Source organism: Pseudomonas sp. BN505, assembly GCF_029873175.1.
In the GTDB taxonomy this organism is placed as follows: Bacteria; Pseudomonadota; Gammaproteobacteria; order Pseudomonadales; family Pseudomonadaceae; genus Aquipseudomonas; species Aquipseudomonas putida.
The window spans coordinates 1-54403 of record NZ_SSOI01000071.1 but is presented as its reverse complement, the minus strand read 5'-3'; the positions used below and the strand labels follow the sequence as shown (position 1 = coordinate 54403).

The following is a 54403-nucleotide window of genomic DNA, read 5'->3' as shown; positions in this document are numbered from 1 at the left end:
CATTCTGTTGTTTGTGGCCACCAACCTTGCGGTGGTGCTGGTTGCAAGCATTACCTTGAGCCTGTTCGGTTTCAACGGGTTCATGGCCGCCAACGGGGTCGACCTGAACCTCAGCAGCCTGCTGGTGTTCTGCGCCGTGTTCGGCTTTGCCGGCTCCCTCGTCTCGCTGTTCATCTCCAAGTGGATGGCGAAGATGACCACCGGCACCCAGATCATCAGCCAGCCGCGCACCCGCCACGAGCAGTGGCTGCTGCAAACGGTCGAAGAGCTGTCCCGTGAAGCGGGCATCAAAATGCCCGAGGTGGGTATCTTCCCGGCGTACGAGGCCAACGCCTTCGCCACCGGCTGGAACCGCAACGACGCGCTGGTAGCCGTGTCCCAGGGCCTGCTGGAGCGTTTCTCGCCCGATGAAGTGCGGGCAGTGCTGGCCCACGAGATCGGCCACGTAGCCAACGGCGACATGGTCACCCTGGCGCTGGTGCAAGGCGTGGTGAACACCTTCGTGATGTTCTTTGCACGTATCATCGGCAACTTCGTCGACAAGGTCATCTTCAAGAACGAAGAGGGCCAGGGCATTGCCTACTACGTGGCGACCATCGTTGCCGAGCTGATCCTGGGCATCCTGGCCAGCATGATCGTGATGTGGTTCTCGCGCCGCCGCGAGTACCGCGCCGACGAAGCCGGTGCACAGCTGGCCGGCACCTCGGCCATGATCGGCGCGCTGCAGCGCCTGCGTGTGGAGCAAGGCCTGCCGGTGCACATGCCCGACACCATGAAGGCCTTTGGCATCAACGGTGGCCTCAAGCACGGCCTGGCCGGGCTGCTGATGAGCCACCCGCCACTGGAAGACCGTATCGAGGCCCTGCGCCGTCGCGGTTGAGCCATCGGGTAATACAGAAAGGGCGACTTCGGTCGCCCTTTTTCGTATTACCGGCCAAGCCGGTAAACCCGCTCCAGCAAGCTGGAAACCCCGGCCTGCACAAACTTGGGGCTCTCCTGAATTACTTCTACCGCCTCCAGCTCATGCAGCTGCCACCCTGCAAACCCCTGCCGCACCTCTGCGTCACCGACTGAAAACGGCGGCCCGGGCAGCAGTGACTGGTCATAATCCAGGGTCACAACCAAACCCTGGCAATGCGCCGGCAGCCAAGCCGTCAGCGCCTGCATGTACGTCGCGCGCATTTGCGCCGGCAGCGCAATCAGCGCCGCCCGGTCATACAGCCCCACGCAGTCGCCGATATCCTGCGCACGCAACGCAAAGAAATCACCACACCACAGCTCCACGTCAACACTGCGCCAAACTTCGAAGTCCCCGCGCTGCTGCACCTCGGCTTCAAGCCCGTGCTCGCGGAAGAAATCCTCTACCGCCCGCCGCGACAGCTCCACACCCAACACTCGGTAGCCCTGCCCGGCCAGCCAGACCAAATCCAGGCTTTTGCCGCACAGCGGCACCAGCACTCGGCTACCAGGCTCAAGGCCGAGTGACGGCCAGTGCGCCTGCAGATACGAATTGACCTGCCCCTGATGAAAGCCGATCTGGTTATCGGCCCACCGCTTGTGCCAGAACGTTGGCTCCATGGTTGCTCCTTGTTTATCGAGTAAACCGATAGAAAACGCGTAAAACTTGCGATGGATATCGATCAGTTTCTGATCGAAGATGAGTGCATCTTAACCTTCAGGACCTTGTCATGCTGCCCAGCCTGTTCATTTCCCATGGTTCCCCCATGCTCGCCCTGCACCCGGGTGCCAGCGGGCCGGCCTTGGCCGGGCTGGCCAACAGGCTGCCACGTCCAAAGGCAATCGTAGTGGTGTCGGCGCACTGGGAGAGCCGTGAGCTGCTGGTGACCAGTAGCGCACAGCCAGAAACCTGGCACGACTTCTACGGCTTTCCACCAGCATTGTATGCGGTGCAGTATCCGGCGCCGGGCGCGCCTTCCCTGGCAGGCCAGGTCAGCGAGTTGCTGAAGGCTGCCGGGCTGCCAGCCCGGCTGGACGCTCAGCGACCCTTCGACCACGGCGCCTGGGTACCGCTGTCGCTGATGTACCCGGACGCAAGCATTCCCGTGGTGCAGGTTTCCCTGCCCAGCCACATGGGGCCGGCGCTGCAGGTGAAGGTGGGCCAGGCGTTGGCGAGCTTGCGTGCCGAGGGCATCTTGCTGGTTGGTTCGGGCAGCATCACCCATAACCTTGGGGAACTGGACTGGCATGCAGGGCCGGATGTGATCGAGCCGTGGGCGCTGGCGTTCAGGGATTGGGTGGTGGAGCGGCTGCAGGAAGATGACCAGGCGGCATTGCTGGATTATCGCCGGCAGGCGCCGTATGCAGTGCGTAACCACCCCAGTGATGAGCATTTGCTGCCGTTGTTCTTTGCCCTGGGGGCTGGGGGCAAGTTTGGGGTGGTGCATCAGGGGTTTACCCTGGGGGCGCTGGGGATGGATATATATCGGTTCGACTGAAGGGCCTTTTCGCGGGCTTGCCCGCGAAAGGGCCGGTACAGGCAAAAAAAATCCCCGACCTAGGCCGGGGATTTTTTTAGTGCGCCAGGATCAATCCTCGCGGTAGCGGCGCAGCTTCAGCTGCTTGCCAGCCACGCGGGTGTCCTTGAGCTTGGACAGCAGCTTCTCGAGGCCATCTTCCGGCAGCTCGACCAGGCTGAAGCTGTCGCGTACCTGGATACGGCCAATGGCGTCACGCGCCAGGCCACCTTCGTTGAGGATCGCACCCAGCAGGTTCTTGGCAGCAATACCGTCACGAGCACCCAGGGCGGTACGGCAGCGTACACGGCCTTCGGCCAGCGGCAGCGGCGCACGGCGCTCGCGGTCACCACGGTCAGGACGCTCGCCACGGTCAGGGCGCTCACTGCGCTCACCACGCGGGGCACCAACGCCCGGCACCAGCGGCTGCTCACGCTCTACCGCAGCCAGGTCCAGCGCCTGGCCATTGGTGGCTTTGCGCAGCAGGGCCGAAGCCAGGGCACGCGCGCTGCAACCCAAGTCAGTGGTGAGGCGGTCGAACAGCTCGCCGTGGGTGGCTTCTGCTTCGGCTACCAGCGGCGCCAGGCTCGAGGTCAGCTTCTTGATGCGGGCATCCAGCACGGCCTGGGCATTCGGCAGGCGGGCTTCGGCAACTTTCTGCCCGGTCACACGCTCGATCACCTGCAGCATGCGGCGCTCACGCGGGGTGACCAGCAGCAGCGCACGGCCTTCGCGACCGGCACGGCCAGTACGGCCGATACGGTGCACGTAGGACTCCGGGTCGTACGGCATATCAACGTTGAACACGTGAGTGATGCGCGGTACGTCCAGACCACGGGCAGCGACGTCGGTAGCGACGACGATGTCCAGGCGGCCATCCTTGAGCGAGTCGATCACGCGCTCACGCTGGTTCTGGGCAATGTCACCGTTCAGCGCAGCAGCCTTGTAGCCTTTGGCTTCCAGCGCGGCGGCCAGGTCCAGGGTGGCTTGCTTGGTACGCACGAAGGCGATCAGCGCGTCGAACTCTTCCACTTCCAGCAGACGCAGCACAGCCGGGATCTTCTGGTCGGCGTGGACCATCAGGTGGGCCTGGTCGATCGCGGTAACGGTCTGGGTCTTGGTCTGGATCTTGACGTGCTTGGGCTCGCGCAGGTGACGTTCGGCGATCGAGCGGATCGACGACGGCAGGGTAGCGGAGAACAGTACGGTCTGACGGGTAGCCGGGATTGCGTCGAAGATCACTTCGAGGTCATCCATGAAGCCCAGCTTCAGCATCTCGTCGGCTTCGTCCAGTACCAGGTACTGCACGGTGGACAGGACTTTTTCGTCACGACGCAGGTGGTCGCACAGACGGCCTGGGGTGGCCACGACGATTTGCGCGCCGTTGCGGATTGCACGCAGCTGTGGGCCCATCGGGGCACCACCGTATACGGCAACCACGTTCACGCCCGGCATCTGCTTGGCGTAGGTTTCGAAAGCGGTAGCAACTTGCAGCGCCAACTCACGGGTTGGCGCCAGGATCAGGGCTTGCGGTTCGCGCTTGCTCACATCGATCTTGTTGAGGATCGGCAGGGCGAAGGCAGCGGTCTTGCCGGTGCCAGTCTGCGCCTGGCCGATCATGTCGTGACCGGCGAGGATGATCGGGATCGATTGTTGCTGAATGGCGGACGGCTCTTCGTAGCCGGTAGCCACAACAGCAGCAACAATGTTCGGATTAAGATCGAGAGCGGCGAAGCCGCCGGTTTCCTGGGTCATGGGTCTGCCTCTAGGTGCATCCGCAAAGACCCATGCTCCAAAGCTGCACATGCCTTGAAAGACCGTCAGGTCACCCAGGCAGCTTTGGCGGCGGGGATTTGCGAAAACGATTGAAAAAGAAAACGTGGGAAGGTCCGCCTAGCGGACGTGCAGCCGAAGCTGGACTCGGAGGATTTGCACCACCTGATTTTGCGGCCCGCTAAAAGACCGGCGCGTACTATACCCGAAATAGTGGAAGCCGTGAGGAATTTTTTCAGGGTGCAAGGCCATTACCGGGCCATCAATCAATCCACGCTGAATCGATAATTCCCTGTAGGAGCGACCTTGTGTCGCGAAAGGGCCGCAGAGCGGCCCCGGCAACGTATGCGGCGAAGCTGAAATTCTTGGGGGCGCTTCGCACCCCATTCGCGGCACAAGGCCGCTCCTACAGGGACCGTGCCAGCCTCTCAGGTAGCTGGCCGAATCTCTTTGATCAACCCATCCAGGCTATAACCCAGCTGCGGCGCCAGCGCCTCGGCCCGGGCCCGCAGCCCCTCCAGGTCCAGCGCCTGCTCAAGGTCAGCCGGCACCAGCAAGATCACATTGCCCTCCTTCACCGGCAGCTCCCAGTAATGCCGGTGGTACAGCCCGCGCAACAACGCTGCGCCCAGCGGCCTGCCGTCGTCGGTGGCCCACTGGTTGATCACCAGCCAGCCGCCCGGGTTCAACTGCTGCTGGCAGTTCTCCAGAAACTTCCAGGCCAGGTGCCCCACGCCCGGCCCGTGGTCGGTGTACAGGTCGACAAACAACAGGTCGGCCTTCTCCGCCGTGGGCAGCAATTCGATGGCGTCACCGATGCGCACGTACAACCGAGGGTCGTCATCCAGGCCAAGGTGTTCCATGGCCAGGCGCGGTACGTCCGGGCGCAGTTCGATGGCCTCGATGTCCTCAAGCGGCAGATACTTCATGCACGCCTGTGTCAGCGTGCCCGCACCCAGGCCGAGAAACAACGCGCTCTCCGGCCGCTCATGGCACAGCGCCCCCACCAGCATGGCGCGAGTGTAGTCGTACTCCAGCCAGCTGGGGTCGGCCGTGAACACGCAGCTCTGCTCGATGGCATCGCCGAATTCCAGAAAGCGGTAGTCGTCTACTTCATACACGCTGATGACGCCAAAAGCGTCCTCTACCCGTGCCAGTAGCCGCTCTTCCCGTTCCGCCGTCATGCTTACCACCTACCCGCGCAAAAACGCGCATTGTCCGTCAACGCCCTTGATGCAACAAGCGCAGCGCCAACTGTTACCATGGCCTATAGCCTATAACCTACAAGACCGAGCACGAGATGAACCAACCGTGGAGCCCTGACAGCTGGCGCGCATTGCCGATCCAGCAGCAACCGACCTACCCCGATGCCGCGCACCTGCTGAAGGTCGAACAGACCCTGGCCAGCTACCCGCCGCTGGTGTTTGCGGGCGAGGCGCGCGAACTGCGCAGGCAGTTTGCCGAGGTTACCGAAGGCCGCGCCTTCCTGTTGCAAGGGGGCGACTGCGCCGAGAGCTTCGCCGAGTTCTCTGCAGCAAAAATCCGCGACACCTTTAAGGTGCTATTGCAGATGGCCATCGTCATGACCTTTGCTGCCGGCTGCCCGGTGGTCAAGGTCGGCCGCATGGCCGGGCAGTTTGCCAAACCACGCTCCTCGGGCGATGAAACCATTGGCGACATCACCCTGCCCGCCTACCGCGGCGACATCGTCAACGGCATCGGCTTCGACCCGAAAAGCCGCATCCCCGACCCGGAGCGCCTGCTGCAGGCCTACCACCAGTCCACTGCCAGCCTCAACCTGCTGCGCGCCTTCGCCCAGGGCGGGTTTGCCGACCTGCACCAGGTGCACAAGTGGAACCTGGACTTCATCGCCAACTCGGCGCTGGCCGACAAGTATCACCAACTGGCCAACCGCATCGACGAAACCCTGGCATTCATGCGTGCCTGCGGCCTGGACAGCGCTCCGCAACTGCGCGAAACCAGCTTTTTCACTGCCCACGAAGCGCTGCTGCTGAACTATGAAGAAGCCTTCGTGCGCCAGGACAGCCTGACCGGCGACTACTACGACTGCTCGGCGCACATGCTGTGGATCGGCGACCGCACCCGCCAGCTCGACGGCGCCCACGTGGAGTTTTTGCGTGGCGTGCACAACCCGATCGGGGTGAAGGTCGGCCCCAGCATGAACCCCGAAGAGCTGATCCGCCTGATCGACACGCTGAACCCGGCCAACGACGCCGGGCGCCTGAACCTGATCGTGCGCATGGGCGCGAGCAAGGTTGGCGACCACCTGCCGGGGCTGATCCGCACCGTCGAGCGCGAGGGGCGCAAGGTGCTGTGGAGCTCCGACCCGATGCACGGCAACACCATCAAGGCCAGCAGCGGCTACAAGACCCGCGACTTTGCGCAAATCCTCGATGAGGTGAAGCAGTTCTTCCAGGTGCACCAGGCCGAGGGCAGCCATGCCGGCGGCATTCATATCGAGATGACCGGGCAGAACGTCACCGAATGCATCGGCGGCGCCCGGCCGATCACCGAAGATGCGTTGTCTGACCGGTATCACACCCATTGTGACCCGCGGATGAATGCCGATCAGTCACTGGAGCTGGCGTTTTTGATTGCCGAGACATTGAAGCAGGTACGGCGGTGACGCTGGGGCGCACGCCTTGAGAGGCCAGGCGCCCCGGCCCACCCTCACTTCCTCAGCGGATCATCCCAAAAATGCCGCTCGGCCTCTTGCTGGATATCCGCCCGACTCAACCCCAGGTCGTGCAAGGTTGCATCGCTCAGGCGGGCCAGCTCCTGGCGCTGGCGGTACAGCTGTAGCCAGCGCGCCGGGCGTTGCAGGGCCGCATGCCACAGGTGGTTCAGGGAAAAGGCAGGTTGCTGGATGCTGCTGACATGACCTTTCATCGTGAAGCCCTCCGTGTTGGATGGCCTCAGTCTCGCGCCGGGCTTAAGATCAATCCAACGAATGTTTCTGATGCCATGCATCTCGGAGATTGATGCAATGTCCCAGTACCAGAGCCTCGATGCGGACGTTTTGCGCACCTTCGTCGCCATTGCCGAGCAAGGCGGTTTCACCCGCGCCGGCGAAGTGGTCAACCGCACCCAGTCGGCGGTGAGCATGCAGATGAAGCGCCTGGAGGAGGACATCCTGCAGCGCCAGCTGTTCGAGCGCGACGGCCGCCAGGTACGCCTGACCGCCGAGGGCCAGGTGCTGCTGGGCTATGCCCGACGCATCCTGAAGCTGCATGGCGAGGTGTTCAACACCCTGCGTATGCCGCACATGGTCGGGCTGGTGCGCATTGGCACCCCCGACGACTATGCCATGCGTTTTCTGCCGACCATCTTGTCGAGCTTTGCCCAGGCCTACCCGCTGGTGCAGGTAGAGGTGCATTGCGATTCGTCCAAGCAGCTGATGCTGCGCCAGGACCTGGACCTGACCATCGTCACCCGCGAGCCAGGTAACGAGGTTGGCCAACTGCTGCGCCAGGAGCGCCTGGTATGGGCCGCCGCCGAAGGTTTTTGCCCACAGGAACAGCGACCGATGCCGGTGGCGCTGTTCAACACCGACTGCTTCTGCCGGGCCTGGACCTGCAATGCCCTGGAAGCACAAGGTATCGACTACCGCATTGCCTATACCAGCCCCAGCCTGGCGGCGATCTTTGCCATTGTCACGGCAGGGTTGGCCGTGACGGCGCAGCTGCAAAGCCTGATTACCGGGAACATCCGCATACTGGGTGAACAGGACGGCCTGCCGCAGCTGCCGGTGGCCAATGTGATGCTGGTACGCAGCACACAGAACCCATCGCCAATTACCGACTGCATGGCCGGTTACATCATCGAAGGGTTCAAGTAATTACCGTGTGGGAGCGGCCTTGCGTCGCGATGGGCCTCAACGCGGCCCCAAATCTCACAACTCAAATCCCAGCATCACCGCACACACCACCAAAAACACACAGAACATCGCCCGCAACACCTTCTCCGGCAACGCATGGGCCAGCTTCACCCCCCAGCTGATGCTGAGCAAGCCCCCCACCGCCAGCGGAATCCCAACGCCCCAGTCAACACTGTGGTGCACGCCATAGGTCACCAGCGTCACCAAGGTACTCGGCGCAGCCAGCGCCAGCGAAAGCCCCTGCGCCACCACCTGGGTTGTACCGAACACACTGGTCAGGATCGGCGTGGCCACCACCGCCCCGCCGACGCCGAACAAGCCGCCCATGGTGCCGGCAAAGCTACCCAGCACGCCCAGCCATGGCCAGGCATGACGCAGCTCGGCACTGGGCGGCGACACTTTCATGAACATCCGCGCCACATTCCACACCGCCAAGGCCACCAGAAAGCCGACAAAGCCCAGGCGCATGGAGTGCGCATCCAGCCCCACGGCCCAGATCGATCCCAGCCAGGCGAACAGGAAACTGCACGCCGACAACGGCAAGGCATGGCGCAATTCGATGCGGTTGCGCTGGTGATAGCGCCATAACGCCAGCAGCACGTTCGGCACCACCATCACCAACGCCGTACCCTGCGCCAACTGCTGGTCCAGGCCAAAAAGCACACCCAGCGCGGGAATCGCGATCAGCCCGCCACCAATGCCGAACAAGCCCCCCATGGTGCCCAGGGCAGCGCCCAGCACGATATACAACAACCACTCAATCATCAGGGCCTCGTTCGCCTGTACAGATAATCCGAGCATGCTAACGGCTGGGTGCTGGCGGGGAAACGCACAGCAGCGCACAATGGCTGTGCGTTTTTCGCAAAACCAAGGCAGCCATGAGCCCCGATACCCTCACCGACCAGTTGAGCCTGTTCCTCGATGTGCTGGAGACCGGCAGTTTTTCCGCCGCCGCCCGGCGCCATCCGCTGACCCCGTCCGCGGTGGCCCGACGCATCGATAACCTGGAAAATGCCGTCGGCAGCCGCCTGTTCACCCGCAGCACCCACGCGGTGCGCGCCACACCCGCCGGCAATGCCTTTGCCGAACGGGCCAGGCGCATCATCGAGGAGCTGCGCCTGGCCCGGGCAGAAGCGGTATCGCTGAGCAACGCCCCTGAAGGCTTGATCCGCATCGACGCGCCCGCCGCGTTCGGCCGCCGCCACCTGGCCCCGGCCATCGCCGACTTCCTGGTGGCCTACCCAGGCCTGGACGTGCAACTGCGCCTGATCGACAGCTTTGTCGACCTGCATGGCAGCCACTTGGGCGAGGTCGACCTGGTGCTGCGCGCCGGCCCCTTGGCCGACACCCGGCTGGTCGCCACGCCACTGGCCTACATGGTGCGCATCGCCTGCGCCAGCCCGGCCTACCTGGCCAGCCGCGGTGTGCCCACATGCCCCAGCGAACTGCCCGGGCATGACGGCCTGGACTGGGACGGCCTGGCACCGCCGTTCGCCTGGCGCTTCAACGTGGCCGGGCAAACCCGCCTGTACCGCCCCGCGCGCATGCGCATGGCCGCCAACAATGCCGAAACCCTGTTGTTCGGCGCCCTCGCCGGCTTAGGTGTTGCCCACCTGCCCACCTGGCTGATCAGCGAATACCTGCTGCGGGGCGAGCTGGTACCGCTGTTTTGCGACGGCGGCCTGCCCGCAGCCGAGTCCAGCGGCATTTATGCGCTACGCCTGGAACATGAAACGAACTCTCGCAGCCGTTTGCTGCTCGAATTCCTCAAGAGCCGCTTCAGCCCGATTCCACCCTGGGACCTGGCCCTGCGCAGTGAACTGCGTGAGTGATGTGCGCACTAACGATCAGCGTGCCAGAATTTCCCATTGATTATTCAAGGACCTGCATGAACGCCGACACCCAAGCCTCCTGTGACGAGCTGCTGCTGGACAACCAGGTCTGTTTCGCCCTGCACTCCACCTCGTTGCTGATGACCAAAGTCTACAAACCGCTGCTGCAGGCCCTGGGCCTGACCTACCCGCAGTACCTGGCCATGCTGGTGCTGTGGGAGCGCGACGACCTGACCGTGGGCGAAATCAGCCAGCACCTGCTGACCGACCCGGGCTCGCTCACCCCGCTGCTCAAGCGCCTGGAAAGCGAAGGCCTGCTGCAGCGTAACCGCAGCCGGGAAGACGAACGGGTGGTGATGGTGCAACTGACCGACAAGGGCCGCGCGCTGCAACAACAAGCCAAAGCAGTGCCGCAGTGCATCCTCAAGGCCAGCGGGCGCAGCCTGGAGCAGTTGCAGCAACTGCAAGCCGACCTGCTGAACCTGCGCGAGAACCTGCAGAAAAACCTCTGATAGCTATGCTGTGCAATGGCCGTTCGGACGAGCGGTGCCAATTTATCTTGCGCGCTAATTAATTGCACGCTAATTTAAATCCCACACCAACCCGCGCCCTCCTTGAACCGGGAGCGCACAGCACATTAGCGAGGCTCAAGATGCAAAAGGTCACTCCGCTGTACATCGCAGAAGCTACCTCCACCGGTGGGCGCGACGGCAAATCCAAATCCAGCGACGGCAAGCTGGTCGTCAGCCTGAGCACCCCCAAGGAACTGGGCGGCGCTGGCGGTGACGGCACCAACCCCGAGCAACTGTTCGCCGCCGGTTACTCGGCGTGCTTCATCGGCGCCCTCAAATTTGTAGCCGGGCAAGAGAAGAAAGCCCTGCCGGCCGATGCCTCGATCACCGCCAAGGTGGGCATTGGCCAGATCCCGGGCGGTTTCGGCCTGGACATCGACCTGCACATCAGCCTGCCGGGCCTGGCCCAGGCCGATGCCGAAGGCTTGGTGGAAAAGGCTCACAAAGTTTGTCCGTATTCCAACGCTACCCGCGGGAACGTGGATGTGCGCCTGCATGTGACGGTTTAAGTCGCAGGCACAAAAAACCCGGCCGAGGCCGGGTTTTTTGTGCACATTGCAAGAAGAATTACTTCTTGGCACGGCCTTTGTACGAACCGCCTTCGCGGGTATCGATTTCGATCAGGTCGTCGATTTCGATGAAGTCAGCAACGCTGAGTTCAGTACCGTTTGCCAGCTTGGCAGGCTTCATGACTTTGCCCGAAGTGTCGCCACGAGCCGAACCTTCGGTGTAGGCAACCTTACGCACGATGGTGGTCGGCAGCTCTACCGATACCAGACGGTCTTCGAAGAACACAGCTTCGCAGATGTCTTCCATGCCTTCTTCGATGAACGGCAGAACGGCCTCGATGTCTTCGGCGTTCAGCTCGTACATGGTGTAGTCGGTGGTGTCCATGAAGGTGTATGTGTCACCGCTGATGAACGACAGGGTCGCTTCTTTGCGATCCAGGATCACGTCGTCCAGCTTGTCGTCCGCACCGTATACGGTTTCGGTCTTGTAGCCGGTCAGCAGGTTTTTCAGCTTGGTCTTCATGATCGCGCTGTTACGGCCCGACTTGGTGAACTCAGCTTTTTGAACCAGCCACGGGTCGTTGTCGATCCGCAGGACGGTACCGGGTTTCAGCTCTTTACCAGTTTTCATTACGAAGTATCCGAATCTGGATGGATTTATAAAAATCGAGGCCGCGTATCATAGCGAATTTCGGTAAAAGTGTACTAGCGCTGTGGCAAGGTCCAGCTGAGCGGCCTGTCGAACCGCCCACAGCCGGGCATGCTGTTGCAGTTCTGGCCAGTGCTGGCGGGCTGCCTGCCACGCTTGGCCCATGTCACGGTCCATGTTCCAGGCACGCCACAGGCCCAGCAGGGCGGCATCGGCTTCATCTGACAGGCCGCGCCGATAATGCGCCAGAAACGCCTCGAGCTTTTCCCAGTGGGCGTTCTCGTCCTGCACATAGATGTGCCACAGCATCGGCTGCCCCGCCCACTGCGCACGCAAGAACGAGTCCTCGCCGCGCACCGCGTTGAAGTCGCAACTCCACAACAGCCGGTCGTAGTCGTGCTGGCTGACGAAAGGCAGCACCTGCACGGTCAGCGCCCCGCGCTGGCGCACGCTGCCCACTGGCAGCAGCGCCTCGCCAAGCCACTGGCTCAGCCCCGCGACGATGCGCCCTTGCGGCACCAGCAGGTGGCACGGTTGCGCGCCTGTGGCCAAGGCGTCGAGCCAACTGGCCAATTGCGGGTTTTCGTAGGCAAACAGCGAGAGCAGCAAAGCCCCCTGCTCGGGCTCTACACCAAGCCCCTGCAGAAACGACTGGCGTGCCTCGGCCGATTGCTGGAACGTGTCGCGCCGCGCCAGCAGCGAGCCCTCGCGCAGCAGCCCGCCGGTTTTCTCGGTAAAGCCGGGGAAGAAAAACACCTTGCGCAGGCCGTTGGGCTGCGGCGAAGGCAAGCCATGGCAGCCCTCCACCCAGTCCTCGGCGCTGAGGTATTCAAGGTTCAGCCACAGCGGCGGCGTGGCGCGGGCACGCATCGCATCTACGTAAGCCGCCGGCAACTGGCACGCGAAGGCACCGATCACCACATCCGCCGGTGCCACCGGCAGCCAGGCCGCCGGCCACTGACGCACATCCACACCGTGCTGCCACTGCTGCGCAGCGCTGGCATCCGCCCCTGGGCACATGGGCGTGAAGGCCTGCAGGTCGTCTACCCACAGGCGTACCGCCAAGCCATGCTCAGCCACCAGTTGCCGGGCCAGGCGCCAGGTCACACCGATATCGCCGTAGTTGTCGACGACACTGCAGAAAATGTCCCAGGTGGCTTTCATGCGCCCCTCCCGTTCTGGTGCAAAAACCGCGAATTCTGCGGATAAATTGTCGCCGACAAAAGCACCCGCACGGAAAAATGCCCAAGCGCATGCGACAATGCACCCGACCTACCCTGCCAGGAGGCTGCCATGGCCCGCCACCGTGAACTGAAAATCACCCTCAAGCCGCTGCCGTTGATTGTATGCGTTGCCTTTGGCCTGTGGCTGGGCGCCGTGGCCATTGCCGCGAGCCTATGGCTGGCGCTGCAACTGTGGCCACAGCAGGTGCAGCCGCTGGCCCAGGCCGTGGCCCCCAGCGTGTACCGGCCTGCCGCCCCCTCGGCGCCAGCCCCGGCACAAGACGCCCAGGCCGAAATGTTCGAGCACTACAAGGACATGCTGCGCAAACAGGAATTGCAACAGGCCGCCGAGGCCGCCCAGGGCAACCCGCGCAACCTCAACAGCCCCAAATGCCAGTTCTGGTTGCAGCAGAACCGTACCGCCCCCACCGACAAAAGCCAGGCCAATGTGCTGGAGTTCTGCTACTGACCATGGACAAGACCCGCCTGCTGGCGCAGATCGTCGCCACCCTCGAGCATGACCTCGACGTGCTGACCCGTGCGGCGCAAAGCGCCTACGAAACTGCCACCGCCGAAGAGAACATTGCCGAGAACAAGTACGACACCCTGGGCCTGGAAGCTTCGTACCTGGCCACCGGCCAGGCCCGCCGCAGCGCCGAAATCCGCCAGGCGCTGCTGATCTACCAGCAATTGCTGCTGCGCGACCATGACCCGGCGCGCGGGGTGCAGATCAGCAACCTGGTGACCCTGGAGGATGACGCTGGCAGGCAGCGCCGGTTGTTCCTCGGGCCTGAGGCGGCGGGGTTGAAGATTGGCGAGGGGGATGAGTTGGTGACCGTGATCACCCCGCGCTCACCGCTAGGGCAGCAATTGATGGGCAAGCGGGTGGATGATGAGGTGAGCCTGGGGGCGCAGGCATTGCTCATTACCGGTATTGCCTGATCGGGCCCTATCGCCGGCAAGCCAGCTCCCACAGGGACCCCGCAGTATTCCAGCCTGTGGTAAACCTGTGGGAGCTGGCTTGCCGGCGATAGGGCCCGGTCAGGCAATACACACCTAAAGGGTTTGCAAGGCATCGAACCGCCCCGCCAACCCCTGCTCGGCAAACTGCTCCACCACAAAATCGATAAACGCCCGGGTCTTGCCCGGCATCAGCTTGTGCTCGGCAAAATACAGGCTGATATGCCCGTCATCCACGTACCAGTCCGGCAACACTCGCCGCAGCCGACCACCCTGCAAGTAAGGCACGGCAAACGGCAGGCTCACCAGGGCAATCCCCAGCCCCTGCTCGGCCACCGCGCAAGCCGCGTCCGAATCGCTCATGGTCATCGCCTGGCGCAGTTGCATCGGCTGTTGCACCTGCCAGCGGCTGGTCAATGGCCACGAGCGCACCCGCCCGGTCTGCGGTGAGCGGATCAGGATGCCATCGTGCCGCTGCAGCACCTGCGGGTCGTCGATCGGTGCGTGCCGCTCCAGGTAGGCCGGTGCTGCCACCAGCACCCGGTGGGCCGGGGTCAGCTTGCGCGCAACCACCCCCGGCGGCAGATCGAAACCACCGCCAATCGCTGCATCGAAGCCTTGGCCGATCAGGTCGACCTGGCGGTTGTCGAAATGCCAATCCGGGGTGATGGCCGGGTAGCGGCGCAAGAACTCGCCCAGCAAAGGCAACACATACAAACGGCCGAACACCGTGCCCATGCTAACCCGCAACAGCCCGGCTGGCTGGCCTTCGGCGCTGGCCAGGTTGGCCACGGCGTACTGGATAGTGCGGAAGCTGTCGCCGACCTCGCCAAGAAAACGCTGCCCCGCCTCCGTCAGGGTCAGCTTGCGGGTACTACGCTGGAACAACCGCACGCCCAGGCGCGCCTCCAGCTGGGCCACATGCTTGCCAACGGCGGCAGGGGTAATGCTCAGGCGCCTGGCAGCCTCGGCAAAACTGCCAACTTCGGCACTGCGGATGAAGCATTCCAACGCGTTGAACGATTCCACGGCCATGATTAGCAACCAAAGGTTTACTCTGCTGATAGTGATTGCCATCTTATCAGCAGGTAATCAAGCGCCGATACTTTGCCCATCCAAGGCATTTCGGCTTGGCTTCCAGCAGGAGATCAGCATGTCCAAGCAACTTTCACTCGAAGGCAAAGTGGCCCTGGTTCAGGGCGGTTCCCGCGGCATAGGCGCAGCCATCGTGCGGCGCCTGGCCCGCGAAGGTGCGCAGGTGGCCTTCACCTATGTCAGCTCCGCAGGCCCGGCAGAAGAGCTGGCCCGCGAAATTACCGAAAACGGTGGCAAAGCCCTGGCCCTGCGGGCCGACAGCGCCGACGCAGCCGCCGTACAACTGGCAGTGGATGACGCCGTGAAGGCCTTCGGCAGGCTGGATATCCTGGTCAACAACGCCGGCGTGCTGACGGTGGCACCGGTGACCGAATTCGACCTGGCCGACTTCGACCGCATGCTGGCGGTGAACGTGCGCAGCGTGTTTGTCGCCAGCCAGGCCGCAGCGCGCTACATGGGCCAGGGCGGGCGCATCATCAATATTGGCAGTACCAACGCCGAGCGCATGCCCTTTGCCGGTGGAGCGCCTTACGCCATGAGCAAGTCGGCGCTGGTTGGCCTGACCCGTGGCATGGCGCGTGACCTGGGGCCACAGGGCATTACCGTGAACAACGTACAGCCGGGGCCGGTGGACACCGACATGAACCCCGCCAGCGGCGAGTTTGCCGAGAGCCTGATCCCGTTGATGGCGATCGGGCGGTATGGCGAGCCGGAAGAGATCGCCAGCTTTGTGGCGTACCTGGCGGGGCCGGAGGCGGGGTATATCACCGGGGCAAGTCTGACCATTGATGGTGGGTTTGCAGCTTGATTTGATGGGTTGCCTGTACTGGCCCCATCAGGAACCCCACAGGCCTTGAACCTGTGGGGTTCCTGATGGGGCCAGTACAGGATGGTTGATTGAAAACTAAACATTGGTGTCATGCCTGATACTTCTTGATAATTCCCCCGCTTGACTACTGCCCGCCACGAGATCCCCATGAACGCCCCCACTCTCAGCCGCGCCCTGATCCTGCTGATGGCCACCGCCACCGGCCTGGCCGTGGCCAGCAACTACTACGCCCAACCACTGCTGCACAGCATCGCCCAGCAGTTCGGCCTGAGCACTGCCAGCGCCGGCAGCATCGTCATCGCCGCGCAGCTCAGTTATGGCGCCGGCCTGTTGCTGCTGGCGCCACTGGGTGACCTGTTCGAGCAGCGCCGGCTGATCACCGTGATGACCGCCATTGCTACCCTGGGCCTGGTGATCAGTGCCTGTGCGCCTAGCCTGCCCTGGCTGCTCCTCGGCACGGCGCTGACCGGGTTGTTCTCGGTGGTGGCGCAGATCCTCGTGCCCATGGCCGCGGCCCTCAGCGAGCCGCATCAGCGTGGGCGCGCAGTCGGCACGCTGATGAGCGGCCTGCTGCTGGGCATCCTGCTGGCACGTACCGCTGCCGGCTTCATGGCCGAGCTGGGCGGCTGGCGCAGCATCTACGTGCTCGCCGCTGTGCTGATGGCGATCACCGCCGTGGCGCTGTACCGCAGCCTGCCGCAGCACCACAGCCATGCCGGGCTGAAGTACCCGGCGCTGATCGGCTCGGTGTTCCGGCTGTTTATCGAAGAACCGGTGCTGCGCCTGCGCTCGCTGCTCGGCCTGCTGGCGTTCAGCCTGTTCGCCCTGTTCTGGACGCCCCTGGCGTTTCTGCTGACCAAGGGCCCGTACCATTATTCGGATGCGGCAATCGGCCTGTTCGGCCTGGCCGGTGCGGCCGGTGCGCTGTCGGCCAACTGGGCCGGGCGCCTGGCCGACCGCGGCAAGGGCGCGCTGGGTACTACCGTGGGCCTGGTGGTGTTGCTGCTGTCGTGGGTGCCGCTGGGCTTTGCCGAGCATTCGTTGCTGGCCCTGCTGCTGGGTGTGCTGATGCTCGACCTGGCAGTGCAACTGGTACACGTGAGCAACCAGAACGCGGTGATCGCCCTGCGCCCCGAGGCACGCACGCGGCTGAACGCCGGGTACATCACCTGCTACTTCATTGGCGGGGCGCTGGGGTCGTTGCTGGGCACGCAGTTGTTCCAGTACCAGGGATGGATGGGCATTGTGGTGGCGGGCCTGGTGATTGGCGGGCTGGCGTTGCTGGTGTGGGGCGTGGCGGAGCGTAAGCGCAAGAACACCTTGCAGGTGGCCTGAAAGATTCTTGCCCGCGAAGAGGCCATTAGCCACGGCGACAATGCACCGCACTACCCTCCGTCGCATGGTCGTTGACTTGCCTGCCCGTGCAGCGCTCATTAGGCGCTGGTCAATGCCCTTTCCTGACAGGACGACTTTATGACAAGACTCACGGTGCAATCCGGCGATTTCTTGCAAGGTGAAGGCGAGTATCGCAATGGATCGCTCACACTCAAGACCCCGCGCAGCCCATCCCCGGGTGAGCGGATTTCCCTGGCCCGCATCAGCGACCTCAGGCTGGCCAGCCTCGAAACCAACCGCAGCCTGGGCAGCGCCCTGGGCTGGGGCGTCGCCGGGGCCTTGGTGGCCGGGCCGGTGGGGCTGCTTGCCGGGCTGTGGCTAGGCGGCAAGGAGCAAGAAGCCACCTTCCTGGCCACCTTCAAGGATGGGCGCAAGCTCATGGCCATTACCGACGGCAAGACCTGGTCGAAGATCGATGACAGCTGGCGCCAGCACCAGCGCCCCGCCAACCAAGGCTGAATATAGCGGGGCCTGGATCGTTTTATGCTGAAGGCGGCTGCTAAGATGCCGCCTTTTTCATGGCCTGTGCCCATCCAGGAGCCCCGCATGCCCCCGTGTCACCCCCGCCTGCCCCTGAGCCTGCTCAGCCTGGGCCTGGCCCTGCATTGCCCCCATGTGCTCGCCGAAGACAGCGTGGTGCTGGCCCCACTGCAGGTGTCCGACACCTATGCCAACGACGGCTACCAGGCTCGCCAAGCAGCGGTGGGCAGCTTCCAGCCCGCGCCCTTGCTTGATACCCCTGCCACCATCAGCGTGTTCAGCCAGCAACTGCTGGAAGACCGCCAGGTGCGCAAGCTCAGCGAAGTGCTGCAAAGCGATGCCTCGGTTGGCGAAAGCTACGCCCCCATCGGCTACTACGAAAACTTCAACGTCCGAGGCTTCGAGCTGAATGCCGCCAGCAGCTACCGCATCAACGGCCAGACCATCGCCGGCGAGCAGAACGTGGCCCTTGAGAACAAGCAGCAGGTAGAGCTGCTAAAGGGCTTGTCGGGGCTGCAAAGCGGTGTGTCGGAGCCGGGCGGGCTGATCAACTACGTAACCAAGCGCGCCGAGGATGTGCGCAGCGTGACGGTGTCGACCAACGAACAAGGCGAACGCTACCTGGCCACCGACCTGGGCGGCTGGTTTGGCAGCGAAAAACAGTTCGGCCTGCGCGCCAACCTCGCCCATGAAGACATCCGCTCCTACGTCGACCACGCAGATGGCAAACGCGACTTCGCTTCGCTGGCATTCGACTGGCAGATCAGCCCGGATGCCACCCTGCAGCTGGATGCCGAATACCAGCACCGCGAGCAGCGCTCGGTGCCGGGTTATCAACTGCTGGGTGGCACCGAAGTGCCCCACGGCATCGACCCGGACGACCGCCTGGCTTACCAGGATTGGGCAAAGCCTGTGCAAAACGACTCGCTGAACCTGGGCGGGCGCTTCGAGTACCGCTTCAACGAGGCCTGGACCGGCACCTTGAGTGCCTCGCGCAGCAAGGTGGTGATCGACGATTACAGCGCGTTTGCCTGGGGTTCGAGCGAAGGCGCGTTCTTTGGCAGCAACGGCGACTACGACATCTACGACTTCCGCAGCCCCGACGACACCCGCCGCACCGATGAAGCACAGGCCATGCTCAACGGGCACTTCGATGCGCTGGGCGTGGGGCATGAACTGACCGTGGGCACCAGTGCGCAGCGGCGCACGCTGGATCAACGGCCGTACTACAACGAGTGGCTTGGTACCGGCAACATCTACACCGGCGCCCCCGCCTTCGACCCGTCCGACAAAGCCGTCGGCGCCAGCGAACGCCGGCTGGACAGCCGCCAGTACGGCCTGTTCGTCAGCGACCGCATCAGCTTCAACGAACAGTGGCAGACCGTGCTGGGCGCCCGTGAAGTGCGCCTGGATGAAAAGACCTGGGACGAGAACGGTGTTGCCGGGCGCCATACCCGCCAATACGAGTTGCTGCCCACTGCTGCACTTATCTACAAGCCGCAGCCAAACACCACGCTATACGCCAGCTACGCCAAGGGCCTTTCTGCCGGCGGCACGGCACCCTGGTTTGCCAGCAACGCCGCCGACATCCTCGCGCCCACGACTGCGCATCAACTGGAACTTGGCCTCAAGCACGACTGGCAAGGCGTGAGCTTCAGTGCCGCGCTGTTCCAGGTCCGCCAGGCCTACCAGTACGCACGCCCGGACGGTGCTGGCAACTTCACCTACGTGCAGCAGGGCCAGCAGAAAAACACCGGCCTGGAGCTGGGCGCCAGCGGCTGGGTGAGCCAGAACCTGCAAGTGCAGGCCAGCGCCGCAGCCATTCGTGCGCGGGTGAAAAACAGCGGTACCGATGCCTATGAAGGCCATCAGGCAATCAATGTGCCCAGGTTCCGGGCAGCACTGCACGCGCAATACTCGCTGCCGGTACCGGGCTTGGCACTGCTGGGCGGGGCGCGTTACAGCGCCAGCAAGTATGCGAGCCAGGCGGGCAATGTGGAAGTTGGCGGGTACACCGTGTTCGATGTGGGGAGCCGGTATCGTACACGCATTGGCGGGTATGACACGGTGCTGCGCCTGACCGTGGATAACGTGTTCGACAGACGCTATTGGCGCGATGTGGGGGATTACCTGGGGGATAACTACCTGTTCCAGGGCGCGCCACGCACGGCTCGGCTGTCGGCCTCCGTCAGCTTCTAGGTTTGTTGGGGCTGCTTTGCAGCCCATTCGCAGCACGAGGCTGCTCCTAGGGACTGCGCCAGTTGCAGGGCTCGCGCCCTCCTGTAGGAGCAGCCTTGCGCTGCGAATGGGCCGCAAAGCGGCCCCAATGGCCCTGAAAACAAAAAACCCCCGGGCTTTTCAGCGCGGGGGCTCTTCGTAGAATGTGGCGGTGAAGAAGGGATTTGAACCCTTGATACGATTTCTCGTATACACACTTTCCAGGCGTGCTCCTTCGACCACTCGGACACTTCACCGTTTCTCTTCAAGCCTTGCGGCCCGTCGAGGTGCGCTAATTTAGTGAAAGACATTCCCTTTGGCAAGCACTTTTTTCAAATTTTTCATGTATTTGCATTTGGACCGCGGTGAACACTGACCGACCAGTCAGCCTTGCTGCTTTACCTGGCCTCTGGCGCTGGGTAACGTCGTCGCCACGCCAACAAAAGGACTCTGCCATGAGCGAGCTGATTACCTACCACGCCGAAGACGGCATCGCCACCCTGACCCTGAACAACGGCAAGGTCAACGCCATCTCGCCAGACGTCATCACCGCCTTCAACGCCGCGCTCGACCGCGCGATCGAAGACCGTGCAGTGGTGATCATCACCGGGCAGCCAGGCATCCTGTCGGGTGGTTACGACCTTAAGGTGATGACCAGCGGCCCGAAAGAGGCCATCGGCCTGGTCACTGCCGGCTCCACCCTCGCCCGCCGCCTGCTGTCGCACCCGTTCCCGGTGGTGGTTGCCTGCCCGGGCAATGCCGTGGCCAAAGGTGCCTTCCTGCTGCTATCGGCCGATTACCGCATTGGCGTCGAAGGCCCGTACAAGGTGTGCCTGAACGAAGTGCAGATCGGCATGACCATGCACCATGCCGGTATCGAACTGGCCCGCGACCGCCTGCGCCGCTCAGCCTTCCACCGCTCGGTGATCAACGCCGAGGTGTTCGACCCGCACGCGGCGGTCGATGCCGGCTTCCTCGACAAGGTGGTGCCTGCCGAGCAGCTGCAAGAAGCGGCACTGACGGCGGCGCGTGAATTGAAGAAGCTGAACATGCTGGCGCACAAGAACACCAAGCTGAAAGTACGCAAAGGCCTGCTGGAGGCGCTGGACAAGGCGATCGAGCTGGACCAGCACCACATGGGCTAGGCGCACCGGCCTCTTCGCGGGCACGCCCGCTCCCACACGAAAACCACAATCTTCAGGCATGTGGTAATCCTGTGGGAGCGGGCGTACCCGCGAAAGGGCCGGCCCAGACCTACACCAAGGTTTGCCCGAACCAGTGCACACCCGTACACTCCGGCGACCGTCTGGTGTGAGTCGTACCATGCTTTATTCCTTGCGCATGCTTCTGCTGGCGCTGCATTTCCTTGTGGTTGGCGTCGTGGGCCTGGTCATTGGCCTGTGCCGCCCTTTCAACCCCGACAACAGCCGGGTATTCGCCCACCTCTACAGCCGGCCGGCCACCTGGCTGATGCGCATCAAGGTCAAGGCCGAGGTCGGCCCGCTGTGGGACCAACCCCCCGGTTGCGTGATCATCGCCAACCACCAATCCAACTACGACCTGTTCGTGGTGGGCCAAGCGGTGCCACGACGCACCGTGGCCATCGGCAAGAAGAGCCTGGGCTGGGTGCCGTTGTTCGGCCAGCTGTTCTGGCTGGGCGGCAACGTGCTGATCGACCGCAAGAACAGCTACCAGGCCCGCAAGGCGCTGCAGGAAACCACCCGCGTGCTGCAGGATGACACCTCGATCTGGGTATTCCCCGAAGGCACCCGTAACCCTGGCGAACACTTGCTGCCCTTCAAGAAAGGCGCGTTCCACATGGCCATCGAGGCAGGTGTGCCGATTGTGCCGGTGTGCGTCAGCCGCTACGCCACGCGCATGAACCTGAACAGCTGGCGCCAGCGCACGGTAGTAGTGCGCTCACTGCCGCCCATTGCCACCGCCGGCATGACCCAAAAGGACATTCCGGCGTTGATCGAGCAGTGCCGGGTGCAGATGCAGCAATGCATCGACCGCATGGAACACGAGCTGGCCTGAAGCGGGTTGCTCTTGGGCCGGGTACGGCCCAAGCTGTACCCCGTGTTCAACCGGAATAAGCGGACAACCATGGGTCGAGTCGTGGCATCGGCGGTGTACAGCGCCGGCAGAAAGGTCACCAACATCAGCATCGACGAAGGCAGCGAGTGGGCGCGCAAGCCGGGGCACTTTGTGTGGATCGGCCTGGAAGAGCCCAACGCCGAGGAGCTGGCCAACCTGCAATGCCAGTTCAACCTGCACGAACTGGCCATCGAAGACGCCCTGGAAAAGCACAGCCGGCCCAAACTGGAAACCTTCGGCGACGCGCTGTTCATCGTCACCTATTCGCCAGTGCGCCACGAAGGCAAGCTGGAGTTCATCGAAACCCATATCTTTGCCGGCAACGGTTACATCATCACCTGCCGAAATGGCCACTCCAAGTCCTACGCCCTGGTGCGCCAGCGCTGCGAGGCCCGGCCGCTGCTGCTGGAGCACGGTGAAGACTTTGTGCTGTACGCCCTGCTCGACTTCGTCACCGAGAACTACCAGCCGGTCAGCGAGGCCATTCATGGCGAGATCGAAGAGCTGGAACAAAGCGTGCTCGGCGGTTCGTTGCAGGAAGACGACATCCGCCGCCTGCACAGTCTGCGTCGCGACATCCTGCGCCTGCGCCGCTATGTGGCGCCGATGGTGGAAGTGAGCGAAGAGTTGCAGCGCCTGAGCTTCCCGTTTATCGACAAGAACATGCGCCCGTATTTTCGTGATGTGCAGATCCACGTGACGCGGCAGATGGAAGACCTGGCCGGCATCCGTGACATCGCCAGCCAGACCATAGAGATCGGCATGCTGCTGGAGTCGTCACGGCAGAGCATCGTGCAACGCAAGTTCGCGGCCTGGGCGGCGATCCTGGCGTTCCCTACGGCGATTGCCGGGATTTACGGCATGAACTTTCAGAACATGCCGGAGCTGGGGTGGCACTATGGGTATTTCGGGGTACTGGGGGTAATCGTGCTGGGATGTACGGGGTTGTTTGCCAGCTTCAAGAAGTCTGGCTGGCTCTGAGATTACTGGGGCCGCTTTGCGGCCCCTGCCACTACGCCGCGTTATGCTTGCTCGTCGGCTGCTGGACAAAGCGCATCATCCACTCCCCCACCAGGTCGCCTTGGTGCTCGGTAGCCAGGCTGGCCACGGCCTTGTGGTACACCTCATCCCCCAGGTACTCCTGGCGGGCATCCAGCAGCGCGCGGGAGTAGTCGTGCACGAACTCCGGGTGGCCCTGGAAGCACAGCACCTGGTCACGAATGTGGTACGCCGCATTCGGGCAGAAATCGCTTGAAGCAATGACCGTGGCGCCTTCCGGCAATTCGGTCACCTGGTCCTGGTGACTGATCAGCAAGGTCAGCTCCGACACCTCCGGGTCCATCCACGGCGCATGGGCCGCCAGCGAGTAGCGATGGATGCCCACGCCCCAGCCCTTGTCGGCCCGCTCGGCCTTGCCACCCAGGGTCAACGCCAGCAACTGATGGCCAAAACACACACCCAACAGCTTCTCGCCACGCTCGTACAGCTTCAGCAAGTAGGCCTTGAGTGTCTGGATCCAGGCATCGGTACCGAACGAATCGGCCTTGCTGCCCGTCACAAGGTAGGCATCAAACACTTCATTGTCGGCGGGGTAGTCGCCGTGCATCACGTTGTAGACACGAAATTCGGCGGCGATCGGCTGACGCGAGAAGAGCTGCTCGAACATCCTGCCGTAGCCCTGGTACTGCGCCGTCAACTCCGGTCGCAGGACATCGGTTTCAAGGATGCAGATGCGTAACGACATAGGGGTAGTCCTGAACGACATGGGTGGGAATCTGCTGTAGAGACTGACGCGAAAGGCACGTACAAGCAAGTAGGCTGCACTGACGAACGGTCACATTTCGTCGGTAACCGCCTGGCACTTGCGCCACTGTCTAGCCAGAGCATGCCAGCCAGATGGCACATGGCCTCATAGCGAATGGAAATCACTGGGCCAGATAATTAGAACAAAGGGTTCTCAAACATGGATCACACACACCCTACTGTTGGTTGTATATCCACTTTCAAGAGGCAGGCATTTCAGGCACCCCGCAGTGCCACTGTGATCGACCCGAAGCGCGACAAGGAAGCCAACGGGTATTCAGGAATAACAACAAGAAGGCGGTCCGCCATGTTCAGACAATCGAAAATTCGCCAAGCTGGGCTCATTCTGTTTGCCACGACTTTGCTGTTGATATTGCCGAACCTGACACGTTTGTTCGGCTGACAGCAGCGGTGGCGCCAACAGGCAGCACACAGGTAACCTGCCGGCCTTGATGGTCGGAGATTGCCCATGCGCCACTGCCTTGCCCTGTTTGCGTTGTTCCTGAGCCTGCCGCTGTCGGCGGCGCAACTGCACCTTGAACTGGGTGCAAGCGTGCGCGAGTGGAGCAGCGCCGAGTTGCTAGGCCACCCACAGGCCCAAGATATCAGCGTCGATCAGGATGTTTCCTACAAACGCCCCATGCACTATCGGGCGGTGCCGTTGGCCACGCTGCTTGTAGGCGTGAGCCCCAGCGATCACCTGCAAGCCGTGGCACTGGATGGCTTTGCCGCCGAGATGCCCGCCGCACCGCTGCTCCAGCAAGGGCCGGCACGGGCCTGGCTGGCCGTGGAAGACCCCGACAAGCCCTGGCCCGCACTGGGCAAGGGCAAACCCAGCGCGGGGCCGTTTTATCTCGTGTGGACTGAACCCCGAGCCAGCGGCATCCGCCCGGAGCAGTGGCCATTCCAGATTTCCACCCTGCGTAAACTGGCGGCTGTCGAGACGCGGTTCCCGGCATTGCTACCCGACCCGAAGTTGCCCGCCGACAGCCCCGTGCGCCAGGGCTTTGCCTTGTTCCAGCAAAATTGCATGGCGTGCCACCGCCTGAACGGTGCCGGGGATGCGCAGATGGGGCCGGATTTGAATATGCCGCACAACCCGACCGAGTATTTTCAACCGGGTTATTTGCGCAAGTTGATTCGCGACCCGCAAAGCCTGCGGCAGTGGCCACAGGCAAAGATGCCGGGGTTTACTGAAAGTGTACTGAGTGAACAGGAGCTGGATGCGTTGCTGGCCTATCTGGGGCATATGGCCAAGCGCAGGCCTTGAGGGCTTCTTCGCGGCGTCACCCGCGAAGAAATGCAACAGCAAGCCTTCAGGCTGTCTGCCGTTCGTGCTTGACGCCCCACCCTTCCACCTCCCCCCCATAAGGTGTCACCAGCTGCTCAAAGGTCTCTTCAAAGTCGCCAATACCGCCATAGGTGGCGTACATGACCTTGCTCAGCTCCAGGTGCCAGACACCGTCGCCCAGCTCTTTCACCTGGGCATTGAGCGATTCGCCACGAAACTGCCCGGCGGCACGACGGGCCCCTGCTTCGTCGGGGAATACGGCATAGAACTCGATGGGGTGGATCTGGGTGAAGTCGAAACCGCCTGCTTTCATCTGGCGCAGGACGTTGGTGCTGATATCGTCGTTCTGGCTGCTCATGAATCGTCCTCCTGAATAAAGCAATGGATAGACTTTCCGTGCACTACGCACCTGCCGGCAATCAATGGCCGAACAGTTCGAGCTGATGCAAGACGCGAATTGAAACGGCGCCAACCCGCAGAATAGGCGGGCACCTTTCATCATCGTAGCGCCTGAACAGGCGCCACGCAAACGTGTGGGTCAAGGCGCTTCGTGGATGCTGGTGATGGTCACCCCACTATGCTCCTTGAGCCAGCGGGCGGTCGGGGAGATGGTGCGGTCCTGGAAGTCGTTGAGGTCCAGTTCATCCATAACCGGGAACAGCTGCGAACGGATGGCCCTTGCGGCTTCCTCTTCGCTGGGACGATGCTCAGCCCGCAGCATCATGGTGGACGGTTCGCCTTTTTGATCGGCAAAAGTGACTTCCCACTCTTTCATTGAACAAGTCCTCCCAATCCAGAGACACCAAGGTGTGATGCCTGATCAACTGACCTTGGGGCTGGGAAAATGTTCAGTCTGTAAGGGCCTCTTCGCGCGGCAGGCCCGCTCCCACAGGGATATCAGCGGCGGGATTGCGATGATATCCCTGTGGGAGCGGGCTTGCCCCGTGAATGGGCCGCAAAGCGGCCCCTTTTGCAGCCTTACTTCGGTGTGCCGTGTACCACACCGGCCGTGTTATCCAGCAGGCTCTTGGTCGCCGTCTGGATATACGCTTCCAGCTTCTTCAGCATTTCCGGCTGGTCCGGGCTTTCGATCAGCTCGGCCTTGAACTCGCTGCCCAGCTGGTAGCGGTACATCCGCGGGGTCATGTCCTTGGACTCGATCAGGATGCGGTCGCCCTGCACCAGGCCGACGATCTGCTCGCTGCCCGAGGGCTTGATCATGCCCATGCCCTGGTCACCCTCAGGCAGGTTGAGCAGGTCGCGCCCCCAGCACTGGTGGCGGGTCTCGCCACCCAGGCGGCCCATGATGGTCGGCACGATGTCGACCTGGGTGCCCACGGTGTGGTTCACCGCACCAAACTTCTCCTGAATGCCCGGGGCAATCAGCAGCAGCGGCACGTTGAAACGGCCCAGGTCCAGCTCGGTGACTTGCTGGTGGTTGCCAAAACCATGGTCGCCGACGATGACGAACAGTGTTTCCTTGAAGTAAGGCTCTTTGCGCGCCTTCTCGAAGAACTGGCCCAGCGCCCAGTCCGAATAACGCATGGCAGTGAGGTGCTCGTCCAGGCGGCCTTGCCCGGTGACCTTCTCGACCGGCAGGTCTTTGGGCAGCGCGTACGGGGTGTGGTTGGACAGGGTCTGCAGCAGCGCATAGATCGGCTTCTTGCCGTCGTGCTTGGCCAGTTCCTCGTTGCCGCGGTCGAACATGTCCTGGTCGGACACGCCCCAGGTCGGGTCGGAGAACACCGGGTTGACGAAGTCGTTACGGCCGATAAAGGTGGTCATGCCCTGGTTACCGAAGAACCCGGACTGGTTATCCCAGGCAAAATCGCCGTTGTAGACGTACACGTCGTCGTAATCACGGGCGCTGAGCAGTGCCGGCAAGCCTGACAGCTTGTGGCCACCTTCCGGGGTCTGCATCAGGTATTCGAAGCCTGGCAGGTTGGGGAAGCAGGCCATGGTGGCGAACATGCCCTGATGGGTATGGGTGCCGTTGGAGAAGAAGCGGTCGAACAGCAGGCCTTCTTTGGCCAGCTTGTCGAAGTACGGGGTGATGTTGTTGGGGCTGCCCAGCGCGCCCACCGAGTGGCCGGCGAAGCTTTCCATCAGGATCACCACCACGTTCTTGATCGGCAGGGTGCGCTCAGCCGGCGGCACGAAGTCGCGGCGGATAGCAGCCTCGTCGGCATCGACCAGGGTGTCGTGGGGGGTCAGCAGCTGTTCACGCACGCTTTGCGTGGCCACGTTCTGCTCCAGCACCGGCTTCCAGATGTTGGCGCGGTCTTCGCCAAAGCGGCTCTTGGCGGCGTCGATCAGTGTCAGGGTGCCGTTCAGGCCCAGCTGGTTGACGAAGTTGGAGTCGGTGGTGAAGGCATCACCCCAGCGCATTGGCGGGCCTTGGCGCAGGGTGCCACGGGCAGCGACCACGGCCACCAGCAAAATCACCATGAACACCGCCACGCGTTTGTACCACGGTGCAACGCGGTGCAGGCCATCGCCACGGGTGGCGCGGTCGATCCCTTTGAACAGCAGGCTCAGCAGCCAGGTGCCGAATGCCCAGGCCAGCAGGTAGCGCACCACCGGGAAACCGTACCAGAGCATGCTCATGACGGTTTTAGGGTCTTCCTTGATGTACTGGAACACCAAGCCGTTGAGGCGCTGGTGGAACTCGCGGTAGAAGTCCATTTCCATGAGGCCGAGGAACATCACCACGCTCGAGGTGAGGGTCAGCCAGAAGCGGAACACGCCACGCCGGGCCATCGCCCAGGGGCTGAGGATGGCCAGCAGCAGCGGAATGCTGAGGTACACCACTACCCGCAGGTCGAAGCGCAAGCCGTTGAGGAAGCCTTCGGCGACAGTCGAATAAGGGGTATCGCCGATCATGTCGCTGTTGTAGACCAGCAGCGCCAGACGCACGAGGCTGAGCATCAGCAGGATCACCAGGCCGCTGAGCAGCGTGTAGGCCAGGTGGGATTTCAGGGTCGGCGAAAACGACGTTCGCGCGCCCTGTTGCTTCAAGGCGTCCGTGTTAGCCATGAATGGGAAGGTCCTAGGATTGCGGTTTGCGAAGGGGCGCTGGCGCTAGACCAACGCAGCATTGTGCGGGTGCGGATTCTGTTTAAACCAATGTGAAAATTTTGTCACTGGGATGTTGCGGCTTTTGTCTGTGGCGGCCTCTTCGCGGGCTTGCCCGCTCCCACAGGAGCCCCACAACTGTTGAGAGCGGCGCAATACCTGTGGGAGCGGGCGAGCTCGCGAAAAGGCCGATGCAGGCGTTCAGATGCGCACATTCCCCCGCGGCCCGGCAATCGCCCAGATCACCAGCCCCACCACCGGCAGCAGTGCGATCAACAAGATCCACAACACCTTGATACCCACCTCGCTGCCACTCTTGATCACATTGAGGATGGCCCAGATATCCAGCGCCAGAATGATCAGCCCGACCAGGCTGTTGAATGTAGACCCCATGCTTAAACTCCTTGCCCAGAGGCTTTGCTGCACAGCATAGCCAGCTATCGCACCAATAGAAGGGAATCCTTGGCCGTTGGCGCAGGTCCCTGAGTAGACTGACTGCAATAATTGATTCGAGGTTCGCATGCCCCCCGCACACAGCCAAAGCGCCGCCCCAACGTCACTGCTGCACGCCTGGCGCCAGCAGGTAGCCAACACCCCCTGGCTCAGTGCCGGCCTGGGCCTGAGCCTGCTGGCTGTGGTCGCACTGCTGGCGGCCAGCTTCTGGAATGCGGTTAACGGCGACCATGCCGATAACCTGCACCTGGCCCTGCTGGGTGGGTTGTCCGGCTTTGGCGCCACCGCACTGGGTGCGGTGCTGGCAGTGGTGCTGCGCGACGTCAGCGCCCGCAACCAGGATGTGATGCTTGGTTTTGCCGCCGGCATGATGCTGGCCGCCAGTTCGTTTTCGCTGATTCTGCCGGGCCTGGACGCCGCCCGCGAGATCACCGGCAACGGCCCCGCTGCGGCCTTTACCGTGGTGTTAGGCATGGGCCTGGGCGTGCTGCTGATGCTGGGCCTGGACCGTTTCACCCCGCATGAGCACGAAAGTACCGGCCCGTGCGGCCCTGAGGCCGAGCGCATCAGCCGGGTGTGGTTGTTCGTGCTGGCGATCACCCTGCACAACCTCCCCGAAGGCATGGCGATTGGCGTGAGCTTCGCCAATGGCGACATGAACATCGGGCTGCCACTGACCAGCGCCATCGCCATTCAGGACATCCCTGAGGGGCTGGCCGTCGCGCTGGCCCTGCGCGCCACCGGGCTGTCGAACATGAAAGCCGCACTGGTTGCGATAGGGTCCGGGCTGATGGAGCCGCTGGGTGCGGTAATCGGGCTTGGGATTTCGACCGGCTTTGCCCTCGCCTACCCGATCAGCATGGGGCTGGCGGCGGGGGCGATGATCTTTGTGGTAAGCCACGAGGTGATCCCCGAAACCCACCGTAACGGGCACCAGACGGCGGCTACCCTGGGCTTGATGGGCGGGTTTGCGGTGATGATGTTTCTGGATACCGCGCTGGGCTGAAGTTTTGAGGTTGCCAGTGCCGGCCTCTTCGCGGGCTTGCCCGCTCCCACAGGAACTCCGCTGTCCTCAGGCCCAGTGTTATACCTTTGGGAGCGGGCAAGCCCGCGAAGAAACAACCGATGAAATCAGACGTGTACAGCGACTTTCAGGGCTTCGAGGGCCGGCTCGACCTTGATGCCCAGCTCGGCCCCCAGCTCCAGCACCCGCGCCAGGTCGTTCTGGCCCACCATCACCACCTGCAGCTCGTCATCCAGCAGCTGGCTGAAGTTCAACAGCACATAACCACCGGCTTCTTTGTTCAACGCGCCCATCTGTACCTGGATGCGGTTGAGCGCGGTGAGTGGCTCGGTGCGGGCCAGCTGCTTGGGCTTGAGGGTGAACGGCACGCTGTTGTCGAACGATTCGCTGATCTGCTGGAACAGGTCCTGGTAGCTGTCGGCCTGGAACACCACCGTGTCCGGCAGGCTGCCCAGCACCACCCATTCGCCCAAGGGGATGGGGAAGCTGTCGTCGTAGTTGATATCCGGGTTGGCTGCCAAGAAAGCGGCCGGGTCGGCGTAGGCCTGGGCGGCCTCGTCGGCGATGCGCTCGATGTCGGCCTCACGCATGCAGCCGGCGCCAATGAGGCTGATGAATTCGAGCAACTGAGTTTTCATGAAAGGGGGCCTGCGACGGGTGAAAAGTCGCCAAGGATAGCCGCAAATGCCCCCTTGCGGTTAGCCGGCCAGCGTTTGCAAGCGTGCAGCGGCGTCCACCGCACCCATGGTTTGTGCCGCCATCAGCGCGGTGGCGCCGCGGGCATCCTGGCGCGCCGGGTCGGCGCCCTGGGCCAACAGGTATTCAAGGATTTCGCTGCGGTTGAACATGGCCGCCAGCATCAACGCGGTGCGCCCGTCCTGCGCAGCGGCGTCCACCGGCACGCCGTGCTCCAGCAGCAGGCGGATCATCGCCAGGTCCCCCTTGAATGCAGCACCGGCAATGGGCAACTGGCCGTTGTCGTTGGCAATCAGCGGGTCGGCACCTTGCGCCAGTAGCACGCGCACCGCCTCGTGGTGGCCGTGGTAGCTGGCCAGCATCAGTAGCGTGTCACCCTTGTGGTTGCGCAGGTTGGCCGGCAGGCCGCTGGCGAGCAAGCGCCCAAGCATTTCGGCATCGCCCTGGCGGGCACGTTCGAATACCTGCTCTGCGAATGCAGCGGTTTCGTCATCGGTCATGGTCGCGGGCGCGGTTTGGCTGGACATCGGGAACCTCCTGGCATAAATGATTGCCCAAGTCTTTGTCAGGCACGCCATTGCGGTCAAAGGTTCAGATTCTATAGGGCCGATAGGTAAAGCCGGATCCGTGCAAAATGCACTGTGCAAAATGCACGACCATGCAACCTGCACGGTGCCGCCCCTGAAAACAACCCATAAGTGCCTGAATTTACTGGATTTTTCATTCAATCAAGTTCTGGCACGGTCGCTGCAACCATCAACTCATGTCTGCCACATAACAGCCAGGAGTTGATATGGACCTCATCCAGCAAAAGTTCGTCTCGGTATTTTCGGCCTATCAAGTGAACACCCAGGCGCGCCCTGATGGCGGGGTGTTGCTTACCCTGCGCGCGACGGATGGCAAGGTGACCCGCCGGGTGTTGACCTATGGGCAACTGCACAGCGCCGAACAGCTGTCCTGGGCGATCAGCGCCATCCGCCGTGACCTGGCTGAACAGGCGAGTGAATTGCCGGTTATTACCATGTTGCAGAGCCAGCAACGGTTTGCCTTGCCGACCTATCGCTGAGTTTTGTGTTGCCTGATCTGGCCTCTTCGCAGCACAAGGCTGCTCCTACAAGTGAACGCGATCGGCGACCGGACGCGATCTCCTGTAGGAGCAGCCTTATGCTGCGAAGAGGACGGCAAGGCCATTAGAATTGGTCAATCCCCAGAAATGCCCGCGCAGTCGCATCCCCGGTAAACTGCGCCTGCACGCCTTGCTCGCTGCCATACAGACGCAGCGCCAGGCAAAACGGCGTATCGCCCAGCTCTACCCAGCGACGCGTGCCCGCTGGCACCACTAGCTGGTCACCCTTCTCGCACAGCACCGAATACACCCAGTCGCCCAACCGCAGGCCAACCTGAGCACGTCCACTGACCACGGCAAACACCTCTTCGGCGCCATGCACATGCTCATCGCGAATATCAGCCTGCACCGGAGCTTCACCGTCACGGTTCAACAACACGTAGGCCTTGCTGCCATGTGCCGTCATCAACTGGTCCAGATGCTCACGGCATACGTCCAGCACCTCGTCTTGCGCTGTGCCGGGCCGCACCCGCAGGCCATGCTCGCGGTGGGTAAAACGCACGCCCTGTTCGGCCAGGGTGGCGGCGATGTCCTCGTGGTGGGTCAGCACCTTGTTCGGCAGTTCCGGGCTGGCGGGGTGGAAAACGCTGAGAATGCTCATCAGGGGCGGGTCCTGGTCGGTTGCGAACAAAGGGCAATGATAACGGCTGCAGCCAAGGCTGCGGCACTGGCCATACCAAAGGTGAAGGTGGGGCCCAGCAGTTTCCAGCTGTAGCCCGAATACAATGCCCCCAGCGCACCGCCGGTGCCCGACAGCGCCGCGTACAATGCCTGGCCCTGGCCCTGCTGGCGGGCGCCGAAACTGGCTTGCACGAACGCGATGCTGGCAGCGTGGAAGCAGCCGAAGGTGGCCGCGTGCAGCAGCTGGGCGAAGATCAGCACGGCCGGTTCCTGGGCCAGATTGCCCAGCAACACCCAACGCAGCGCCGCCAGCAGGAAGCTGACCAGCAATACGCGTTGCACACTGAAGCGCGCGAACAGCCGGCTCATGACCATGAACATCAGCACCTCGGCCACCACCCCCAGCGCCCACAGCAGGCCGATGGCACTGCGGCTGTAGCCCAGGTGCTCAAGGTGCAGGGTAAGGAAGGTGTAGTACGGCCCGTGGCTGAGTTGCATCAGCGCCACACAGGCGTAGAACGCGATCACCCCCGGGGCACGCAACTGCTGCACAAAACCACCCGCCCCGCTGCGCTCGCCCTGCTCCACCGGCTGGGCATTGGGCACCCACAGGCTGGCGGCGACGATGCCGGCCATGATCGTGACCAGGGCCACCGGGTAGATGTCCAGGCTCAGCCATTCGAACAGGCGGCCCAAGCCAACCACCGTGAGGATGAAGCCGATCGAGCCCCACAGGCGCACCTGGCTGTAGCGCGCTGTTTGCCCGTGCAGGTGGGCCAGGGTGATGACCTCGAACTGCGGCAGCACGGCGTGCCAGAAGAACGCATGCAGGGCCATCACCAGCGCCAGCCAGGCGTAGCTTTTGCCGAAGAAGATCAGGGCGAAGGTGGCCAGGGTAGACAACGCGCCCAGGCGCACGATCAGCAAGCGCTGGCCGGTACGGTCGCCCAGCCAGCCCCACAGGTTGGGGGCGATGCAGCGCATCAGCATGGGAATGGCCACCAGCTCGCCGATGCGCGCCGGGGAGAAGCCCAGGTGGTCGAAGTACAGCGCCAGGAAGGGGGCGGTGGAGCCTAGCAGGGCGAAGTAAAAGAGGTAGAAGCTGGACAGGCGCCAGTAGGGAATTGCGGGCATGGGTTCAGCCAATCATGTTGTGTCCTGCAGTGGCCTCTTCGCGGGCTTGCCCGCTCCCACAGGGATATCACAGGACCTGAGGGCCGCGTAATACCTGTGGGAGCGGGCAAGCCCGCGAAGAGGCCTGTGCAGGTGAATCAGAGCTGGCCCAGCACCGGGGTGGTTACCTTCACATCGGCATTCTGTGCGCGGTGGCGCAGCAGGTGGTCCATCAGCGCGATGGCCATCATCGCCTCGGCGATCGGCGTGGCGCGGATGCCCACGCACGGGTCGTGGCGGCCTTTGGTGATGACGTCCACCGGGTTGCCGTCGACGTCGATCGAGCGGCCCGGGGTGGTGATGCTGGAGGTCGGTTTCAGCGCCAGGTGGGCAACGATTGGCTGGCCCGAAGAAATGCCGCCCAGGATGCCGCCGGCGTTGTTGCTGAGGAAGCCTTCCGGGGTGAGCTCGTCACGGTGCTCGGTGCCGCGCTGGGCCACGCTGGCGAAGCCGGCGCCGATTTCCACGCCCTTGACCGCGTTGATGCTCATCAGCGCATGGGCCAGTTCTGCGTCCAGGCGGTCGAAGATTGGTTCGCCCAGGCCCGGCATCACGCCCTCGGCCACCACGGTGATCTTGGCACCCACCGAGTCCTGGTCACGGCGCAGTTGGTCCATGTACGCCTCCAGCTCCGGCACCTTGTCCGGGTCGGGGCTGAAGAAGGCGTTCTGCTCCACCGACTCCCAGGTCTTGAACGGGATTTCGATCGGGCCCAACTGGCTCATGTAGCCACGCACGGTGATGCCCTGGGTGGCCAGGTACTTCTTGGCGATGGCACCGGCGGCCACGCGCATGGCGGTTTCGCGGGCCGAGCTGCGGCCACCGCCGCGGTAGTCGCGGATGCCGTACTTGTGATGGTAGGTGTAGTCGGCGTGGGCCGGGCGGAACAGGTCCTTGATGGCCGAGTAGTCCTTGGACTTCTGGTCGGTGTTGCGGATCAGCAGGCCGATCGAGCAGCCGGTGGTGCGGCCTTCGAACACGCCGGAAAGGATTTCCACCTCATCGGCTTCCTGGCGCTGGGTGGTGTGCCGGCTGGTGCCGGGCTTGCGCCGGTCTAGGTCGTGCTGCAGGTCGGCCAGGGAAATTTCCAGGCCCGGTGGGCATCCATCGACAATGGCGACCAACGCCGGGCCATGGCTTTCGCCAGCGGTGGTGACAGTGAACAGCTTGCCGTAGGTATTACCGGACATGGACGCTCCGCGAGTTCTGCCTGAAATGGACGAAAGCGGCAGTATACAGATGGTTGGGCTGCCTGTGCGGGCCTCTTCGCGGGTAAACCCGCTCCCACAGGTACCCCTACATACCCAAAAGACTGTGCGGTCCCTGTGGGAGCGGGTTTACCCGCGAAAGGGCCTGGCCTGCCATGCGCAGAACCTTCCCGCAAACACTGGGTCAAACCTTCATCTCCCCATGTAGTACCGCATGATGTCGCGCCTCGTCGCCTTGCTCTTCCTGCTGTGCACCGGCCTGGCCCAGGCCGCCGCCCCTACTGTGCTGCAACGCCCGATCGACCTGGACACTGGCCAAGGCGTGCTGCATGGCAGCCTGCTGCTGCCGCAACAGGCCACCCCGCCGCCGGTGGTGCTGATCATCGCTGGCTCCGGCCCCACAGACCGCGACGGCAACAACCCGGCGTCGGGCCGCATCGACAACCTCAAGCGGCTGGCTCTGCTGCTGGCCAACGAGCACATCGCCAGCGTGCGCTATGACAAACGCGGGGTGGCTGCCAGCCAGCCGGCCACGCCCGATGAGCGCGACCTCAGCGTGGAGCGCTACGTGGCCGATGTGGTCGCCTGGAGCCACAAACTCAAGGCCGACCCGCGCTTCGGCCCGCTGATCCTGGTCGGCCATAGCGAAGGCGCGCTGATCGCCAGCCTGGCCGCCGAGCAGGCCGGCGCCAGCGCAGTGATCACCCTGGCCGGCAGCGGCAGGCCGCTGGCCGACGTACTGCGTGAGCAACTGGCCCAGCGCCTGCCCCCGGCGCAACTGGCCGGTGGCAGCGCCCTGCTCGACCGCCTGCAGGCCGGGCAAACCAGCCTTGAAGTGCCCGCGCCACTGCGCCAGGTGTTCCGCCCCAGCGTGCAGCCGTACCTGATCTCGCTGTTCCAGCAGAACCCGGCGGCAGCCTTTGCCCGCCTGCCCATGCCCGCATTGATCGTGCAGGGGCGCAACGACGTGCAGGTGGACGTGACCGACGCCGAACGGCTGAAGGCGGCCAAGCCAGATGCGCAGCTTGTACTGATCGACGGCATGAACCACATGCTGCGCATCAGCCCCAAGGGCATGAGCCAGCAGCGCGACAGCTACCTCAACCCCGAGCTGCCGCTGGCGCGCGAACTGGGTGAGCGAATTGTGACGTTCATCCAGCATTTGCCTTCGGCGTGAGGTAAACGGGCTCAGGTCCGTGGCAAGCCTGCCGATACAACAGGCATAGCCGAGGACAAGCCTGATGACCACCGCCCCCGCCGCCGTAGAGCCGGCCGAAGAACCCCAGGAAAGCCCTGCCCTGCCTTGGGCCGAGCTGGCCGCCGAACACTTCCAGCTGCTGCGCCTGGCCGCTCTGCCCACCGACCGCAGCACCGGCGCACGGCCGCTGCGCTTTGTGCAGTTCGGCTATGCCGAGCGCCACGACAAGGCCCACAGCCTGCTGCGCATGGAAATCCAGCTGCCTGGGCAAAAGGTGCACAAAGAGCAAAACCGCCTGGATATCCGCGTCGACCATGCCGAGCGACTGGTGCGCATTGGCAGTGAACATGGCCTGCAACTGGAGCCGGTGAACCGTGGCATCGGCCGCTTCATGCTGGCCCAGGCCGTACAGTGGCTGCAGCGTAAATGGCCGCACTACCGGGTGGAAGGCATGGCGCTGCCGAACAAGGATTCCCTCAACGAGGACTCACGCCTGCGCCGTGACCACTGCTTGCGCGGGGTGGGTATCGAGGTGGAGTACGAGGACGGTCAGCACCTGAAGGGACGTACCGTGGACATGACCGTCGGCCAGCTGAAGGCCGCATGGAGCAACGAGCGCTTGCAGCGGGTGGACATTCTGGATGCTGCCAACCTGCTGCAGCAGGCGGACCAGCAGTTGCAGGAAAAGGAAGGGCAACTGCGCGAGCGTGATGAACGGGTGGCCAAGTACCACCGCGAAGACAGCGGGCTGCGCTTTACCATTACCTGCCTGGTGGCGTTTGCGGTGTTTCAGGCGGGGTTATTGATCTGGATAGCCACCCGCTGATATCGCGTGAGCGGGTGGATATTGGGGCCGCTTTGCGGCCCCAGATAGCCTAAACGCGGGCCTTGAACAATTCCTGATGCTGGCGGCACTGCTCCGCGGTGAGCATGAACACCCCATGCCCGCCACGCTCGAACTCCAGCCAGGCAAAGTCCACTTCGGGGTACAACGCCTCGACATGGATCTGGCTGTTGCCCACTTCAACAATCAGCAAGCCCTTGTCGGTCAGGTGGTCTGCAGCTTCCGCCAGCATGCGCCGCACCAGGTCCAGGCCGTCGTTGCCGCAGGCCAGGCCCAGTTCTGGCTCGTGGTGGTACTCGGCCGGCATGTCGTCGAAGTCTTCGGCATCGACATACGGCGGGTTGGACAGGATCAGGTCGAAACGCTGCCCCGGCAAACCGCCAAAGCCATCGCCCTGCACGGTGTACACACGGCCGTCCAGGCCATGGCGCTCGATATTCTGGTTGGCCACTTCAAGGGCCTCGAACGACAGGTCGGCCAGCACCACCTCGGCCTCGGGGAACACGTCGGCCGCGACGATACCGATGCAGCCCGAACCCGTGCACAGGTCGAGAATGCGCGCCGGCTCGCTCGCCAGCCACGGCTCGAAGCGTTTTTCGATCAGTTGGCCAATGGGCGAGCGCGGCACCAGCACACGTTCGTCGACGATGAACGACATGCCGCAGAACCAGGCTTCGCCCAACAGATAGGCGGCTGGCACCCGCTCTTCGATACGGCGCTTGAGCAAATGCTGCAGGCGTACCCGCTCGTCGTCCTCGAGCATGCAGTCCAGGTAGCTGTCGGCCACCTCCCATGGCAGGTGCACTGCGCCCAGCACCAGCAGGCGGGCCTCGTCCCAGGCGTTGTCGGCACCGTGGCCGAAGAACAGGTCGTGCTCGTGGAAGCGGCTGACCGCCCAGCGGATGTAGTCGCGCAGCGTGCGCAGACGGGATGTGATCACGGGGTACTCCTATTTCAGACCGGACAAAAGTCTAACAGCCCCACCCGCACATTTGTTCGTTTGCAGCGCCCAAAGGCTAGCCACAGGCCAGTAACCATGCCGCTTGCGTTGTCAACCATTCCCATTGGCGTCAAGGCAGGGGAGAATAGGTATACAAAAGCCCTTCCAAGGAGCCCTTGATGTCTGTTCCAACCACGATGTTCCGCCTCACTGGCCGCGACTACCCGCCGGCCAAGCTGAGCCACGCCAGCCTGATCATCATCGATGCGCAAAAGGAGTACCTCAGTGGGCCCCTGCAGCTGTCGGGCATGGACGAGGCCGTGGCCAACATCGCCAGGTTGCTCGACGCCGCCCGTAAAAGCGGCCGTCCGATCATCCATGTTCGCCACCTGGGCACAGTCGGTGGCCGCTTCGATCCACAGGGGCCTGCCGGCCAGTTCATTCCGGGGCTGGAGCCGCTGGAAGGTGAAATCGTCATTGAAAAGCGCATGCCCAACGCATTCAAGAACACCCAACTGCACGAAACGCTGCAGGCGCTTGGCCATCTCGACCTGATTGTCTGCGGCTTCATGAGCCATTCCAGCGTCAGCACCACCGTTCGCCGCGCCAAGGACTATGGTTACCGGTGCACCCTGGTGGAAGACGCCTCGGCAACCCGCGACCTGGCCTTCAAGGATGGCGTCATCCCGGCGGCGCAGATTCACCAGTGCGAAATGGCCGTCATGGCCGACAACTTCGCTTGCGTGGCCCCCACCGCCAGCCTGATCTGAGCGGCTGGGCATGACCGCCCGGCAGCCGGGCGGAACCCGATGGGCGGCGGCAGGTCGAATTCCGGATATCCACAGAGGAGAGCGGAATGAAGCTTAAAGGCAGTTTCGACGCCAAGCGCCTGCGCACGCGCCAGCCGCGTAACTGGGGTGCCCGCCTGGCGGCCGGCCTGTCGGCGCTGCTGGCGACCCTGGGCGTGCTGCTGGCCATGGCCGGCGTCGCAGGCCTGCTGGGCAACTACCCTGCCCTGCAAGAACTCAATACCAACAAGCCATTGTCCAGCATCCTCACCGGGGCTGGCTTGTTGTTGCTGTGGCTGGGCGTGCGCTTCTGGCGGCGCAGCCGCATTCGCTTGCGTCGCGGGCGGGAATTGAACCTGTCGCCGCACCTGATGAAAAAGCACGACTGATGATTTTATGTCGCCTGTGCGGGCCTCTTCGCGGGTAAACCCGCTCCCACAGGTACACCGCTGCCCTCAGGTCCAGTGATATCCCTGTGGGAGCGGGTTCACCCGCGAAGAGGCCCGCACAGGCTGCACATGGCCCCACAGTCGCGTAAACTACGCCGCCCACGTGGAGGCATCATGCAAGACGACGATTTTTCCCTGTTCAAGGCCGAAGTACGTGGCGTAAAGCAAATTCGCCACGACCGCGCCGAAGTCGGCAAGCCCAAGGCCGACCGCCAGAAGCTGGCCGGGCTGCGCCAGGCTGCAACCGTGCGCAGTGACAAGGCCCTGGTCATCGACGGCATGTCCGACCAGTTCGTCATCGACGTTGGCGCCGAAGACGAGCTCATGTGGCGCCGCGACGGCGTTCAGGAAGGCCAGCTGCGCAAGCTGAAGCTTGGCCAGATCCCGTTCGAGGGCAGCCTCGACCTGCACGGCATGACCGTGGAAAGGGCCCGCGAAACCCTGTGGGACTTCATAGCCGAAGCCACCAAGCTGGAAGTGCGCTGCGTACGGGTTACCCACGGCAAGGCGGCACGCCTGGACGGCAAGCGCCCGATGATCAAGAGCCACGTCAACACCTGGCTGCGCCAGCACCCGCAAGTGCTCGGTTTTGCCTCGTGCAGCGCCCGCCACGGCGGCACTGGCGCGGTGTATGTGATGCTCAAGCGAACCATGCTCGAAGGCCGCGACGAGTAACGCCGCGCTTGCAGCGCCGCCCTCACCGCCGTAACCTTCGTTTTTGCGATTTTTTCCCACAGGTAGATCCATGTCCCTGGAACAGAACTACACCGAGATCCTCAGCCAGATTGGCGAGGACGTCTCCCGTGAGGGCCTGCTCGACACGCCCAAGCGGGCTGCAAAGGCGATGAAGTACCTTTGCCGCGGTTATGAGCAAACACTGGAAGAAGTCACCAACAACGCTTTGTTCAGCTCTGACAACAGCGAAATGGTGCTGGTCCGGGACATCGAGCTGTACTCGATGTGCGAACACCACATGCTGCCGTTCATCGGCAAGGCACACGTGGCCTACCTGCCCAAGGGCAAGGTACTGGGCCTGTCGAAGGTAGCGCGCATCGTCGACATGTATGCCCGTCGCCTGCAGATCCAGGAAAACCTCAGCCGCCAGATCGCCGAAGCCGTGCAGCAGGTCACCGGTGCCGCCGGTGTAGCCGTGGTGGTCGAGGCCAAGCACATGTGCATGATGATGCGCGGTGTCGAGAAGCAGAACTCGACCATGATCACCTCGGTGATGCTGGGTGAGTTCCGCGATAACGCCGCCACCCGCAGCGAGTTCCTCAGCCTGATCAAGTGATTGGCTGCTGACCCCAAGCCGACCCCCTCCGGGTCGGCTTTTGCATTTCAGGAGTTGCCCATGATCGTCAAAGCCCTGCGGGTTGGCCTCGGCCAGCTCATCGTGTTCGCTGACTGGATCAGCCGCCCGGCCAAGCGCAAGCGCGACGCCGCTGCCCAGGCCCGCGTCGAGCAGGCGGCCAAGGGCCTGGAGCTGTACCAGTTCCATGCCTGCCCGTTCTGCGTCAAGACCCGCCGTACCCTGCACCGGCTGAACGTGCCGGTGGCGCTGCGCGATGCCAAGAACGACCCGGTGCACCGCCAGGCCCTGCAGGAAGGTGGCGGCCGGGTGAAAGTGCCGTGCCTGCGCATTGAAGAGGCCGGCAAGGTGACCTGGATGTATGAGTCCAAAGCCATCATCGCCTACCTGGATGAGCGGTTTGCGTCGGCCTGACAGATTCTAGTCATCCTGTGCCGGCGAGAGGGCCAGCACAGGCTGACAATCAACCCACCATCGGCACATGCCGCGGGTGGCTGCTGACACGCTCCAGCCAGGCCCTTACCGCCGGGTACTCCGCCAGGTCGAAGCCGCCCTGCTGCGCCACATGGGTGTAGGCATACAAGGCCACATCGGCAATCGAGTACTGATCACCCACCAGGTAAGGCGTCATCTGCAGCTGTCGCTCCATCACCCTCAGTGCCTTGTAGCCGCCCTTGTGCAGCTTGCGGTACTCATCTAGCCGCTCATCCGGCAGCCCCAGGTAAAACTGGATAAAGCGCGCCACGGCAATGTACGGCTCATGGCTGTACTGCTCGAAGAACTGCCACTGCAACACCTGCGTGCGCAGGCGCGGTTCGCTGGGCAGGAACTCGCTGCCATCGGCCAGGAAGTTGAGAATGGCATTGGACTCCCACAGGTAGCTGCCGTCCTCCAGCTCCAGCACGGGCACCTTGCCGTTGGGGTTCATCGCCAGAAACTCGGGCGTTTCGGTCTCGCCCTTGAGGATGTCCACCGGGTGCCATTCATATGGCCGGCCCAGCAGGCTCAACATCAGCTTGACCTTGTAGCAGTTGCCCGACTGGTAGTCGCCATAGACCTTGTACATCGCCCCTCTCCCCTGTCGCCGTATCTGAATCGCCCTTGTAGGAGCAGCCTTGCGCTGCGAAGAGGCCGTTTCAGCCCATGCATTTGCTGCGCCTGTAAGGGCCTCTTCGCAGCACAAGGCTGCTCCTACAAAAGGCAGGTGCCAAACCGTGCAGTTTTTTAATTGCGCCCAATAGTTGGCGACTGTACGGCTAAAAGCAATGGCCGCTGTATGGCAAGGATCAATCTTGCTCGCTGTAGTCTGAAAAAACTGCTTACACCTTTACAAGGACTTTGTTCATGACCGATGCCACTTCCGCACGCCTGCGGCCCCTGGCAGATACCTCCCCGTCGGCGGTGGTCGCCGGCTTCATCGCCATGCTCACCGGCTATACCAGTTCGCTGGTGCTGATGTTCCAGGCTGGCCAGGCGGCCGGGCTGACCACCGCGCAGATTTCGTCATGGATCTGGGCGCTGTCGATCGGCATGGCGGTGTGCAGCATCGGCCTGTCGCTGCGCTATCGCACGCCGGTCACCGTGGCCTGGTCCACCCCCGGCGCCGCGTTGCTGATCACCAGCCTGGGCGGGGTGAGCTATGGCGAGGCCATTGGTGCCTATATCACCTGTGCCGTGCTGGTGCTCATCTGCGGCCTCACTGGCAGCTTCGAGCGCCTGGTCAAGCGTATCCCGGCCTCGCTGGCCTCGGCGTTGCTGGCGGGCATCCTGTTCAAGATCGGCAGCGAAATCTTCGTTGCGGCGCAGCATCGCACATTGCTGGTGCTGGGCATGTTCTTCAGCTACCTGTTGGTCAAGCGGCTGTCGCCGCGTTACTGCGTGCTGGCGGCGCTGCTGGTGGGCACGGCACTGTCCGGCGCCCTGGGCCTGCTGGACTTCAGCGGCTTCCACCTGGAAGTGGCCAAGCCGGTGTGGACCACTCCGAGCTTCTCGCTGGCGGCCACCATCAGCATTGGCATTCCGCTGTTCGTGGTGGCCATGACCTCGCAGAACATGCCCGGCGTGGCCGTGCTGCGCGCCGACGGCTACCAGGTGCCAGCCTCGCCGCTGATTTCGGCCACGGGCTTTGCCTCCCTGCTGCTGGCGCCATTCGGCTCGCACGGGGTCAACCTGGCGGCGATCAGCGCAGCGATCTGCACCGGGCCGCACGCCCATGAAGATCCGAGCAAGCGCTATACCGCCGCGGTGTGGTGCGGGATTTTCTACGGTATTGCCGGGGTGTTCGGCGCGACGTTGGCGGCGCTGTTTGCAGCGTTGCCGAAAGAGCTGGTGCTGTCGATTGCCGCACTGGCACTGTTCGGCTCCATCATGAACGGGTTGACCGTGGCCATGAGCGAAGCGCGCGAGCGCGAAGCGGCGGTGATTACCTTCATGGTGACGGCTTCGGGGCTGACCTTGTTCTCGATTGGCTCGGCGTTCTGGGGGATTGTGGCGGGGGTGCTGGCCTTGATGATCCTCAACCCGCGCAAGGCCTGAGGTTTTTATTGTCTGGACTGGCCCCTTCGCGGGTAAACCCGCTCCCACAGGTCTAGCGCTGTTTTCAAGTCCAGTGATATCCCTGTGGGAGCGGGTTTACCCGCGAAGAGGCCGGTCCAGGCGACAGATACTCATCGCCAGGCTCACAACCTGAAATGCCCCACCATCCCCTTCAAATCGGTGCCCAACTGCGCCAGTTGCACACTCGACCGGGCATTGTCCTGCATCGCCAGCGCCGCCTGGTCCGCACTGCCACGAATCTGCGTGACACTGCGGCTGATCTCTTCCGCCACCGAGCTCTGCTGCTCGGCTGCCGCGGCAATCTGCTGGTTCATCTGCTGGATCAATGAAACCGCAGCCGCAATGCTGCCCAGCGCGCTTTCCGTCTGCAGCGCATCAGCCACCGCCAACCGCACCAGCTCAGTGCTGCCACGAATCTGCGCCACCGACTGCTGGGCGTTACCGCGCAGGCTGGCAACCAGTACCTCGATCTGCTCGGTAGACTGCCGGGTACGCCGCGCCAACGCACGCACCTCGTCGGCCACCACAGCAAAACCACGCCCCTGCTCGCCAGCGCGGGCAGCCTCGATGGCGGCGTTCAGCGCCAGCAGGTTGGTCTGCTCGGCCACGCTCTTGATCACCTCCAGCACGTCACCAATGGTATGGATTTCGGCACTGAGGCTGTCGATGCCGGCGCTGGCGGTTTCTGCCGCCGCCGCCAACTGCTCGATGCGCTGCATGCTCTGGCGCACCACCTGTTGCCCCGACTCAACCTTGTCATCCGCCGCCTGGGCAGCCTGCGCCGCTTCCTCGGCATTGCGCGCCACATCGTGCACGGTGGCAGTCATCTGCTGCATGGCAGTGGCCACCTGCTCGGTTTCCTCCTTCTGGCTGCCCACCTCGCGATTGGTCTGCTCCGTCACTGCCGACAACGCCTGAGCGCTACCCGCCAGTTGTTCGATGCCTTGCTGCAAGCCGCTGACAATGCCTGAAAGGCCTGCGGCCATCTGCTGCATGGCCTGCATCAGCTGCCCCACCTCGTCACCACGCGGTGCCTGGGCGTCAAAACCCAGCTCGCCAGCGGCAATGCGCTGGGCGCGGGCGATCACATGCTTGAGCGGGCCGACCACCGCGCGGGTGATCAGCCAGGCGGCCAGCACACCCACCAGCAATGCCAGGCCGGTGGCCAGGGCAATAGCCACGGCATTGCGTTGCAGCTCACCCTGCAGCGCCTGCTCCTGCCCCAGGTAAGCCTGGTCGACCCTCCCGGTGACTTGCTCGGCACTGGCCTGCAACTGGGCTTTCAGCCCTTGCTCGCGGGCCAACTGGTCGGTGTATTCGTTGAGTTTTTCCGAGAAGCTGCCGATGTGCCCCGCCACCTCGCCCAGCACGCTCTGGTAACCGGCATCACTGACCGCGGCCTGCAACTGGCCAACCAGGCTGGCGGCCTCCACCGTCTGGGCGATACGCTCCTGGCTAACGCCCTCTTCGCCCTTGCGGCTTTTTTCCAGGCGCACCCGCGCTTCGTCCATGGCCTGCAACATCAGCCGCGACACTTGCGCCACGTGCGCAGCCTGCTCAAGAAACTCGCCCCCCTGCTGGCCTTGGGACTGCTTGAGTGTGTATACGCCGTCGTCGGCCAGGCCGGCCTGCAGCACATCAAGGTTATTGGCGACGCTGGACACCGACCAGCTGGCCATGTCCAGCGCCAGCTCCTTGGCCTGCACCGCCGCCACATAAGCTTCGAACGCCTGGCCGTAGGCAACCAGATCGGTTTCGGCCGCCACCAGCGCCGGCAGGCCTCGGGCCCGCTCGGCCAAGCCCTGCAAGCCGCTGCGCAAGGCCTCGGCCTGCTGGATGTCGGAACGCAGGGCGAACGCCTGCTCATGCTGACGCAAACGCAGCAGGTCGGTATTAAACTGTGCCAGCTGGCGCAAACTGTCGAAGCGCTGGCCCACGCTGTGCAGCGCGGCGATGCCGATGGCCGCCACCGCCAGGGTCAGTACCAGCACCAAGGCAAAGCCCAGGCCGAGTTTGCGGGCCATGCCCAGGTTGGCCAGCACACTGTGCTTGCTCGCGCCCATCGCCGATTCCCCTTCTGCGTGCGAGGTTATCCCGAAGGCCAAGGGTGGCAACGTTGCCCGCCGATGAACAAGGGCCTGGCGTCAGGATAGTGTCAAATAGCCATGGACGTGTCGTTTTCAGCTTGGCAGAGGTCGCCCCGCATGCTGGAGGAAGGCCTGGGCACGGGAATCCTGCCCATAGGCGACATTGATGCGTAGCCAGCTGCTGGGCGTGCCTTGGTAATCGAACGCGCTGCCCGGGGTAAGCAGAACCGCATGCTCCCGCGCCACCTGCTCAAGGCTGGCGAAGTCCCGGCCGGGCACGCGCGCCCAGACGAACATGCCGCCACAAGGCTCACAAAATACCTGCCAACCCGCCTGCTCCAGCTGGCCCAGCAGCTTGGCCATGTGCTGGCCAAGGCGTACGCGCAGGCGTTGCACGCTCTTGCGGTAGCTGCCATTGGCGAGCATCTGGCCCACCACCTGCTCGGCAAAGCGTGACGTGCCGATACCGCTGACCATCTTCAGCTCGGCCAGACGCGCCAGCAACGCAGGGTCGGCGACCAGGTAGCCGACCCGCAACGAACTGCTGAGGGTTTTCGAAAAGCTGGCCATGTAGATCACCCGTTGCTCGCTGTCGAGGGTGGCCAGGCGTGTAGCCGGGCCCTCCTGGAAGTCGGCGTAGATATCATCCTCGACAATGCGCAGATCATGTTCACGGGCCAGTTCGAGCAGGCGGTAGGCGACTTTGGGTGTCAGGCTGGTGCCGGTAGGGTTCTGGTAAAGGCTGTTGATAAACAGGCAGCGCGGCTTGTGCGTGGCCAGCAGGGTTTCGACGGCCGCCAGGTCCGGGCCCTCTGCGGTACGCGGTACCGGCAGCATGTGCACCTGGTGCTGACGCAGCAGGTTGTACAGGTTGTAGTAACCAGGGTTTTCCACCAATACCGTGTCGCCTGGACGCAGCAGGGTGCGCACCAGCAGGTCGAGGCCGTGGCTGGCGCCGTGGGTGGTGAGGATGTGCTCGGGACCGGCAGCGATGCCCAGCTGCGCCAGGCGCTTGTGCAATTGCTGACGCAGGCTGGCCAGGCCCAAGGGAGGGCAGTAGTCGAACAGGTCCTGCGCGGCGCCGCGGCTTACCTGCCGCACCGCTTGGGCCAGCTCGGTGGCGGCGCGCCAATTGCTGGGCAGCCAGCCGCAGCCCAGTTTCAGCAACTCGTCATGGCCCTCGCGAAACTGCCGCCAGTTGCCGTCGCCAGACTCCCCCCAGGGTGGCGTATCGTCAATCGGGGGCCCGGGCTTGCGCTCGGCGACAAAAAAGCCGGTGCCGTGGCGGGCCTCCAGCCAGCCGCTGGCGACCAGGCGGTCGTAGGCCTCGATCACACAGGACGCGCTGACCGCCTGGCTGCGGGCCAGCGCGCGGATCGATGGCAGGCGTGCGCCGGGGCGCAGGCGTTGCTGGTCGATCCAGGCTTGCAGGTGGTCGGTGAGTTGCTGCACCAATGGGGTGGGGCCGGTGCGATCGAGTGAGAAGTGCATGGCTAAGTGTTCGCAAATTTTTGGCGAACAGTTAAGCATAAATGGAGTGACGGTGTGTCTGGCAGATGGAATAGCCTGGCATCAGAGTGAGCAGGCCCGGCCCTTTCGCGGGTGAACCCGCTCCCACAGGCTTTTCACTCCTCTCGCGGCTGTGGTGATCCTGTGGGAGCGGGTTCACCCGCGAAAGGGCCGGTACAGCCACTAGAGAAACCAGGACCCCTACCCATGCCCTCCGCCCCGGCCCGTCTGGCCTTCGCCCTCTGCCTGATCACCCTGGCCGTCAACCTGCAGGCCCCGCTGTACATCACCTACGCCGACCTTTCCGGCCAGGGCGCCGCTGCCACTGCGGTGGCGTTCTCCGGGTATGTGCTGGGCGTACTGCCCGTGCTACTGGCCCTGGGCGGCCTGGCCGACCGGGTCGGGCGCCGGCCACTGATTGTGGCAGCACTTGCATTGTCGATGATCGCCACCTTGCTGATGCTGCTGGCCCCTAGTCTGCAAACCCTGGGCCTTGCCCGGCTGTTCCTGGGCCTGGGCACCGGGCTGGCTTCGGCGACGGCCACCGCCTATATGGGCGAGCTGATGGGCGGTGAGCACACAACCCGCGCGGCCAACTGGGTCACCGCCAGCACCTCGCTGGGCTTTGGCCTGGGCGCAGCGCTGACCAGCCTGTTCCTGCTGCGCGGCCCCAGCCTGACCCCAGGCAGCTTCCACCTGCAACTGCTGTTGGCAGCCCTGGCCATCGTGCTGGTATGGCGCCTGCCCGCCCCCCGCCCGGCACAGCACAACCCCATGCTGCGCCTGCCCTGCTACCCGCGTGGCAGCGTGACCTATGGCCTGGCAATTTTGCTGGCATGGGCCTGCGTGGGCCTGGTGATCGCCTTGCTGCCAAGCATCCTGCGCCAGCATGGCCTTAGTGCCTGGTCAGGGTTTTCGACCTTCTGCGTGATCAGCTGCGGGCTGTTGTTCCAGCCGATGGCCCGGCGCCTGAGCAGCCGCACGGCCACGCTGCTGGGGCTACTGATACTGCCCTGCAGCTATTCCGTGCTGGCCTGGGGCGCGGACAGCGGGCAACTGAGTGCGGTATTGCTGGGTGCTGTGGCGGCCAGCAGCGCGTGCTACGGGTTTATCTACCTGGGTGGGCTGGCGGCGGTGAACCGGTTGGCTGGCAGTGAGAAAACACGGGCCAGTGCCGGGTTCTTCTTGCTGGCGTACCTGGGGTTCAGCTTGCCGGTAATCTTTACCGGGTTGCTGAGTGACCGGTTGGGGTCACGAATGGCGTTGCTGGTATTCGGTGGGGTGTTGGTAGTGGGCTGTGCAGCGGTTGGGCTGGCATTGTGTTGGTCTGGCCGGGCCCTATCGCCGGCAAGCCAGCTCCCACAGGGTTCGCGTTAACTTCGGGTACCCGCGGGCCTTGTGGGAGCTGGCTTGCCGGCGATAGGGCCAGAACAGGCAATCTGAGTTGGCTCAAATCGCTGTGGCCCCGCCGTCCACCGTCAGGCAATGCCCGGTGGTAAACGCCGCGCCATCGCTGCACAGGTACAGCACGGCGCTGGCGATTTCCTCGACCTTGCCAATGCGCCCCACCGGGTGCATGGCCGCGGCGAACTCGGCCTTGCGTGGGTCGGCCTCGTAGGCGCGGCGGAACATGTCAGTGTCGATTACCGCCGGGCACACGGCATTCACGCGGATACCCTTCTTCGCGTATTCGATGGCTGCCGACTTGGTCAGGCCGATCACCGCGTGCTTGCTGGCGCTGTAGATACTCATCTTCGGCGCCGCTCCCAACCCCGCTACCGAGGCTGTGTTAACAATCACCCCACCACCTTGGGCCTGCAGCAAGGGCAACTGGTACTTCATGCACAGCCATACGCCCTTCACGTTCACGCCCATGATGGCATCGAACTCCGCCTCGCTACCTTCAGCCAGCCGGTGCTGCTCAATCTCGATGCCGGCGTTGTTGAAGGCATAGTCCAGCCGGCCAAAGGCGGCGATCAGGCGTTCGTGCAACTGGCGCACCTCGGCGTCGCGGGTGACGTCACAGGCAATGAACAACGCCTCGCCACCTGCGGCGTTAATCTGCGCTACGGTGGCCTCGCCACCCAGCGGGTCGAGGTCGGCCACTACCACCTTCAGGCCCTCGCGGGCGAACGCCAAGGCCGTTGCCCGGCCTATACCGGCAGCGCCGCCGGTGACCAGCGCTACCTGGCCGGAAAAGGTCATGCTCATTGCGTGCTCCTGAGGGGGATGGTGGGGTTCAGAGCATAGTCAGCCACCGTCTGGCCGGGCAGCATCATCACACCGACGGTTGGGCTACCATGCTTGTCAGTGATGTTAACCACCTGCCTACATCAACAAGGTAGATTGAACACCTAGCATCTTCCACTGCCCACAAGGACCCCGCCATGACCCAGACCAACCGCCGCTTCCTGCTCGCCAAACGCCCGGTCGGCGCCGTGCGCCGTGATGACTTCACCTTTGAAAGCGTGCCTGCCGAACAACCCGGCGAAGGCCAGGTGCTGGTACGCAACCTGTACCTGTCGCTGGACCCGGCCATGCGCGGCTGGATGAACGAAGGCAAGTCCTACATCCCTCCTGTGGCCCTGGGCCAGGTAATGCGTGCCCTCGGCGTGGGCGAAGTGGTTGCCTCCAACCACCCGGCATACAAGCCGGGCGACCACGTTAGCGGCGCCCTTGGCGTGCAGGACTACTTCACCGGCGAGCCCCAGGGCCTGCACAAGATCGACCCCAGCCTGGCGCCCCTGCCCCGCTACCTGTCGGCACTGGGCATGACCGGCATGACCGCCTACTTCGCCCTGCTGGAAGTTGGCCAGCCCAAAGCCGGCGAAACCGTGGTCATCTCCGGCGCGGCCGGTGCAGTGGGCAGCATTGTCGGGCAAATTGCCAAGGTCAAAGGCTGCCGCGTGGTCGGCATTGCTGGCGGCGCCGAGAAGTGCCAGTACCTGAAGGACGAACTGGGCTTTGACGGGGTGATCGACTACAAGGCCGAAGACGTGCTGGCCGGCCTGAAGCGCGAATGCCCCAAAGGCGTGGACGTGTACTTCGACAACGTGGGCGGCGACATCCTCGACGCCGTGCTGACCCGTATCAACTTCAAGGCCCGCATCGTGATTTGCGGCGCGATCAGCCAGTACAACAACAAGGAAGCGGTGAAAGGCCCGGCCAACTACCTGTCGCTGCTGGTGAACCGTGCCCGTATGGAAGGGTTTGTGGTGATGGACCACGCCAAGGACTACGGCAAGGCCGCGCTGGAGATGGCCGGATGGCTGGCCAGTGGGCAGGTGAAGAGCAAGGAAGATGTGGTGGAGGGGCTGGAGACGTTCCCCGAGACGCTGCTGAAGCTGTTCAATGGGGAGAATTTTGGCAAGTTGGTGCTGAAGGTGTGACGTTGTGAGTTGCGTTTGGGGCTGAAAGCGCATGCCTTGAGGGGTTTAGCGCCTGTTAGATCGAGCGCCGCGCGGGCGGCGCTCGATCTCAAAGGCAAAGAAAATGCCCTGCCGGACCCTTTTCGCCATCAAACCTCATCCAGCCCAAAAAAAAAGGCCAGCACACGCGTGCTGGCCTTTTTCATTAACGCGGGCTATTTACCCACGAATTTCCGCAACCACCGCAGCCAGCGCCTGCGCCGGGTCTGCGGCCTGGCTGATCGGCCGGCCGATCACCAGGTAATCCGAACCCGCATCCAGCGCCTGGCGCGGGGTAAGGATACGGCGCTGGTCATCCTGCGCGCTGCCCGCAGGGCGAATGCCCGGGGTTACCAGCTGCAGCGACGGGTGCGCCGCCTTCAGCGCCGGGGCCTCCAGCGCCGAGCACACCAAACCGTCCATGCCCGCTTTCTGTGCCAGTGCCGCCAGGCGCAGCACCTGCTCTTGCGGGTCGACATCCAGGCCGATACCGGCCAGGTCTTCGCGCTCCATGCTGGTCAGCACGGTCACGCCAATCAGCAATGGCTGCGGGCCGCTGCGCTTGTCCAGCACTTCACGGCAGGCGGCCATCATGCGCAGGCCACCGGAGCAATGCACGTTCACCATCCACACACCCATCTCGGCGGCAGCTTTTACCGCCATGGCCGTGGTGTTGGGGATGTCGTGGAACTTGAGGTCCAGGAACACTTCGAAGCCCTTGGCACAAAGGGTTTCGACAATGCCCGAAGCGCTGCTGGTGAACAGCTCCTTGCCAACCTTCACCCGGCACAGCGCGGGGTCTAGCTGGTCAGCCAGCTTCAGGGCGGCCTCACGGGTAGGGAAATCCAGGGCGACGATCAGGGGCGTCTGGCAGGCGGACATGGGCAGGGTCTCTTGGCAAGTCGAAAACGGCGCGCATTGTAAACGAAGTGACGCAGGCTTTGGGGCCCACGGCTCACGGAATTGGCCCGGCGGCACCTGGCTTCTATAATTGAACCAACGGAACGGGTTGCTGCTCAAATTTCGTACAAGCACTGCCCACCACCTGTTTAAGGAGAACGACAATGCCCTGGTATGCTTGGCTGATCCTCATCATAGCCCTCGGCTCCATCGTCGGTGGGCTGATGATGCTGCGCGATACGGCAAAAAAATTGCCACTGACCGACGAGCAGTTGCGCAAAGTGCATGAGCGCAATGCCGAAGCAGATGCCAAGGATGCGCAAGACCGCTGACGCACCCGACATTCAATTGAGGGCCAGGGCGAAAAGCCCTAGCCCCTCCCCTGTTACTCCACCATCAGCTTGTCCCGGTTCCGCTCCAGCAAGGCGTTCCCGATCCCCTTGATCTCCAGCAATTCATCCACCGAAGCAAACGGCCCATTGGCCTCACGGTAGGCCACGATCGCCTCGGCCTTGGCCTTCCCTATCCCGTTCAACTCCTTCTGCAATGTCAGCGCATCGGCGTTGTTCAGGTCTAGCCGCGGCGCCTGCTGGGCCTGGGCTTGAGCCACTATCGGCACCGGCTCGGCCACCGCCGTGGCGCTGGCCGGGGCAGCGCTAAGGGAGAAAGACAAACTGGCGAACAGCGGCAGCAGCAGGTACGACAGAACGTTATTGCGCATGGACAACACTCCTTGGGATAGTCATTTTCCAGCAGCCGATTTCCTTCAGCTGCGCAACAAACCCTAGTGCTAAACCCCGCAGCAAAATAGCCACCATCAGTGGCCAATGGTTACAAAAATCGTCTGGAACCGGCACAACGTCGCCTACCCGCAAAAAGCAGCTTTGGCCTCCAAGGCTGGCTTCGTCCACGTTAAACAGGCAATCGCGCCAAAGCTGGTAGCAAGATCATCCTGGTCAAAGACGCGGTGCCGATCAGTACCTGGCCATTTTCCTACAGCACCCGCAGTCCACGTCGCGCCGTGCAACCGCCCCGTCGCTGGCCCGCAAATCTCCTGTGCAAAGCTGGCACCCTGCCGACCTCCTGCTAGATTTGTTCAACAAAGGACAACCGGTTTGCTTAAAGGACCCGAGCAAGAGGACCACCGCCGTGCCTCTAAAGACCCTTACCGTATTCGGCACACGCCCAGAGGCCATCAAAATGGCCCCCTTGGCCCTTCAGCTTGCCCAGGACCCCCGCTTCGAGTCCCGCGTGTGCGTAACCGGCCAGCATCGGCAAATGCTTGACCAGGTGCTTGAGCTATTCGGCATCAACCCCGACTACGACTTGAACATCATGAAGCCCGGTCAGGACCTGACTGGCGTAACCACCGCAATCTTGCAGGGCATCAAACCCATACTGGCGGAGTTCAAGCCCGACGTAGTGCTGGTGCACGGCGACACCGCCACCACCTTTGCCACCAGCCTGGCGGCGTACTATCAGCAAACCCCGATCGCCCACGTGGAGGCCGGCCTGCGCACCCATAACCTGTATTCACCGTGGCCTGAAGAAGGCAACCGGCGCCTGACCGGTGCGCTGGCCGCACTCCACTTCGCCCCTACCGCCACCGCGCACAAAAATTTGCTGCGCGAAGGCGTCGACCCGGCCAGCATTTTCATTACCGGCAATACAGTGATCGATGCCCTGCTGGAAGTAGTACGCAAGCTTGAGGAGCCAACACTGAGGGCCGAATTCGAGCACAGGTTTCAATACCTTGCGGCTGATCGGCGCACGGTATTGATAACCGGCCACCGGCGAGAGAACTTTGGTGATGGCTTTGATCGTATCTGCCAAGCCTTGGTGCAGACCGCGCGGCAGTTCCCTGAGGTGGACATGGTGTACCCGGTGCACCTTAACCCTAACGTACGTGAGCCGGTAAAACGGTTGCTCGCGGACGTGGGCAATATCCACCTGATCGAGCCCCTGGACTACCTGCCGTTCGTGTACCTGATGACCCGTGCGTACGTGATAGTCACCGACTCAGGCGGTATTCAGGAGGAAGCACCAGCGCTGGGCAAACCCGTGTTGGTAATGCGCGATACCACAGAGCGGCCAGAGGCGGTCGCGGCTGGCACCGTGAAACTGGTCGGCACGCAGGTTGACGCTATTGTCGGGGAGCTGGTCAAGTTGCTGACAGATGAGCGGGCCTACCGTCAAATGAGCGTGGCGCAGAACCCCTATGGCGATGGCAAGGCTTGCGACCGCATAGTTCAGGCGCTGGCCAGTTTTTGTAAGGCTTGACAGGCTCATAGAAAAACAACCGCGGTGGGCCGCAGTTAGCCCTTTCAGGCAGCAATGGGGACTACTGCGTAGCCCCATGCCGAGCGAGCTGCCTGACAAATCAGCCGCGATGCCTACCACGGAAGTAATCGATCAGACCTTGCGTAGAGCCGTCTTCGGCGCTGTCTTCCAAGGTGCCGACCAAGCGCTGGTAAACGCCCTTGCCCAGCTCCTTGCCCAGCTCCACGCCCCACTGGTCGAAGGCGTTGATGCCCCAGACCACACTCTGTACGAACACCTTGTGTTCGTACATCGCTACCAGCGCGCCAAGGCGGCGCGGGCTGATGCGCTCCACCACCAGGGTGTTGCTCGGGCGGTTGCCCGGGATCACCTTGTGCGGGGCCAGTTTCTCGATGCCCGCTTCGCTCAGGCCTTTATCACGTAATTCGGCTTCGGCATCCTCACGGGTTTTACCCAACATCAGCGCCTGGCTTTGCGACAGGCAGTTAGCGTACAGCCACTGGTGGTGGTCGGCCACCGGGTTGAAGCTTACCACCGGTACGATGAAGTCGGCCGGAATCAGCTGGGTACCTTGGTGCAACAGCTGGTGGTAGGCGTGCTGACCGTTACAGCCGACGCCACCCCAGATCACCGGGCCAGTGCCTGTCTTCACCGGGGTGCCGTCCTGTAGCACGCTCTTGCCGTTGGACTCCATGTCCAGCTGCTGCAGGTGCTTGGTGATGTTGCGCAGGTAGTGGTCGTACGGCAGGATCGCGTGGCTGTTCGCGCCCCAGAAGTTGCCATACCACACGCCCAGCAGGGCCAGCAGCACCGGCATGTTCTTGTCGAACGGCGCGGTCTGGAAGTGCTGGTCCATGGTATGGGCACCGGACAGCAGTTCCTTGAAGTTGGCTGTGCCGATGGCCAGGGCGATTGGCAGGCCGATGGCCGACCACAGCGAATAGCGCCCACCCACCCAGTCCCACATCGGGAAGATGTTCTCTTCGCGAATACCAAAGGCCACGGCGGCGGCCTTGTTGCTGGAAACCGCGATGAAGTGGCGGTACAGCTCGGCTTCCGAGCCGCCCTGGGCCAGGTACCAGGTGCGCGCGGCCATGGCGTTTTTCAGGGTCTCGAGTGTGTTGAACGACTTCGACGAGACGATGAACAGGGTGGTTTCGGCGCGCAGGTTGGCCGACAGCTCGTGGAACTCGCTGCCATCGATGTTAGCCAGGTAGTGGCAGCGGACGCCACGCTGGGCGTACGGCAGCAGCGCCTCGGAAACCAGCTCGGGGCCAAGGAACGAGCCACCGATGCCGATGTTGACCACGTCGGTGATGGGCTTTTCGCTGTAGCCGCGCCACAGGCCGTCGTGGATGCGCCCGACCAGTTCGGTGATCTGATTGAGTACCTTGTGTACTTCCGGCATGACGTTCACGCCGTTGACGCTGAGCTTGTCGCCCACGGGCCGGCGCAGGGCAGTGTGCAGCACCGGGCGGCCTTCGGAGGCGTTGATGATTTCGCCGCTGAACATCGACTTGATGGCGTCTTGCAGGCCCACTTCATTGGCCAGGTTCACCAGCAGGTCGCGGCTTTGTTCGGTGATCAGGTTTTTCGAGTAGTCGAGGAACAGGCCGCAGCAGCTCAGGGAGAACTGGTCGAAGCGTTGGGCATCGGCGGCGAA

The 54403-nt window shown here is 63.2% G+C and carries 57 protein-coding genes and 1 tRNA gene (1 of these 58 cut by a window edge); 31 read left to right on the top strand and 27 right to left on the bottom strand.

The genetic code is table 11. The features are described 5' to 3' along the window. On the top strand, positions 1-880 hold the 3' portion of the coding sequence (htpX, locus tag E8E78_RS28610) for a protease HtpX (RefSeq protein ID WP_016500929.1). The gene continues 8 nt to the left of window position 1, outside the view; the window shows 880 of its 888 coding nt (coding positions 9-888); its start codon lies beyond the left edge, outside the window; it ends in the stop codon at positions 878-880. Positions 881-927: 47 nt separating this feature from the next. Here the strand turns inward: htpX and E8E78_RS28605 are convergent, their stop codons facing one another. Then, positions 928-1578 carry a thiopurine S-methyltransferase gene (locus tag E8E78_RS28605; RefSeq protein ID WP_049277905.1) on the bottom strand — a complete coding sequence of 217 codons (651 nt, stop codon included), beginning with the start codon at positions 1576-1578 and terminating at the stop codon, positions 928-930. 110 nt (positions 1579-1688) lie between these two features. On the opposite strand from E8E78_RS28605, the gene E8E78_RS28600 reads away from it, so the two are divergent. Next, positions 1689-2456 (top strand): class III extradiol ring-cleavage dioxygenase, encoded by a 768-nt coding sequence (locus E8E78_RS28600; RefSeq protein ID WP_059395239.1) that lies wholly within the window; start codon positions 1689-1691, stop codon positions 2454-2456. Between the two features lie 90 nt (positions 2457-2546). Here E8E78_RS28600 and E8E78_RS28595 read toward each other — a convergent pair whose 3' ends face one another. Then, positions 2547-4229 carry a DEAD/DEAH box helicase gene (locus E8E78_RS28595; protein WP_016500932.1) on the bottom strand — a complete coding sequence of 561 codons (1683 nt, stop codon included), beginning with the start codon at positions 4227-4229 and terminating at the stop codon, positions 2547-2549. Positions 4230-4675: 446 nt separating this feature from the next. Next, entirely contained in the window at positions 4676-5431 is a 756-nt protein-coding gene (locus E8E78_RS28590) for a spermidine synthase (RefSeq protein WP_280315254.1), read from the bottom strand. 116 nt (positions 5432-5547) lie between these two features. Here E8E78_RS28590 and E8E78_RS28585 point away from each other — a divergent pair, with 116 nt between their 5' ends. Beyond that, positions 5548-6894 carry a 3-deoxy-7-phosphoheptulonate synthase class II gene (locus E8E78_RS28585; RefSeq protein ID WP_016500934.1) on the top strand — a complete coding sequence of 449 codons (1347 nt, stop codon included), beginning with the start codon at positions 5548-5550 and terminating at the stop codon, positions 6892-6894. Positions 6895-6938: 44 nt separating this feature from the next. On the opposite strand, the gene E8E78_RS28580 is transcribed toward E8E78_RS28585, so the two are convergent. Beyond that, entirely contained in the window at positions 6939-7157 is a 219-nt protein-coding gene (locus E8E78_RS28580; protein WP_012271115.1) for a DUF1127 domain-containing protein, read from the bottom strand. A gap of 97 nt (positions 7158-7254) precedes the next feature. Here E8E78_RS28580 and E8E78_RS28575 point away from each other — a divergent pair, with 97 nt between their 5' ends. Then, positions 7255-8106 (top strand): LysR substrate-binding domain-containing protein, encoded by an 852-nt coding sequence (locus E8E78_RS28575; protein WP_016500935.1) that lies wholly within the window; start codon positions 7255-7257, stop codon positions 8104-8106. 54 nt (positions 8107-8160) lie between these two features. Here E8E78_RS28575 and E8E78_RS28570 read toward each other — a convergent pair whose 3' ends face one another. Continuing rightward, positions 8161-8910: a sulfite exporter TauE/SafE family protein gene (locus E8E78_RS28570; protein WP_049275060.1), complete on the bottom strand. Its 750-nt coding sequence runs from the start codon at positions 8908-8910 to the stop codon at positions 8161-8163. A gap of 113 nt (positions 8911-9023) precedes the next feature. On the opposite strand from E8E78_RS28570, the gene E8E78_RS28565 reads away from it, so the two are divergent. From E8E78_RS28565 to E8E78_RS28555, 3 genes are all read left to right on the top strand, one after another. Continuing rightward, the gene (locus tag E8E78_RS28565; protein WP_049275061.1) at positions 9024-9977 is read left to right on the top strand and encodes a LysR family transcriptional regulator; all 954 of its coding nucleotides are present in this window, start codon (positions 9024-9026) and stop codon (positions 9975-9977) included. Positions 9978-10033: 56 nt separating this feature from the next. Beyond that, positions 10034-10489 carry a MarR family transcriptional regulator gene (locus E8E78_RS28560; RefSeq protein ID WP_016500938.1) on the top strand — a complete coding sequence of 152 codons (456 nt, stop codon included), beginning with the start codon at positions 10034-10036 and terminating at the stop codon, positions 10487-10489. Positions 10490-10629: 140 nt separating this feature from the next. Continuing rightward, positions 10630-11058: an organic hydroperoxide resistance protein gene (locus E8E78_RS28555; protein ID WP_016500939.1), complete on the top strand. Its 429-nt coding sequence runs from the start codon at positions 10630-10632 to the stop codon at positions 11056-11058. Positions 11059-11116: 58 nt separating this feature from the next. Here the strand turns inward: E8E78_RS28555 and E8E78_RS28550 are convergent, their stop codons facing one another. Then, positions 11117-11689: an elongation factor P gene (locus E8E78_RS28550; RefSeq protein ID WP_016485440.1), complete on the bottom strand. Its 573-nt coding sequence runs from the start codon at positions 11687-11689 to the stop codon at positions 11117-11119. A gap of 48 nt (positions 11690-11737) precedes the next feature. Continuing rightward, complete coding sequence (gene earP / locus E8E78_RS28545; protein ID WP_280315256.1) at positions 11738-12871, bottom strand: elongation factor P maturation arginine rhamnosyltransferase EarP; 1134 nt, start codon at positions 12869-12871, stop codon at positions 11738-11740. 129 nt (positions 12872-13000) lie between these two features. On the opposite strand from earP, the gene E8E78_RS28540 reads away from it, so the two are divergent. Together E8E78_RS28540 and E8E78_RS28535 are read left to right on the top strand one after the other, a co-directional pair. Then, positions 13001-13399 (top strand): hypothetical protein, encoded by a 399-nt coding sequence (locus tag E8E78_RS28540; RefSeq protein WP_059395240.1) that lies wholly within the window; start codon positions 13001-13003, stop codon positions 13397-13399. A gap of 2 nt (positions 13400-13401) precedes the next feature. Beyond that, a complete protein-coding gene (locus tag E8E78_RS28535) occupies positions 13402-13872 on the top strand; it encodes a GreA/GreB family elongation factor (protein ID WP_280315257.1) in 471 nt (156 codons plus the stop codon). Positions 13873-13986: 114 nt separating this feature from the next. Here the strand turns inward: E8E78_RS28535 and E8E78_RS28530 are convergent, their stop codons facing one another. After that, on the bottom strand, positions 13987-14925 hold the full coding sequence (locus tag E8E78_RS28530; protein ID WP_274138888.1) for a LysR family transcriptional regulator: 939 nt from the start codon (positions 14923-14925) through the stop codon (positions 13987-13989). A 118-nt stretch (positions 14926-15043) separates the two neighbouring features. Here E8E78_RS28530 and E8E78_RS28525 point away from each other — a divergent pair, with 118 nt between their 5' ends. The 4 genes from E8E78_RS28525 (at position 15044) to E8E78_RS28510 (ending at position 19888) form a co-directional block, all read left to right on the top strand. Next, the gene (locus tag E8E78_RS28525) at positions 15044-15793 is read left to right on the top strand and encodes a 3-oxoacyl-ACP reductase family protein (protein WP_049274873.1); all 750 of its coding nucleotides are present in this window, start codon (positions 15044-15046) and stop codon (positions 15791-15793) included. Between the two features lie 168 nt (positions 15794-15961). After that, entirely contained in the window at positions 15962-17149 is a 1188-nt protein-coding gene (locus tag E8E78_RS28520; RefSeq protein WP_049274872.1) for an MFS transporter, read from the top strand. Positions 17150-17287: 138 nt separating this feature from the next. Beyond that, the gene (locus E8E78_RS28515) at positions 17288-17668 is read left to right on the top strand and encodes a hypothetical protein (protein ID WP_059395244.1); all 381 of its coding nucleotides are present in this window, start codon (positions 17288-17290) and stop codon (positions 17666-17668) included. Positions 17669-17755: 87 nt separating this feature from the next. After that, positions 17756-19888, top strand: a complete 2133-nt coding sequence (locus tag E8E78_RS28510; RefSeq protein ID WP_059395245.1) for a TonB-dependent siderophore receptor — start codon at positions 17756-17758, stop codon at positions 19886-19888. Positions 19889-20073: 185 nt separating this feature from the next. On the opposite strand, the gene E8E78_RS28505 is transcribed toward E8E78_RS28510, so the two are convergent. Next, positions 20074-20163, bottom strand: a tRNA-Ser gene (locus tag E8E78_RS28505). Positions 20164-20361: 198 nt separating this feature from the next. Here E8E78_RS28505 and E8E78_RS28500 point away from each other — a divergent pair. From E8E78_RS28500 to E8E78_RS28490, 3 genes are all read left to right on the top strand, one after another. Continuing rightward, a complete protein-coding gene (locus E8E78_RS28500) occupies positions 20362-21051 on the top strand; it encodes a crotonase/enoyl-CoA hydratase family protein (RefSeq protein ID WP_049274869.1) in 690 nt (229 codons plus the stop codon). A gap of 178 nt (positions 21052-21229) precedes the next feature. After that, positions 21230-21943 (top strand): 1-acylglycerol-3-phosphate O-acyltransferase, encoded by a 714-nt coding sequence (locus tag E8E78_RS28495; RefSeq protein ID WP_059395246.1) that lies wholly within the window; start codon positions 21230-21232, stop codon positions 21941-21943. 69 nt (positions 21944-22012) lie between these two features. Continuing rightward, positions 22013-22984 carry a magnesium and cobalt transport protein CorA gene (locus E8E78_RS28490; RefSeq protein WP_024717731.1) on the top strand — a complete coding sequence of 324 codons (972 nt, stop codon included), beginning with the start codon at positions 22013-22015 and terminating at the stop codon, positions 22982-22984. Between the two features lie 31 nt (positions 22985-23015). On the opposite strand, the gene E8E78_RS28485 is transcribed toward E8E78_RS28490, so the two are convergent. Continuing rightward, on the bottom strand, positions 23016-23747 hold the full coding sequence (locus E8E78_RS28485) for an amidotransferase (RefSeq protein ID WP_063425532.1): 732 nt from the start codon (positions 23745-23747) through the stop codon (positions 23016-23018). 528 nt (positions 23748-24275) lie between these two features. Between E8E78_RS28485 and E8E78_RS28480 the strand changes: the two genes are divergently transcribed. Next, positions 24276-25076 (top strand): cytochrome c, encoded by an 801-nt coding sequence (locus E8E78_RS28480; RefSeq protein ID WP_232893685.1) that lies wholly within the window; start codon positions 24276-24278, stop codon positions 25074-25076. A 46-nt stretch (positions 25077-25122) separates the two neighbouring features. Here the strand turns inward: E8E78_RS28480 and E8E78_RS28475 are convergent, their stop codons facing one another. The 4 genes from E8E78_RS28475 to E8E78_RS28460 form a co-directional block, all read right to left on the bottom strand. Then, the gene (locus E8E78_RS28475; protein ID WP_232893686.1) at positions 25123-25455 is read right to left on the bottom strand and encodes a ribonuclease E inhibitor RraB; all 333 of its coding nucleotides are present in this window, start codon (positions 25453-25455) and stop codon (positions 25123-25125) included. Between the two features lie 180 nt (positions 25456-25635). Continuing rightward, a complete protein-coding gene (locus tag E8E78_RS28470; RefSeq protein WP_016500955.1) occupies positions 25636-25872 on the bottom strand; it encodes a hypothetical protein in 237 nt (78 codons plus the stop codon). Positions 25873-26075: 203 nt separating this feature from the next. Continuing rightward, positions 26076-28133, bottom strand: a complete 2058-nt coding sequence (locus E8E78_RS28465; RefSeq protein WP_114942689.1) for an LTA synthase family protein — start codon at positions 28131-28133, stop codon at positions 26076-26078. A 240-nt stretch (positions 28134-28373) separates the two neighbouring features. Further along, positions 28374-28565, bottom strand: coding sequence for a PLDc N-terminal domain-containing protein (locus E8E78_RS28460; protein WP_012271091.1), 192 nt, complete (start codon positions 28563-28565; stop codon positions 28374-28376). Between the two features lie 127 nt (positions 28566-28692). Here E8E78_RS28460 and E8E78_RS28455 point away from each other — a divergent pair, with 127 nt between their 5' ends. Then, positions 28693-29631, top strand: a complete 939-nt coding sequence (locus tag E8E78_RS28455) for a ZIP family metal transporter (protein WP_232893688.1) — start codon at positions 28693-28695, stop codon at positions 29629-29631. A 125-nt stretch (positions 29632-29756) separates the two neighbouring features. Here the strand turns inward: E8E78_RS28455 and E8E78_RS28450 are convergent, their stop codons facing one another. Beyond that, positions 29757-30287, bottom strand: coding sequence for a hypothetical protein (locus E8E78_RS28450; RefSeq protein WP_084966271.1), 531 nt, complete (start codon positions 30285-30287; stop codon positions 29757-29759). 60 nt (positions 30288-30347) lie between these two features. After that, positions 30348-30872 carry an ankyrin repeat domain-containing protein gene (locus tag E8E78_RS28445; RefSeq protein WP_049274071.1) on the bottom strand — a complete coding sequence of 175 codons (525 nt, stop codon included), beginning with the start codon at positions 30870-30872 and terminating at the stop codon, positions 30348-30350. 266 nt (positions 30873-31138) lie between these two features. Here E8E78_RS28445 and E8E78_RS28440 point away from each other — a divergent pair, with 266 nt between their 5' ends. Beyond that, positions 31139-31411 carry a DUF3509 domain-containing protein gene (locus E8E78_RS28440; protein ID WP_049274072.1) on the top strand — a complete coding sequence of 91 codons (273 nt, stop codon included), beginning with the start codon at positions 31139-31141 and terminating at the stop codon, positions 31409-31411. Between the two features lie 124 nt (positions 31412-31535). Here E8E78_RS28440 and E8E78_RS28435 read toward each other — a convergent pair whose 3' ends face one another. The 3 genes from E8E78_RS28435 to aroC form a co-directional block, all read right to left on the bottom strand. Further along, positions 31536-32072, bottom strand: a complete 537-nt coding sequence (locus E8E78_RS28435; protein ID WP_084966272.1) for an oxidase — start codon at positions 32070-32072, stop codon at positions 31536-31538. After that, positions 32072-33226: an MFS transporter gene (locus E8E78_RS28430; protein WP_016500962.1), complete on the bottom strand. Its 1155-nt coding sequence runs from the start codon at positions 33224-33226 to the stop codon at positions 32072-32074. The genes E8E78_RS28435 and E8E78_RS28430 overlap by 1 nt, the downstream gene beginning before the upstream one ends. A 137-nt stretch (positions 33227-33363) precedes the next feature. Further along, positions 33364-34455, bottom strand: a complete 1092-nt coding sequence (gene aroC / locus E8E78_RS28425) for a chorismate synthase (protein ID WP_016500963.1) — start codon at positions 34453-34455, stop codon at positions 33364-33366. Positions 34456-34687: 232 nt separating this feature from the next. Between aroC and E8E78_RS28420 the strand changes: the two genes are divergently transcribed. Both E8E78_RS28420 and E8E78_RS28415 read left to right on the top strand, forming a co-directional pair. Beyond that, entirely contained in the window at positions 34688-35650 is a 963-nt protein-coding gene (locus tag E8E78_RS28420; RefSeq protein WP_084966273.1) for an alpha/beta fold hydrolase, read from the top strand. A 64-nt stretch (positions 35651-35714) separates the two neighbouring features. After that, on the top strand, positions 35715-36497 hold the full coding sequence (locus tag E8E78_RS28415; RefSeq protein WP_114942693.1) for a hypothetical protein: 783 nt from the start codon (positions 35715-35717) through the stop codon (positions 36495-36497). Positions 36498-36546: 49 nt separating this feature from the next. Here the strand turns inward: E8E78_RS28415 and prmB are convergent, their stop codons facing one another. Then, positions 36547-37455 carry a 50S ribosomal protein L3 N(5)-glutamine methyltransferase gene (gene prmB / locus E8E78_RS28410; RefSeq protein WP_016500966.1) on the bottom strand — a complete coding sequence of 303 codons (909 nt, stop codon included), beginning with the start codon at positions 37453-37455 and terminating at the stop codon, positions 36547-36549. A 179-nt stretch (positions 37456-37634) separates the two neighbouring features. Between prmB and E8E78_RS28405 the strand changes: the two genes are divergently transcribed. The 5 genes from E8E78_RS28405 to E8E78_RS28385 all read left to right on the top strand — a co-directional run bounded on the left by E8E78_RS28405 (position 37635) and on the right by E8E78_RS28385 (position 40415). Then, complete coding sequence (locus E8E78_RS28405) at positions 37635-38225, top strand: cysteine hydrolase family protein (RefSeq protein ID WP_012271080.1); 591 nt, start codon at positions 37635-37637, stop codon at positions 38223-38225. A gap of 86 nt (positions 38226-38311) precedes the next feature. After that, the gene (locus E8E78_RS28400) at positions 38312-38632 is read left to right on the top strand and encodes a hypothetical protein (RefSeq protein WP_016500967.1); all 321 of its coding nucleotides are present in this window, start codon (positions 38312-38314) and stop codon (positions 38630-38632) included. Positions 38633-38806: 174 nt separating this feature from the next. Further along, a complete protein-coding gene (locus E8E78_RS28395) occupies positions 38807-39367 on the top strand; it encodes a Smr/MutS family protein (RefSeq protein ID WP_059395252.1) in 561 nt (186 codons plus the stop codon). A gap of 70 nt (positions 39368-39437) precedes the next feature. Further along, positions 39438-39983 (top strand): GTP cyclohydrolase I FolE, encoded by a 546-nt coding sequence (gene folE / locus E8E78_RS28390; protein WP_003252789.1) that lies wholly within the window; start codon positions 39438-39440, stop codon positions 39981-39983. Positions 39984-40043: 60 nt separating this feature from the next. Then, the gene (locus tag E8E78_RS28385; RefSeq protein WP_016500969.1) at positions 40044-40415 is read left to right on the top strand and encodes a glutaredoxin; all 372 of its coding nucleotides are present in this window, start codon (positions 40044-40046) and stop codon (positions 40413-40415) included. A 49-nt stretch (positions 40416-40464) separates the two neighbouring features. Here E8E78_RS28385 and E8E78_RS28380 read toward each other — a convergent pair whose 3' ends face one another. Next, a complete protein-coding gene (locus tag E8E78_RS28380; RefSeq protein WP_016500970.1) occupies positions 40465-41067 on the bottom strand; it encodes a glutathione S-transferase family protein in 603 nt (200 codons plus the stop codon). Between the two features lie 278 nt (positions 41068-41345). Here E8E78_RS28380 and E8E78_RS28375 point away from each other — a divergent pair, with 278 nt between their 5' ends. Further along, positions 41346-42536, top strand: a complete 1191-nt coding sequence (locus E8E78_RS28375; RefSeq protein WP_016500971.1) for a benzoate/H(+) symporter BenE family transporter — start codon at positions 41346-41348, stop codon at positions 42534-42536. Positions 42537-42679: 143 nt separating this feature from the next. Here E8E78_RS28375 and E8E78_RS28370 read toward each other — a convergent pair whose 3' ends face one another. Both E8E78_RS28370 and E8E78_RS28365 read right to left on the bottom strand, forming a co-directional pair. Further along, positions 42680-44620: a methyl-accepting chemotaxis protein gene (locus E8E78_RS28370; RefSeq protein WP_232893689.1), complete on the bottom strand. Its 1941-nt coding sequence runs from the start codon at positions 44618-44620 to the stop codon at positions 42680-42682. Positions 44621-44737: 117 nt separating this feature from the next. Then, positions 44738-46135: a PLP-dependent aminotransferase family protein gene (locus E8E78_RS28365; RefSeq protein WP_232893690.1), complete on the bottom strand. Its 1398-nt coding sequence runs from the start codon at positions 46133-46135 to the stop codon at positions 44738-44740. 225 nt (positions 46136-46360) lie between these two features. Between E8E78_RS28365 and E8E78_RS28360 the strand changes: the two genes are divergently transcribed. After that, on the top strand, positions 46361-47530 hold the full coding sequence (locus tag E8E78_RS28360) for an MFS transporter (RefSeq protein WP_232893691.1): 1170 nt from the start codon (positions 46361-46363) through the stop codon (positions 47528-47530). A 72-nt stretch (positions 47531-47602) separates the two neighbouring features. Here E8E78_RS28360 and E8E78_RS28355 read toward each other — a convergent pair whose 3' ends face one another. Continuing rightward, positions 47603-48364, bottom strand: a complete 762-nt coding sequence (locus E8E78_RS28355) for an SDR family oxidoreductase (RefSeq protein WP_016500975.1) — start codon at positions 48362-48364, stop codon at positions 47603-47605. Positions 48365-48540: 176 nt separating this feature from the next. Between E8E78_RS28355 and E8E78_RS28350 the strand changes: the two genes are divergently transcribed. After that, on the top strand, positions 48541-49542 hold the full coding sequence (locus E8E78_RS28350) for an NADP-dependent oxidoreductase (RefSeq protein ID WP_016500976.1): 1002 nt from the start codon (positions 48541-48543) through the stop codon (positions 49540-49542). A 198-nt stretch (positions 49543-49740) separates the two neighbouring features. Here the strand turns inward: E8E78_RS28350 and pyrF are convergent, their stop codons facing one another. Beyond that, entirely contained in the window at positions 49741-50442 is a 702-nt protein-coding gene (gene pyrF / locus E8E78_RS28345) for an orotidine-5'-phosphate decarboxylase (protein WP_059395257.1), read from the bottom strand. A gap of 182 nt (positions 50443-50624) precedes the next feature. On the opposite strand from pyrF, the gene E8E78_RS28340 reads away from it, so the two are divergent. Next, positions 50625-50792, top strand: coding sequence for a DUF2897 family protein (locus tag E8E78_RS28340; RefSeq protein ID WP_016500979.1), 168 nt, complete (start codon positions 50625-50627; stop codon positions 50790-50792). A gap of 53 nt (positions 50793-50845) precedes the next feature. Here E8E78_RS28340 and E8E78_RS28335 read toward each other — a convergent pair whose 3' ends face one another. Further along, positions 50846-51181 (bottom strand): helix-hairpin-helix domain-containing protein, encoded by a 336-nt coding sequence (locus E8E78_RS28335; protein ID WP_059395258.1) that lies wholly within the window; start codon positions 51179-51181, stop codon positions 50846-50848. 428 nt (positions 51182-51609) lie between these two features. Between E8E78_RS28335 and wecB the strand changes: the two genes are divergently transcribed. Then, complete coding sequence (gene wecB, locus E8E78_RS28330; protein ID WP_274138872.1) at positions 51610-52740, top strand: UDP-N-acetylglucosamine 2-epimerase (non-hydrolyzing); 1131 nt, start codon at positions 51610-51612, stop codon at positions 52738-52740. A 100-nt stretch (positions 52741-52840) separates the two neighbouring features. Here the strand turns inward: wecB and pgi are convergent. Next, positions 52841-54403: glucose-6-phosphate isomerase (pgi, locus tag E8E78_RS28325; RefSeq protein WP_280315287.1), on the bottom strand; the 1563-nt coding region annotated here is incomplete at its 5' end.

Coding starts and splice junctions, on each gene's coding strand:
- E8E78_RS28605 (WP_049277905.1), bottom strand. CDS start 1,578: ATGGAGCCAACGTTCTGGCACAAGCGGTGGGCCGATAACCAGATCGGC.
- E8E78_RS28600 (WP_059395239.1), top strand. CDS start 1,689: ATGCTGCCCAGCCTGTTCATTTCCCATGGTTCCCCCATGCTCGCCCTG.
- E8E78_RS28595 (WP_016500932.1), bottom strand. CDS start 4,229: ATGACCCAGGAAACCGGCGGCTTCGCCGCTCTCGATCTTAATCCGAAC.
- E8E78_RS28590 (WP_280315254.1), bottom strand. CDS start 5,431: ATGACGGCGGAACGGGAAGAGCGGCTACTGGCACGGGTAGAGGACGCT.
- E8E78_RS28585 (WP_016500934.1), top strand. CDS start 5,548: ATGAACCAACCGTGGAGCCCTGACAGCTGGCGCGCATTGCCGATCCAG.
- E8E78_RS28580 (WP_012271115.1), bottom strand. CDS start 7,157: ATGAAAGGTCATGTCAGCAGCATCCAGCAACCTGCCTTTTCCCTGAAC.
- E8E78_RS28575 (WP_016500935.1), top strand. CDS start 7,255: ATGTCCCAGTACCAGAGCCTCGATGCGGACGTTTTGCGCACCTTCGTC.
- E8E78_RS28570 (WP_049275060.1), bottom strand. CDS start 8,910: ATGATTGAGTGGTTGTTGTATATCGTGCTGGGCGCTGCCCTGGGCACC.
- E8E78_RS28565 (WP_049275061.1), top strand. CDS start 9,024: ATGAGCCCCGATACCCTCACCGACCAGTTGAGCCTGTTCCTCGATGTG.
- E8E78_RS28560 (WP_016500938.1), top strand. CDS start 10,034: ATGAACGCCGACACCCAAGCCTCCTGTGACGAGCTGCTGCTGGACAAC.
- E8E78_RS28555 (WP_016500939.1), top strand. CDS start 10,630: ATGCAAAAGGTCACTCCGCTGTACATCGCAGAAGCTACCTCCACCGGT.
- E8E78_RS28550 (WP_016485440.1), bottom strand. CDS start 11,689: ATGAAAACTGGTAAAGAGCTGAAACCCGGTACCGTCCTGCGGATCGAC.
- earP (WP_280315256.1), bottom strand. CDS start 12,871: ATGAAAGCCACCTGGGACATTTTCTGCAGTGTCGTCGACAACTACGGC.
- E8E78_RS28540 (WP_059395240.1), top strand. CDS start 13,001: ATGGCCCGCCACCGTGAACTGAAAATCACCCTCAAGCCGCTGCCGTTG.
- E8E78_RS28535 (WP_280315257.1), top strand. CDS start 13,402: ATGGACAAGACCCGCCTGCTGGCGCAGATCGTCGCCACCCTCGAGCAT.
- E8E78_RS28530 (WP_274138888.1), bottom strand. CDS start 14,925: ATGGCCGTGGAATCGTTCAACGCGTTGGAATGCTTCATCCGCAGTGCC.
- E8E78_RS28525 (WP_049274873.1), top strand. CDS start 15,044: ATGTCCAAGCAACTTTCACTCGAAGGCAAAGTGGCCCTGGTTCAGGGC.
- E8E78_RS28520 (WP_049274872.1), top strand. CDS start 15,962: ATGAACGCCCCCACTCTCAGCCGCGCCCTGATCCTGCTGATGGCCACC.
- E8E78_RS28515 (WP_059395244.1), top strand. CDS start 17,288: ATGACAAGACTCACGGTGCAATCCGGCGATTTCTTGCAAGGTGAAGGC.
- E8E78_RS28510 (WP_059395245.1), top strand. CDS start 17,756: ATGCCCCCGTGTCACCCCCGCCTGCCCCTGAGCCTGCTCAGCCTGGGC.
- E8E78_RS28500 (WP_049274869.1), top strand. CDS start 20,362: ATGAGCGAGCTGATTACCTACCACGCCGAAGACGGCATCGCCACCCTG.
- E8E78_RS28495 (WP_059395246.1), top strand. CDS start 21,230: ATGCTTTATTCCTTGCGCATGCTTCTGCTGGCGCTGCATTTCCTTGTG.
- E8E78_RS28490 (WP_024717731.1), top strand. CDS start 22,013: ATGGGTCGAGTCGTGGCATCGGCGGTGTACAGCGCCGGCAGAAAGGTC.
- E8E78_RS28485 (WP_063425532.1), bottom strand. CDS start 23,747: ATGTCGTTACGCATCTGCATCCTTGAAACCGATGTCCTGCGACCGGAG.
- E8E78_RS28480 (WP_232893685.1), top strand. CDS start 24,276: ATGCGCCACTGCCTTGCCCTGTTTGCGTTGTTCCTGAGCCTGCCGCTG.
- E8E78_RS28475 (WP_232893686.1), bottom strand. CDS start 25,455: ATGAGCAGCCAGAACGACGATATCAGCACCAACGTCCTGCGCCAGATG.
- E8E78_RS28470 (WP_016500955.1), bottom strand. CDS start 25,872: ATGAAAGAGTGGGAAGTCACTTTTGCCGATCAAAAAGGCGAACCGTCC.
- E8E78_RS28465 (WP_114942689.1), bottom strand. CDS start 28,133: ATGGCTAACACGGACGCCTTGAAGCAACAGGGCGCGCGAACGTCGTTT.
- E8E78_RS28460 (WP_012271091.1), bottom strand. CDS start 28,565: ATGGGGTCTACATTCAACAGCCTGGTCGGGCTGATCATTCTGGCGCTG.
- E8E78_RS28455 (WP_232893688.1), top strand. CDS start 28,693: ATGCCCCCCGCACACAGCCAAAGCGCCGCCCCAACGTCACTGCTGCAC.
- E8E78_RS28450 (WP_084966271.1), bottom strand. CDS start 30,287: ATGAAAACTCAGTTGCTCGAATTCATCAGCCTCATTGGCGCCGGCTGC.
- E8E78_RS28445 (WP_049274071.1), bottom strand. CDS start 30,872: ATGTCCAGCCAAACCGCGCCCGCGACCATGACCGATGACGAAACCGCT.
- E8E78_RS28440 (WP_049274072.1), top strand. CDS start 31,139: ATGGACCTCATCCAGCAAAAGTTCGTCTCGGTATTTTCGGCCTATCAA.
- E8E78_RS28435 (WP_084966272.1), bottom strand. CDS start 32,072: ATGAGCATTCTCAGCGTTTTCCACCCCGCCAGCCCGGAACTGCCGAAC.
- E8E78_RS28430 (WP_016500962.1), bottom strand. CDS start 33,226: ATGCCCGCAATTCCCTACTGGCGCCTGTCCAGCTTCTACCTCTTTTAC.
- aroC (WP_016500963.1), bottom strand. CDS start 34,455: ATGTCCGGTAATACCTACGGCAAGCTGTTCACTGTCACCACCGCTGGC.
- E8E78_RS28420 (WP_084966273.1), top strand. CDS start 34,688: ATGATGTCGCGCCTCGTCGCCTTGCTCTTCCTGCTGTGCACCGGCCTG.
- E8E78_RS28415 (WP_114942693.1), top strand. CDS start 35,715: ATGACCACCGCCCCCGCCGCCGTAGAGCCGGCCGAAGAACCCCAGGAA.
- E8E78_RS28405 (WP_012271080.1), top strand. CDS start 37,635: ATGTCTGTTCCAACCACGATGTTCCGCCTCACTGGCCGCGACTACCCG.
- E8E78_RS28400 (WP_016500967.1), top strand. CDS start 38,312: ATGAAGCTTAAAGGCAGTTTCGACGCCAAGCGCCTGCGCACGCGCCAG.
- E8E78_RS28395 (WP_059395252.1), top strand. CDS start 38,807: ATGCAAGACGACGATTTTTCCCTGTTCAAGGCCGAAGTACGTGGCGTA.
- folE (WP_003252789.1), top strand. CDS start 39,438: ATGTCCCTGGAACAGAACTACACCGAGATCCTCAGCCAGATTGGCGAG.
- E8E78_RS28385 (WP_016500969.1), top strand. CDS start 40,044: ATGATCGTCAAAGCCCTGCGGGTTGGCCTCGGCCAGCTCATCGTGTTC.
- E8E78_RS28380 (WP_016500970.1), bottom strand. CDS start 41,067: ATGTACAAGGTCTATGGCGACTACCAGTCGGGCAACTGCTACAAGGTC.
- E8E78_RS28375 (WP_016500971.1), top strand. CDS start 41,346: ATGACCGATGCCACTTCCGCACGCCTGCGGCCCCTGGCAGATACCTCC.
- E8E78_RS28370 (WP_232893689.1), bottom strand. CDS start 44,620: ATGGGCGCGAGCAAGCACAGTGTGCTGGCCAACCTGGGCATGGCCCGC.
- E8E78_RS28365 (WP_232893690.1), bottom strand. CDS start 46,135: ATGCACTTCTCACTCGATCGCACCGGCCCCACCCCATTGGTGCAGCAA.
- E8E78_RS28360 (WP_232893691.1), top strand. CDS start 46,361: ATGCCCTCCGCCCCGGCCCGTCTGGCCTTCGCCCTCTGCCTGATCACC.
- E8E78_RS28355 (WP_016500975.1), bottom strand. CDS start 48,364: ATGAGCATGACCTTTTCCGGCCAGGTAGCGCTGGTCACCGGCGGCGCT.
- E8E78_RS28350 (WP_016500976.1), top strand. CDS start 48,541: ATGACCCAGACCAACCGCCGCTTCCTGCTCGCCAAACGCCCGGTCGGC.
- pyrF (WP_059395257.1), bottom strand. CDS start 50,442: ATGTCCGCCTGCCAGACGCCCCTGATCGTCGCCCTGGATTTCCCTACC.
- E8E78_RS28340 (WP_016500979.1), top strand. CDS start 50,625: ATGCCCTGGTATGCTTGGCTGATCCTCATCATAGCCCTCGGCTCCATC.
- E8E78_RS28335 (WP_059395258.1), bottom strand. CDS start 51,181: ATGCGCAATAACGTTCTGTCGTACCTGCTGCTGCCGCTGTTCGCCAGT.